Genomic DNA, 57,671 nt, shown 5'->3' with positions numbered 1-57,671 from the left:
CCCGAAGGTGCAGATCCAGCAGGCCATCGAGGAGGCCCAGCGGCAGCACCAGGCGCTGGTCCAGCAGGCGGCCGCGGTGATCGGCAACCAGCGCCAGCTCGAGATGAAGCTGTCCCGGCAGATGTCCGAGGTCGAGCAGTTCCAGGCCAACGCCCGGCAGGCCCTGGTCCTGGCCGACCAGGCCCGGGCCCGGGGCGACGAGGCCGAGGCGGGGCGGTACGAGCAGTCCGCGCAGCTGCTCGCCACCCAGTTGGTCTCCGCCGAGCAGGCCGCCGAGGACCTCAAGACGCTGCACGACCAGGCGCTCGGCGCGGCCGCGCAGGCCCGCAAGGCGGTCGAGAACAACTCGATGATCCTCCAGCAGAAGCTGGCCGAGCGGACCAAGCTGCTCAGCCAGCTCGAGCAGGCCAAGATGCAGGAGAGCGTGGCCCGCTCGCTGGAGTCCATGTCCGCGCTCACGGCGCCCGGCACCACCCCCTCCCTGGACGAGGTCCGCGACCGGATCGAGCGCCGGTACGCCACCGCGATGGGCCGGGCCGAGCTGGCCGGCAACTCCGTCGAGGGTCGGATGCTGGAGATCCAGAAGGCCACGCTCGACTCCGCCGGGACGGCGAGACTGGAGCAGATCCGGTCGAGCATGGCCGGCGAGCGGCTCACCGGCCGGCAGGAGTCCCCGGCGGTCGGGCAGCCGGCGGCCGCGCCCGCCGCCGACCCGGCCGCCGCCGCCCGGCTGGACCAGATCCGGGCCAGCATGAGCCGCGAGCACGGCGCCGGGGAGAGCACCACCGGCTGAGAGGCGGGGGAGACCGATGGCCGACGAGCGGAACCGACACTTCCGCCGGCTGCGCCGGTTGCGGCGCTCCGCCCGGCGGTGGAGCGTCCTGGCCGGCGGGCTCGGCGGCGCGGCGGCGGTGCTGACCCCGTACGCCGGGATCGGGCTGCCGGACGCCGTCTGGGCCGGTGCCGCGGGAAGCGCCATCGCCGTCGCCGCCTGGCGCTGGGCCGACCTCCGCGCGCTGGCCGCCGCGCCGGCACCGCCGGCCCTCGACCCGGCCGAGGCCGCCGCCCGCTCCCGCGCCCGGCTGGTCGCCGCCGTCGAGCGGCTGCCCGTCGGCCCGGGCGTCCTGTCCGAGGTACGCCGGGTCCGCTCCCGCCTGGCGCTGCGCGGCACCTCCGCGGCCAGGGCGTGGGCCCGGCTGGACCGGGCGGCACTGACCCTGGCCGGGATGACCGGGCGGCTGACCGGGCTGGCCGAGCCGGCGGTCCAGGAGGCCGCCGAGGCCGACCGCTCCCTGCGCGACCTGGCCAACCGGGTGGCCAGCGTGGAACGGGCCCTCAAGCTCGCCCCGGCCGAGGCCCACGGGTCGCTCGCCGAGGCGCACGGCACCCTGGCCGCCCAGCTCGAGAGCGGGGTCTCCGCGTACGAGCGGCTGGTGGTGGCCGCCGCCGGCTACGTCGCCGAGGACGCCCGGCCCAGCACCGAGCACCCGGCCGCCGCCCGCCTCACGGAGGCGACCGACCTGCTGCACGGCGTGGCCTCGGCCCTGGCCGAACTCCGCACCGCCCACCCCCCACTCCGCACCCCCTGACCGACCCGTGTTGATCAAGAAGTTTGCGTCCGGACCGCGAATTCCTGACGTAAACCTCTTGATCAACGCAGCGGAGTGGTCAGTCTGGGGTGGTGATGGGGATGGGGCCGGTCCAGGCGGACGTGCCGACGACGTTGAAGGACCTGATCCGGTAGTGGTAGGTGACGCCGCGGGCCAGCCCGGTGTTGGTGAACCCCCGGCCGGTGACGCTGAAGGCGGACAGTTCGCGGGTGAATCCGGGGTCGATCGCGCGCTGCACCACGAATCCGGACCCGGGCCCGGTGGGCGTGCTGGCGGACCAGCTCAGGATCACCGTGGCGGTGTCCGGGGCGGGTGCGGTCGCGGTGGCGCACACCCCGGTCGGCACTCCGGGCCGGGGCGGGGTGGTCACCGTCGCCACCGTGGACCAGGGTGAGGCGGCACCCAGGTAGGTGGTGCGTACCCGGTAGTAGTACGTGGTGTCCGGGGCGACCGCCGCGTCGAGGTGAGCGTCGCCGACCGCGATGGCGGTGGTGCCCGGCCCGCTGGTGAACGTCGGGTTGGTGGCCCGCTGCACGTCCACCCCCGTGGCGAAGGAGCGGTTGGCCCAGCGCAGCGCGACCCGCAGCGGTGCGGCCGGCGGCACCGCCGCGGTCAGCTTCGCCGGCGAGGTGAGCTGCACCGACGCCGGGACGCTGTTCGACCAGGCCGAGCAGCTGACCGCGTTCTCCGCCCGGATCCGGTAGTGGTAGGTGACCCCGGGCGTCACCGTCGCGTCGGTGTACCGGGTGGCGGTGGCCGCCACGGTGATCTCGGTGAGCCCGGCGGTGAACGTGGGGTCGGTGGCCCGCTGCAGCAGGTGACTGGTGGCCGGCGGGCGGCTGCCGTTGCCCGTCCAGGCGAGCGCGATGGCCGGCAGCACGGTGGCCGACCCGGGCGCCGGGGTGGCGGTCAGCCCGGTCGGCGCCTTGGGGGCGACCCGCACCACCAGGGGCCGGCTCATGCCCTGGTCGCGCAGCCCCGCCGACCGGGTCTGCCAGCGATACTCCCAGCCCAGGTTGACCAGCTGGTTGACCACGGTGGCGGGCCGCCCGTCGATCGGACTGACCGGGCTGCCGTCGAGCCGGACGCCGGCCGGCCGGGTGGGGTCGAGCAGCCGTACGCTGTCGCCGATCTTGAACGGCAGGCCGGGCAGGACCGGGCGCAGCGCCACGATCACGTCCTCCCGGGGGTTGACCCGGACGGTCTCCTTCCAGCCCAGCTCGTTGGGGTCGGGCGGGCGCAGCGTGCCGTCCCAGCCGACCCGGTTGACCAGTTGCAGGTCGCAGCCCTCGACGTGCAGTGGCTGGGTACCCAGGGCGTCCCCGACGATCCGCCACAACTGGGTGCCGTCGGCCGGGGCGCCCACCGGCACGGTGGGGTCGGTCGCGTACAGCACCTCGGTGGCCGGGTCGACCGGCCCGAGCGGCAGGGTGGCCGGGGCCAGCGGGCCGGCGTGCGGGTGGCCCACGCCGAGCCGCCCCACCGCCCGGCCGTGCCGGGGCTCGAACACCTGCCCGACCGACTTCACCGCCAACGGCAGGGTCACCGGGGTGACCGCGCCCACCGGGGTGAAGGTCACCGAGGTGGTGCGTGCCGGCACCAGCGTTTCCCGAGGCGTCAGCGTGCCGAAGGCGGCGTCGTACGCCGGCTGCGGCACGATCGGCGGCTGCTGGCTCTCCGCGTAGGCACCGGGCAGGCGGGCGGCCAGCCGGGCCAGGTCGTACGGTGGCGCCGGGGTGCCCGCCACCCGGAACTGGAGCAGGGTCCGGGTGTTCGGCCCGTAGCCGGGCTGGGCTGCGGGGAGGCCGCCGGTCGCGGTGCGGTCCGGGGCGTCGGTGTGGTGGTCGTACCGGGGGTCGAACCGGGGCAGCGGGGCCGGGCAGTCGTTGTAGAGGATCAGGGTGCTGCCCGGGGGGACGGCGGAGAAGTCCACCACCACGTCGGCCCGCTCGCCGGGGGCGAGCAGCAGGGTGTGCCCGTCCACGTTGAGCACGGTCGGATCCTGGCGGTCGTAGCGGTAGCCGATCGGCCGGTTCACCAGCACCACCGGGGCGGGCAGCAGGCCGCACTCGTTGCCGACCTGGATCAGGTCCGGGCCGGCGGCGCGCGGGTCGGGCACCCCACCGTCGCGCCCGTCGGTGGGCCAGTACGCCGGCCGCCCGGCCGCGTGGACCGCCTCGACCATCGGCACCTCCCCGGCCTCCGGCTCGGCCAGGTCGCCGTCCTCGGTCCACATCGGCTCGTCCGAGCACGCCCGGTAGAGCTGGAGGTGGAGGCTGCGGTCCGCGCAGGCGTTGAGGATCCGGAACCGGTACGCCCGCGGCGCCACCACCAGGTACGGGTAGGCCACCCCGTTCACCAGCGGGGTGTCCCCGTACGCCTCGGGGACGGCCGACGGGTGCGGCACGCCCGGTGCCAGCGGCGGTTCCTCCGGTTCGGCGACCGGGTCGTGGTGCGGGTTCGGCACCGGGGCGACCCACGGGCTGCCGCCGCCGTCCGGGTCGTGTGTCCACGGCCCGTAGTCCCAGCGGCCGGTGGGGTTGCTGCCGGTGCGGCGGTAGGGGTTCTGCCGTGGCTGGTAGACGTGCGGGTGCCAGAGGCTGCCCTTGGCGCCCCAACGGTCCCGGTCCCAGGTCGGGTCCTGGTCGGCGAGCTGCGCGTCGTCCGGTACGAACGTCTTGTCCTGGATCACCAGCGGCAGCTGCTCGGCGGGGAGCACCCCCTCGTCGACCAGCCGCTCCTCGGCCGGATCGGTGAGCAGGTAGGGGGCGAGCTGCCCGGAGTAGACGGTGAGCCGGGACAGGCCGAGCGTGTTGTCGTGCAGCCACATCAGCCGCCCGCTCTGCTCGTTCGGGAAGTAGAGCGTGGTGGCCCCGGCGCCCGGGGGCGGCATGTCCGGCACCGGGACGACCCCCACCCCGGTCGGGTACGGGGTGATCTCGCCGGCCGGGGTGACCCACTGCCACGGGTTGCCCGCGCTGATCCAGGCCGTCTGCGCGCCGGCCAGGTGCGGCACCGCCCGGTTCTGCGGGTACGGCGCCGGCCCGTCCCGCGGCCCGGTCCCGGCCCCGTCGACGGTCTCGTCGACCGGCAGGAAGAGCTCGCCGGCCCGCCCGGTCGGGAGCTGGTTGATGAACTTGATCCGCACCGGCCGGCCGCGGCGGGCCAGGATCAGCGGCCCGAGGTGCCAGGGCCGGTCCGGCGGGCTGACCGTGTTGTGCCCGGACGGGTCGGTGCCCAGGTTGAGCTGGCGATAGCCGCGCAGCCGGGTGGCGGGCAGGTCGCGGTGCAGGCGTTGCGCGTACTCCTGGAGCCCGATCTCGTAGTAGTCGCAGCCGGGCCAGCTGATGGTGTCCGGCACCGCCACCGGCAGCCGGGCGTCCAGCCCGGCGGTGGCCGGCGACGGCTCCAGCGACGGCTTCAGATCGCTGCGCGGCGTCATACGCGCCGAGCTGGAGTTGTCGAACGCGGGCAGCGGCAGCGCGTCGACGAACTTGCGGATGCCCGTTCCGGGTACCGGCCGGCCGGCCTGGTCGAGGGTCGGCAGCGGGCTGCCGGCGAAGTTCGGCACCGGGCCGAAGCAGCGGGGCACGGCGGCCGGGTCGAGGCTGGCCGGCGCCGGCCCGGTCTCCTCCTCGGCGAGCCGGGCGGCGGGCACGGTCGGCGTATTGTCCTCGACGGCCCGGACGGCACGGTCCGCCCAGCCCGGCCGGAATCTGCGGAACAGGGCCATGGCTCTCCCCGGGATCGGGGCGCGCCCGCCGCCACCGCGGCGTGGCGGGACGTACGCGCTGCTGACGATGGGTGAGCAGTCAACCGCAGCATGCGACGCCGAAGCCGGTGAGGGAAGTACCCAATCGTCCCAATCTCGGGCGATCTTGCCGGTTCGTGGAAGTTCCACGGGTCGGCCGTCGGCGTCACCGGTCGAAACGGATCTCGACCCGCCGGTTCCGAGCCCAACCCTCCGGGCCGTGGCGCGGAGGTCAGGGTCGGTCCGGCTGGCAGGCCGGGCACCAGTAGGTGACCCGCTCGCCCTGCTCCGCCTTGCGGATGGCGGCGCCGCAGCGCCGGCAGGGCTGGGCCCGCCGGCCGTACACGTAGCTGGTCTGCCCCCGGTGCAGCGAGCCGGTGGTGCTCTGCGTCCAGCGACCCCGATTCGCGGCGAGCAACCGCTGCGCGAGGGCGACCGTGCCGGCCAGGTCGGGCACCGCCCCGACCGGGGTCCACGGCGAGACCCCGCGCAGGAAGAGCACCTCACACTTGTAGAGGTTGCCCACCCCGGCCAGGTTGCGCTGGTCCAGCAGCGCCTCGCCGATGCTCTCGTCCGGGTGGGCGACCAGCCGGCGGACCGCCTCGTCGGGGTCCCAGTCCGGGCCGAGCAGGTCCGGCCCCAGGTGGCCGACCAGCGACTCCTCCGCCGCGGTCGGGATGAGCGCCAGCTCGTGCAGGTGGTAGCCGACGGCGACCGCGCCGGGGGAGCGGAGCACCGCCCGGATCAGGTGCCCCGGCCGGGCCGCCCACCGCTCGCCCGGGGCGTACGCCCGCCAGGCGCCGTCCATTCGCAGGTGCGAGTGCAGGGTCCAGTCCCGCCCGCCCTCGGGGTGCCCGTCGGGAGCGGTGAGCCGGAGCAGCAGATGCTTGCCCCGGCTGGCCGACTCCCGGACGGTCCAGCCGGTCAGGTCGGTTGCGGCGAGCTGCGGCACCCGGAAGTCGGAGCCGGTGAGCCGGGTGCCGGCCAGGGCGCGCTGGAGGACGCGGGCGGTGTTCCAGACGGTGTCACCTTCGGGCACCTCCCCATCCTCCCTCGCCCCGCCCGGGCCCGCACCGGCCCGGACCGGGGCTCAGCCGCGGGTCACCGTCACCACGTCCCCGGGGCGTACGCCGAGCCGGTCCACCGCCCGGCCCGTGTTGACCGCGACGGCGAGCAGGCCGGCGGAGTCCGGGTACACCACCAGCTCCCCGACCGGGGCGTCGGCGAAGGTGCGCCCGCGCACCGCGAGGGCTCCCGTGACGGCCTCGGCGACGGCCTCAGGTCGCGGGGCGGCGTCAGACGCGCCGAGCTGAGGCTGTCGTCGCGGCGCGGCGTCAGGCGCGCCGAGCTGGCGTGGTCGGTCGGCCCGGCCGGTCACCCGGACCCGGTCCGGCAGCCCGTCGAGGAGGTCGGCCGGGGCGGCGAGCTGGACGTTGCCGAAGTGGTCGACGGTGAGCACCTCGGCGGCGAACCCGTCGGCGGTGCGGTGGAGCACCGGTGCGGGCAGCCGGACCAGCGTCGCCGGGTCCAGCGCCGGGCCGGCCTCGGCGAGCGGTGCGCCGAGCGCGAGGCGGGCGGCGACCGGCGCGAAGACGTCCCGGCCGTGGAAGGTGCGGGAGACCGCGGGAGCGAGCCACGCCGGGTTGGTCAGTTCGACCGCGGCGGCGATTCCGCCGAGCGCCGCGGCGGCGTCGAGCAGCAGGCCGTTGTCCGGCCCGACGAGCAGCCCGTTCGGGGTGGCCAGGCCGATCGCCCGACGTGCGGTGCCGACGCCCGGGTCGACCACCGCCACGTGCACCCCCTCGGGCAGGTACGGCACGGTCTGCGCCAGCACCACCGCGCCCCGGCGGACGTCCGCCGGTGGCACCAGGTGGGTCACATCGATCACCCGGGCGGCCGGGGCGAGTCGGGCGAGGACCCCGTGGCACGCCGCCACGAACCCGTCAAGGAGACCGTAGTCGGTGGTCAGCGAGATGCAGGTGGGCCGGGACATGCGGGAAAGGCTATCCGGCGGGCCGGTGGCAGCCGAACAGCCGACGCTGCCCCTATCGGGTGGAATGTGACAATCTTTCGCCAAACTGGCGATCAGCTCCCGATCGGCGTGGAAGGGTCGCTATGGGCGTCCGAGACTCGGTACCGCCGAGGGCTCCACGAATTTCCCACGGGCCGAGCCGATTGACGCCCACGCCTGCGCCTGCGGCGTCACCCGACCCTTCTCGCGGGCGCTGGTCCTGTCACTCGATCGAGAGGAGCAGCATGGCGACGAGGATGGCGCGGCTGGTGACCGCCGGGGCGGTGGCCGCGGCCACCGCCGTCGGTAGCCCGGCGTGGGCCCACGACGGCGGCCATGAGAGGCACCGGACGCCCGAGTTCGACGTGCTCAACCAGGTCTCGGACCAGGCGTTGAAGCAGGATTCCCGAAGACCACCGCTCGTGGATCCGAACGCGGTCAACACCTGGGGCCTGGCCCTGGGGCCGGACACGCCGTTGTGGGTGGCCAACAACGGCACCGACACGGCCACCGTCTACAGCGGCGGGGTGGACGGCGCGCCCGTCAACAAGGTCAACATCACGGTCAGCGTGCCCGGTGGGCCGACCGGCGCCGTGTTCAACGACACGGACGGCTTCGCGGTGCCGGACGGGGGTGGCAATGCGCCCGCCAGGTTCATCTTCGTCACCGAGAGCGGCGACGTCATCGCGTGGAACCAGAAGGCGGGCGCCAATGGAGTCGCCGTCGCGCACGGGGAGGAGGGTGCGGTCTACAAGGGAGCGACCCTGCTGCATACGGACTCCGGCAACTTCCTGCTCGCCGCCGACTTCCACAACGCGCGGATCGACGTGTTCGACGAGGACTTCGACAAGGTCGACCTTTCGGACCGCCGGTTTCAGGACCGGGACCTGCCGGAAGGCTTCGCGCCGTTCAACGTGTTCGCGGTCGGGGAGGCGGTCTACGTCAGCTACGCCAAGCAGGACGCGGCGGCCCACGACGACGTGCCCGGTGAGGGGCTCGGCTTCGTGGACCTCTTCACCGACTTCGGTCGGCGCGTGTGCCGGGTCGCCAGCAGGGGGACGCTCAACGCGCCGTGGGGCATGGCCATCGCGCCGAAGAGCTTCGGCCGGTTCGCCGGTGACCTGCTGGTGGGCAACTTCGGCGACGGCAAGATCAACGTGTTTGACGGGAACGAGTTCGAGGGCCTGCTGCGGGACGACGACGGCGACGTCATCACGATCGACGGTCTCTGGGCGCTGCTGCCCGGGACCGAGCAGACCGGCGGCGAGGGAACCCTCTGGTTCAGCTCGGGGCCGGACGACGAGCAGCACGGCCTGGTGGGTCAGCTGATCCGGGCGAACTGACGGCCGGCTGTCCGCTGCCGCGCCCCCGGGGACCACCCCGGGGGCGCGACGCCGTTCGCGCGCCCGTGCGGCTCGCCGCCGGACGCCGGCCGCTGGACGCCGGGCCTCGGACGCCGGGCCTCGGACGCCGGGCGGCGGCCGGGCTTCGGCGGGAGGCGCGAGGGTCAGCCGCGTAGGCGCAGGCCGCGCGGGGTGGCTCGGAAGCCGGCGGCGGTCAGCGCGTCGCGCAGCGGCGAGGAGTGCACCGCCTCGCCGTCGGCGCGTTCCACCGAGATGGCGCCGAGGGCGCCGGAGTGCACCGCGTCGGCGAGCGCCTTGCCCGCCGCGGCGAGCAGGTCGACGTCGTCGGTGAACGACAGCAGGGTCCGCCCGCCCCGCTCCACGTAGAGCACCGGCTCCCCGCCGACCAGCACGACCAGCGCGCCGGCCTTGCGTCCGGCCCGGTGCCCGGTGGCCGGCGTCGTGCCGTCGCCGGAGTCGACCACCCGTTCCGGCCACGGCAGCGCCGCGCCGTACGGGTTGGCCGGGTCGGTGGCGGCGAGCACCAGGGTCGGCCCGCCCGGGCCACGGGCGCCGTCGGCCGGGTCGGCCAGGGCGCGGATCCGGTCCACCGCCCCGGGCACCGCGAACTGGGCCGCGCCCAGCCCTTCCACGAAGTAGCCCCGGCGCGCGGCGCCGCGTTCCTCCAACGCGGACAGCACCGGGTAGACCGCGGCGAAGCCGCCGGTGACCTGCTCGGCCATGACCGCGCCCCGGGTGACCACGCCGTGCCGTTCCAGCAGCAGGTCGGCGAGGGCGGCGGCCCGGCGGGTCGGGTCGAGGTCGCGATCGGGCAGCCGGGACCAGCGGCCGGCGACGGTGGGCGGGCCGCCGCGGCTGGGCAGCGCCACCCGGCCCGGCCGGCGGTAGCGGGTGCGCGGCGCGGACGGCCGGGACCGGTGCGCGCCGCCCCCGCCGAGCACCGCCCGCAGCGGGGCGAGCGTGTCGTTGGTGAGGTGCCCGGCCCAGACGAGATCCCAGATCGCCGCCGCCAGCGCGGCGTCGTCGGTCGAGCCGATCCGGTCGGACAGGGAACGGAAGAAGAGCGCCTGCCCGTCGGCGAGCGCGCCCAGCACCGCCTCGTGCAGCGGGGTGCGGGTCAGCGCCTCGTCCGGTGGCGGGAGCAGCAGCGGCGCGGCGTCCGCGTACGCCAGGGTGATCCAGCCGTCGCCGCCGGAGATCGCCCCGGACCCGGCCCACACCACCTCCCCGCTGGCGCAGAGCTCGTCGAGCTGGGCCGGGGAGTAGTCGGCGACCCGGGCGGGCAGCACCAGCCGTTCCAGCGCCGACGCCGGCACCGCGGCACCCTGCAGCTGCTCCACGGTGGCGGCGACCGCCTCCACACCCCGAGCCGACGAACCGACCTGCTGCCAGCGGGGCAGGAACGCGGCGAGGGCGCGCGGCGGCACCGGCTCGATCTCCCGCCGCAGCGCCGCGAGGGACCGCCGGCGCAGCAGCCGCAGCACCTCGGCGTCGCACCACTGGCTGCCGACGCTGTCCGGGGCGAACTCGCCGGAGACCACCCGCCCGGTGGCGGCGAGCCGGCGCAGCGCCTGCTCGACCACGAACACCCCGAGCCCGAACCGGGCGGCGCAGGTGGCCGCCGCGAACGGGCCGTGGGTCTTCGCGTACCGGGCGACCAGGTCACCGAGCGGGTCGGCCACCGGCGCGAGGTATGCCTCGGCCACCCCGACCGGCAGTGCCACGCCGAGCGCGTCCCGCAGCCGGGCCGCGTCCTCCACGCCCACCCAGCGTTCCTCGCCGGCGATCCGGACCCGCAGCACCCGCCGGGCCGCCGCCAGCTCGTCCAGCCAACCGGCGGGTACGCCCCGCTCGGCCAGCTCGACGTCGCTCAGATCGCCGACCACCCGGAGCAGCTCCACCACGTCCTCGGCGTCGCGGGGGCGGCGTTGCTCGGTGCGCCAGCGCAGCTGCCGCTCGGTCTCGGCGAGCACCGCCGGGTCGAGCAGCTCCCGCAGGTCGACCCGGCCGAGCAGCTCGCCGAGGAGCCCGGAGTCGAGGGCGAGGGCGGCGGCCCGGCGTTCGGCGAGCGGCGCGTCGCCCTCGTAGAGGAACGCGCCGACGTATCCGAAGAGCAGCGAGCGGGCGAACGGCGACGGGCGCTCGGACGCCACCTCGACCAGGCGTACCTTGCGGGCCGCCAGGTCGCGCATCAGCTCGGCGAGCGCCGGCTGGTCGAAGACGTCCTGCAGGCACTCCCGGGCAGCCTCCAGGGTGACCGGGAAGTCGGCGTACTCCCGGGCGACGTCGAGCAGCTGGGCGGCCCGCTGGCGCTGCTGCCAGAGCGGCTGCCGGCGGCGCGGGTCGCGGCGGGGCAGCAGCAGCGACCGGGCCGCGCACTCGCGGAAGCGGGCGGCGAAGAGCGCCGAGGTGCCGACGGACTCCTCGACGAGCTGGGCGATCTCGTCGGGCTCGAAGACCACCACGTCGGCGCCGGGCGGCTCGTCGGCGGTGTCCGGCAGCCGCACCACGATGCCGTCGTCGGCGGGCATCACCTGGGCGTCCACCCCGTACCGCTCGGCGAGCCGGCGGCCGATGGCGAGCGCCCAGGGGCCGTTGACCCGGGCGCCGAGCACCGAGTGCACGGCCAGCCGCCAGTCGCCCAGCTCGTCGCGGAACCGCTCGACCACCACCGTCCGGTCGTCGGGCAGCGCCCGGGTGGCCTCCTTCTGCTCCCGCAGGTACGCCATCAGGTTGCCGGCGGCCCAGTCGTCCAGCCCGCCCGCGCGCAGTGCGGCGACGGCGTCGGAGTCGCTCTGCCGCAGCAGCGCCCGCACCCGGGCGCCGATCGCCCGGCCCAGCTCGACCGGGCGGCCGAGCTGGTCGCCCTTCCAGAACGGCATCCGGGCGGCCTGCCCGGGGGCGGGGGAGACCAGAACCCGGTCGGGGGTGATCTCCTCGATCCGCCAGGACGACGAGCCGAGCAGGAAGACGTCGCCGACCCGGGACTCGTAGACCATCTCCTCGTCCAGCTCGCCGACCCGGGCGGCCCGTTCGGCGCCGGCCAGGAAGACCCCGAACAGCCCCCGGTCGGGGATGGTGCCGCCGCTGGTCACCGCGAGCCGCTGGGCGCCGGGCCGGCCGGTGAGCACGTCGGTGGCCCGGTCCCAGACCAGCCGGGGCCGCAGCTCGGCGAAGGCGGTCGACGGGTAGCGCCCGGAGAGCATGTCGAGCACGGCGTGCAGCGCCGAGTCGGGCAGCTCGGCGAAGGGGGCTGCCCGGCGGACCAGCACGGCCAGGTCGTCGAGCCGCCACGGCTCCAGGGCCACCATCGCCACGATCTGCTGGGCCAGCACGTCCAGCGGGTTGCGCGGGTAGTGCAGTTCCTCGATCGCGCCCTCGGCCATCCGCTCGGCGACCACGGTGCAGGAGAGCAGGTCGCCGCGGTGCTTCGGGAAGACCACGCCCCGGGAGACCGCGCCGACCTGGTGCCCGGCCCGGCCGACCCGTTGCAGGCCGGCGGCGACGCTCGGCGGGGCCTCGATCTGCACCACCAGATCGACCGCGCCCATGTCGATGCCCAGCTCCAGGCTGGAGGTGGCGACCACGGCGGGGAGCTGCCCGGACTTGAGCGCCTCCTCGATCTGCTTGCGCTCCTCGCGGGAGACGCTGCCGTGGTGGGCCCGGGCGATCACCGGTGGCGCGCCCGCCGCCGCCCCCGACTGCGCCATCACCTCGGCCGGCTGCCGGGGCGCGCGCAGCGGCCCGCGCCGCGGACCGCCGTCGGCGGCCGCCGGGCCGTCGTCCCACCCCGGCCGATCGGGTACGCCCACCGGCCCGCCGCCCTGCGCCACGTGGCCGCCGCCCGGGGCGCCTGCCGCCGCCAGCTCCTCGGCGGCCAGCTCGTTGAGCCGGGCGCAGAGCCGTTCGGCGCTGCGCCGGGAGTTGGTGAAGACGATGGTCGACCGGTGCGACCGGACCAACGAGAAGACGCGTTCCTCGACGGCCGGCCAGATCGACGGCCGGCGCGGGCCGGGGCCGCCGAGATCGTCCTCCGGCGGCTCCTGCTCGTCGAGGCGGGTCAGGTCCTCCACCGGCACCTGCACGCTGACCTCGATGGTCTTGCTGCTGGCCGGCTGCACCACGTCGACCGGGCGGGCCCCGCCGAGGAAGTGGGCGCAGCCGTCGACCGGCCGGACGGTGGCGGACAGGCCGATCCGCTGTGCCGGCGCCTCCAGCAGCGCGTCGAGGCGTTCCAGGGAGAGCGCCAGGTGGGCGCCGCGCTTGGTGCCGGCGACCGCGTGCACCTCGTCGACGATGACCGTCCGTACGCCGCGCAGCGAGTCCCGGGCGGCGGAGGTGAGCAGCAGGAACAGCGACTCCGGCGTGGTGATCAGGATGTCCGGCGGGGTACGCGCGAAGGACCGGCGCTCGTCGGCCGGCGTGTCGCCGGTGCGCATGCCGACGGTGATCTCCGGCGGGGCGAGACCGAGCCGGGTGGCGGCCTGCCGGATGCCGGCCAGCGGGGCGCGGAGGTTGCGTTCCACGTCGACGGCGAGCGCCTTGAGCGGGCTGACGTAGAGCACCCGGCAGCGCTGCCGGGGCTCGGCCGGCAGCGGCTCCTTGGCCAGCCGGTCCAGTGACCAGAGGAACGCGGCCAGGGTCTTGCCGGAGCCGGTCGGGGCGACGACCAGGGCGTTGCGCCCGGCCGCGACCGATCGCCAGGCGCCGGCCTGGGCGGCGGTGGGTTGCGCGAAGGCGGCGGTGAACCACTCCCGGGTCGCCGCGCCGAAATCCGCCAGCATCGCCGCGTCCCCGCCGGTCACCTTGTCCGCCACGCTCCCATCCTGCCTCGCGGATGTGACATTCGGCCCGCGGCGAACGCTGTTCTGTCCGGCTCAGCCGCTTACGCGGCGGATGTGGCGTTGCATGCGTTAAGTCTTACTTAACTGCTTGCTCGCGCCGCGCAACATAAAGTAACTTCACTCGCAACGCAGCGTGGGGTGGAGGGCTTGGATGACCGTCGAGGAGCGAGACTCCGGGCCCGGGACCGACGTGCTGATCCGCAAGGTCGACGGCCACCTCGCCGCGCTCCGCGCCGGGCTGCACGGCCCCGAGCTGGAGCTCGCCGAGGAGCTCGCCCGGTGCCTGCGCGAGCTGGTCGTCGCCACCGCCCACTCCAGCGCCGCCGACCGGGCCCTGGTCCGCGCCGCTGTGCACTACTTCGTCCTTCGCCGGGAGAGCCGCGGCAAGCTGCTGCCGGTGCGCTCCCTGGCCGCCGCGCAGCGGGTGGTCAACAAGGCGGTCCGCCAGCTCGGCCGCCCGGACCTGCTGGTGGAGACCCGCCGGGACCGCCCCGCCCGGTCGCCGGCGGTCCCCGCCGGCGACCCCGCCCTCCGCTGACCGCCCCGTCCACCCCGCCCACCGCCCGGCCCACCCAGCGGCGGAGCCCAGCCGGCGGCGAGCAGCGCGCGCACGGGGGCGGCCGTTGATCAAGAAGTTTGCGTCGCCGCCCCCGGATCCGGACGCGAACCTCTTGATCAACCAGACGGGGGCCAAGCCGGATGGACTGGTTGGGGGTGGGTGGGTTTTCGGAAAACCGCCCGAGTGGGTGCCGGTGTGACGTCTGATCGGTCGTGGCCGCAGCGTGCCGGCGTGCGCTGTTACTCGACCGGGAGTCCGCTTGCTCGTCCTGCTGATCCTGCACCTGGCGGCGGCCCTGCTCGCGCCGCTGCTGGTCCGGTGGTGGGGTCCACGCGCGTGCTACGCCCTCGCCCTCGCCCCGGCCGCCGCCTTCGGCTGGGCCGTCGCGCACACCGGGGCGGTACGCCACGGCGGCGCGGTGGTCGAGACGTACCCGTGGATCGCGCAGCTCCAGCTCGACGTGGCGCTGCGGGTCACCACCCTGTCCTGGCTCACGCTGCTGCTGGTCGGCGGCGTCGGCGCACTGGTGCTGGTCTACTCCGCCCGCTACTTCCACGCCGGCTCGGCGGGCCTGGCCCGGTTCGCGGCCGTCATGGTCGCCTTCGCCGGAGCGATGGTCGGCCTGGTCGTCTCCGACGACCTGTTGCTGCTCTACGTCTTCTGGGAACTCACCACGGTCTTCTCCTACCTGCTGATCGGGCACAGCACCGAGCGGCGGTCCAGCCGCCTGGCGGCCGCCCAGGCGCTGATCGTCACCACGCTGGGCGGGCTGGCCATGCTGGTCGGCTTCCTGCTGCTCGGCCGGCACGCCGGCGGTTACCGCTGGTCACTGATCACGTCCGTGCCGCTGCCCGGCGGCGGGTATCTGGTCATGGCCGTGCTGCTCGTCCTCGCCGGGGCGCTCGCCAAGGCCGCCGTGTTCCCGTTCAGCTCCTGGCTGCCGGTGGCGATGGCGGCACCCACGCCGGTCAGCGCCTACCTGCACGCGGCGGCGATGGTGAAGGCCGGGGTGTTCCTGATCGGGTTGCTGGGCCCGGCGCTCGCCCCGGCCGGTCCGTGGCGGCCGGTCACCGTGGTCGCCGGGCTGATCACCCTGGTCGCCGGGGGCTGGGCGGCGTTGCGGCAGGACGACCTCAAGCTGCTGCTGGCGTACGGGACGGTCAGCCAGCTCGGCCTGCTCACCGTGGTGCTGGGCGCGGGTACCCCCGAGGCGGCGCTGGCCGGCACCGCGATGCTGCTGGCGCACGCGCTGTTCAAGGCGGGGCTGTTCCTCGTCGTGGGCATCCTCGACCACAGCGCCGGCGGCCGGGACCTGCGCGAACTGTCGGGGGTGGGGCGCAGCGCGCCGCTGCTCGCCGGGATCGCCGGGCTGGCCGCCGCCTCGATGGCCGGCGTGCCGCCGCTGCTCGGCTTCGTCGCCAAGGAGGCCGTCCTCGCCGCGTTCACCGACCGGCCGCTGGTGCTCGCCGTGCTGGTCGCGGGCATCGCGTTGACCGTCGCCTACAGCATCCGCTTCCTGTGGGGGGCCTTCGCCACCCGGCCCGGCGTGCCCGACACCGAACTGGAGCGGCCTCCGGCCGCGATGCTCGTACCGCCGGCCCTGCTCGCCGTGGCCGGGCTCGCTGCCGGTCCGGCGGCCGGCTGGATCGGTGGCCTGCTCCATCCGTACGCGGCGCTCTTCGGCCCGGTGGGCGAGCACCTGGCGCTCTGGCACGGACCGACCGTCGCGCTGGGCCTCTCCGCCGCCGCCATCGGCGGCGGTGTGGTGCTGCACCTGGTCCGCGGCCGGCTGGCGTCCGCGCTGCGGCGGCTGCGCTTCCCGGTCGGCGGCAACCAGGGGTACGAGTGGATCACCCACCGGTTCGACCGGATCGCCATCGAGGTCACCAGCGTGACCCAGCGCGGCTCCCTGCCGCAGTACCTCGGCACCGTGCTGCTCGCCCTGGTGCTGGTGCCCGGCACGGCGATGCTGGTCACCCGGCCCTGGCGGAACGACATCGCCGGCTGGGCCAGCCCGGCCCAGCTCGTGGTCTGCGCGGTGATCGCGGTGGCGGCGGTGCTCGCGCTCGGCGCCCGGCGCCGGCTCACCGCGATGCTGCTGGTCGGCGTCACCGGCTACGGCACGGCGATGATGTTCGTCCTCTACGGCGCGCCCGACCTGGCGCTCACCCAGTTCCTGGTGGAGACCGCCACCATCGCGGTCTTCGTGCTGGTCCTGCGGCGCCTGCCGCCCCACTTCTCGGCCCGCCCGCTGCGCCGCAGCCGCTGGGTACGCCGCGGCATCGGACTGGCCGCCGGGCTGGTGATGGCCGGCCTCGCCCTCGCCGCGGCCGGCGCCCGGCGGGCGCCGTCGATCTCGCTGGCCTACCCGCACCTGGCGGTCACCGAGGGCCACGGCCGCAACGTGGTCGACGTGACCCTGGTGGACATCCGGGCCTGGGACACCATGGGCGAGATCTCGGTGCTGGTGGTGACCGCGACCGGGGTGGCCAGCCTGATCTTCGAGCGGTCCCGCACCGGGCCCCGACCGCGCCGCCCCCGCCCGTCCGCGCCCCGTCGGGACCGGCGCACCGTCTGGCTGCGCGGCGGGACCACCCTGCACGAGCGCCGCCGCTCGATCGTCTTCGAGGTGGTCACCCGGCTGATCTTCCACACCGTGGTGCTGTTCTCCCTGTTCCTGCTCTTCTCCGGGCACAACGCCCCCGGTGGCGGCTTCGCCGGCGGGCTGGTCGCCAGCCTCGCGCTGGCCCTCCGTTACCTGGCCGGCGGCCGGTACGAGCTGGCCGAGGCCGCCCCGGTGGGGGCCGGCACCGTGCTCGGCGCCGGGCTGGCCGTCGCGGTCGGCGGCGGCGTGCTCTCGCTGCTGGTCACCGGCGCTGTGCTGCACAGCGTCAAGGTGAACCTCTGGGTCCCCGTGGTCGGCCACCTCCACCTGGTCACGTCGCTCTTCTTCGACATCGGCGTCTACCTGATCGTGGTCGGCCTGGTGTTGGACATCCTGCGCAGCCTCGGCGCCGAGGTGGACCGGCACATCGAGGCGGCCGGCGAGTCCGCCCCGGGGCTCGTGGTCCAGCGGGAGGGGGACCGGCCATGACGAATGTCGGGACGGGGCCGACGTTGGTCCTGGTGATTGCCGTCGGGGTGCTCGTGGCGGCCGGCGTCACGCTGCTGCTGGAGCGGAGCCTGACCCGGATCCTGCTCGGCGTCATCCTGGTCGGCAACGGGGTGAACCTGCTGGTCCTGCTCGGTGGCCGGTCCGGCGGCCCGCCCCTGGCCGGCACCGGGCCGACCGGGCAGATGAGCGACGCCCTGGCGCAGGCCATGGTGCTCACCGCCGTGGTGATCACGTTCGGGCTGACCGCGTTCCTGCTCGCGGTCGCCTACCGGAGCTGGTACCTCAGTGGCGACGACGAGGTGCAGGACGACCTGGAGGACCGGCAGATCGTCCGGCTCGCCGAACGCAACGAGGTGTCCACCGCGGATCTCGGCGGCGAAGGGCCGAACAACGACCCGGAGCAGGTGGACCCGGGGCCGGCACTGCGCCGGCTGCGCCGGGGGGAACAACCATGACCCCGGCCCTGGTCCCGCTGCCGGTGGTGGTGCCGCTGCTCGGTGCCGCGCTCACCCTGATCCTGGCCAACCGGCCCCGCTGGCAGCGGACGGTCAGCGTGCTCGGCCTCATCACCACCCTGGCGGTCGCGGTGGTGCTGCTCGTCGAGGCGTACCGGCACGGGCCGGTGGTGGTCCGGGTGGGCGGCTGGCCCCCGCCGGTCGGCATCGTGCTGGTCGCCGACCAGTTGGCCGCGCTGATGCTGGTGGTCTCCTCGGCGGTGACCCTCTGCGTGCTGCTCTACTCGATCGGCCAGGGGCGCGGGGAGACCACGGAGGCGGCCCCCGTGAACATCTACCACCCGACCTACCTGGTGCTCACCGCCGGCGTGACCAACGCGTTCCTCGCCGGGGACCTGTTCAACCTCTTCGTCGGGTTCGAGATCCTGCTGGCCGCCAGCTTCGTGCTGATCACCCTCGGTGGCACCGAGACCCGGATCCGGACCGGCGCGACGTACGTGGTGGTCAGCGTCCTCTCCTCGATGATCTTCCTGGCCGCGGTGGGACTGGTGTACGCGGCCACCGGCACCCTCAACATGGCCCAACTCGCCGGGCGGCTGGATGACCTGCCGGCCGGCGTACGCCTGGTGTTGCAGCTCATGCTGCTGCTCGCGTTCGCCATCAAGGCGGCGGTCTTCCCGGTCTCGGCCTGGCTGCCGGACAGCTATCCGACGGCGCCGGCGCCGGTCACCGCGGTCTTCGCCGGCCTGCTCACCAAGGTCGGCGTCTACGCGATCATCCGCACCGAGACCCTGCTCTTCCCCGGCGGTCAGGTCTCCGGCCTGCTCATGGTCGTGGCCGGGCTGACCATGGTGGTCGGCGTCCTCGGCGCGGTCGCCCAGTCCGACCTGAAGCGGCTCTTCTCCTTCACCCTGGTCAGCCACATCGGCTACATGATCTACGGGGTGGCGCTGAGCACCGTCGCCGGGCTCTCCGGAGCGATCTTCTACGTGGTGCACCACATCACCATCCAGACCACCCTCTTCCTGGTCGCCGGCCTGGTCGAGGAGCGGGCCGGCAGCACCGACCTGCGCCGGCTGGGCGGGCTGGCCCGGATCGCCCCGCTGCTCGCCGTGCTCTTCTTCGTCCCGGCGATGAACCTGGCCGGCATCCCGCCGTTCTCCGGCTTCCTCGGCAAGCTCGGCCTGCTCCAGGCGGGGGTGGCGGCCGGCGGGGTGCTGCCCGGGGTGCTGGTCGCCGCAGGAACGGTGACCAGCCTGCTCACCCTCTACGCCGCCTCCCGGGTGTGGAGCATCGCGTTCTGGCGGGTGCCCCGGCTGGCCACCGCCGCCCCGGCCGTCCGGCTGCCCGCGCTGATGGTCGGCGCCACCGCCGCCCTGGTGGCGCTCGGCGTGGCGCTGACCCTGGCCGCCGGGCCACTCTTCCGGGTCACCGCGGACGCCGCCGGCGACCTGCGGCAACGCACCCCGTATGTCCGGGCCGTGCTGCCGGCGGGCGTCCGGTGACCGGGGCCCCGCCCCCGGGCCCGCCGGCCGACGAGGGGCGCGCGGCGGACGGACCGTCGCCGGCCGACAACGGCCCGGCGGCGCCCGCCATCGGGCGCGGCGGGCGGCGCCGCGACCAGGCCGTCACGCTCGGCTGGCTGGTGGCGATCTGGCTGCTGCTCTGGGGGGACCTGTCCTGGGGAAACCTGCTCGGCGGGATCCTCGTCGGCGGGGCCGTGCTGCTGTTCTTCCCGCTCCCGCCGGTCACCTTCGGCGGCCGGCTCCGCCCCGGCGCGCTGCTGGTCCTCGCGGTCACCTTCGTCGGCGAGCTGGTCAGCGCCAGTGTCCACGTCGCCGCCATCGCGGTCCGCCCCGGCTACCGGCCGCGTGGCGCGATCATCGCGGTGCCGCTGCGGATCCGCACCGACCTCAACCTGGCGCTCACCGCCGAGCTGATCTCCCTGGTCCCGGGCACCCTGATCCTCGAGGTGGACCGTGACCACGGCGCCCTCTACGTGCACGTCCTCGACGTCCGTGGCCCGGAGGACCTGACCGACAGCAGGGAGCGGGTCCTCGCCGTCGAGCGGCGCATCGTCCGCGCCGTCGGCTCCCCGCAGGAAGTACGCCAGCTCACCGCCGAACCCGACGACCGGAGGACCAAGCCGTGACCACGCTTCTCGCCGCCGCGCTGACCGTGCTGATCTCGGTCACCGCGCTGCTCGCTCTGGCCCGCATCTACCGCGGACCGTCGCTGATCGACCGGGTCGTCGCCGCCGACCTGCTGCTCTCCACCATCCTGGCCGCGGTGGCCGTGGAGGCGGCGGTCAACCGGCACGCCACCACGCTGCCCATCCTCGTGGTGCTCTCGCTGCTCGGCTTCGTCGGTTCGGTCTCCCTGGTCCGCTTCGCCGTCCGCGAGGTCGCCTGATGGCCGCCGTCGCCGACTGGTTCGGCGCGGCCTTCCTGTTGGCCGGGGCGCTGCTCGGGCTCGCCGCCGGGATCGGCGTGCTGCGCTTCCCGGACGTGCTGGACCGGATGCACGCCGCCACCAAACCGCAGGTCCTCGGCGTGCTGCTGCTGCTCGTCGGGGTGGCGCTGCGCCTGCGTACGCCGGCGGACCTGGGGATGATCGGGCTGGTCGCGGTCTTCCAACTGACCACCGCGCCGGTCGCCGCGCAGATGATCGGGCGGGCGGCGTACCGGTCGGGCCGGGTCGACGCCGCCCTGCTCGACGCCGACGAACTGGCCGGCCGGTGAACCGGACGCGCGGAGCTGGCGGACCGGCGAACCGGACGTCGAGGAGCTTCCCGGCACCCTCAGCGGACGCACAGCCAGCGCCGATAAAATGGCCGCATGATCGACTCCTCTGCCCAGGAGGGCAGCAGTAGCCAGCCGGGTCATGCCCGGCAATCCCCAGTCCCGACGGCCCCGGGAGCCCTGAGCGTCCCGTGCTGATCCTCGTGGGACTCGTTCTCATCATCGTGCTCACCGCCGCCACCGGTTACTTCGTGGCCCAGGAGTTCGGCTATGTCGCCGTGGACCGGGGCAAGCTCAAGCAGCTCGCCGACGGGGGCGACCAGGCCGCCGCCCGGGCCCTGGAGGTGACCGGACGGCTTTCTTTCATGCTGTCCGGCGCCCAGCTCGGCATCACCGTCACCGCCCTGCTGGTCGGTTACGCCGCCGAGCCGTACCTGGGCGCCGGGCTGGCCGACCTGCTCGGCGTCGCCGGGGTCTCCGCCGGGGTCGCGCTGCCGCTGTCGGTGGCGCTGGCCCTGATCATCGCCACCGTGGTGCAGATGGTCCTCGGTGAGCTGGCCCCGAAGAACCTCGCCATCGCCCGTGCCGAACCCCTGGCCCGGGCGCTGTCCCGGTCCACCCTGATCTACCTGAAGATCGCCGGACCGGTGATCACCCTCTTCGACCGGGCCGCCGTGCGGCTGCTCCGCCGGGTCGGCATCGAGCCGATCGAGGAGCTGCCCAGCGGCGCCACCCCGGAGGACCTGGAACAGATCATCGCCGAGTCCCGGGAGGAGGGGCACCTCGACGCCGCGATGTCCGATCTGCTCGACCGGGGTCTCGACTTCCGGGAACTGACCGCCGGGGAGGCCATGGTTCCCCGGGTCGACGTGCACACCGTACGGGCCGACGAGCCGGTCAGCCGGGTCGTCGAGCTGCTGGACACCGGGCATTCCCGGTTCCCGGTCCGGGGCGCCGAGGGCGTCGACGACCTGGTCGGCGTGGTCGGCATCGCCGACGTGCTGGGGGTGCCGCCGGCCGAGCGGGCCACCACCCGGGTCGAGGCGGTGGCCGTACCCCCGCTGCTGGTGCCGGAGACGCTGCCGCTGCCGACGGTGCTGGACCGGCTCCGGGTCGGGCACCGGCAGCTCGCCTGCGTGGTCGACGAGTACGGCGGTTTCGCCGGCGTGATCACGCTGGAGGACATCGCCGAGGAGCTGGTCGGGCCGATCCGCGACGAGGACGATCCGCCGGAGCGGGCCGCGGCGCGCCAGGACGACGGCTCCTGGGTGGTGCCGGCCCGCTGGCGGATCGACGAGGTCGCCGACAGCACCGGTATCGCGCTGCCCGAGGCGCCCGAGTACGACACCCTCTCCGGGCTGGTCATGCGGGAGCTGGGCCGGGTGCCCGAGGTCGGCGACCGGCTGGAGATCAGCCTCGCCGTCGACGGCGAACTGCCCGACGTCGAACCGCGCGCCCTGGTCGAGGTGCTGGCCGTGGATCGGCACGTCGCCGACTCCGTCCGGCTCCGGACGACCGTCGCCGAGCGCGGGGAGGAGGCGGCATGAGCGAGCGGAGTGAGCGAATCGTCGGGTTCAGCGTTTCGGGTCATGACGACGCCGCGCGCAGCGAGGTGGCGGCATGACCCCCGGGTTTGCGCTGTTCTTCTCCGTGGTGCTGCTGGCGCTCAACGGCTTCTTCGTGGCCGCCGAGTTCGCCCTGGTGGCGGCCAAGCGGTACCGCCTGGAGCAGATGGCGGCCGGCGGCGGCCGGGCGGCCCGGGCGGCGCTGGACGGGGTCCGCGAGTTGAGCCTGATGCTGGCCGGCGCCCAGCTCGGCATCACGCTCTGCACCCTGGGCCTCGGTGCCCTCGCCGAGCCCGCGATCGAGCACCTGATCAGCCCGCTGCTGCACACGGTGGGTCTGCCGGTGGCGGCCAGCCACGTGGTGGCGCTGGTGTTCGCGCTCGCCCTGGTGACGTTCCTGCATCTGGTGGTCGGCGAGATGGCCCCGAAGTCGTGGGCGATCACCGACGCGGAGCGCTCGGCCACCCTGCTGGCGCTGCCGTTCCGGGCCTTCGCCCGGGTGTCCCGCCCGGTGCTGTCCGCGCTGAACGCGCTGGCCAACGCGATCCTGCGGCTGGTCGGCGTACGCCCGCAGGACCAGCTCGCCCAGGTGCATGGCCCGGACGAGCTGCGCATCCTGCTGGAGCAGTCCCGCGAGCACGGGCTGCTCGGCGCCGAGCAGCACCAGATGCTGACCAGCATGCTGGAGCTGCAGGGCACCACGGTGGCGCAGGTGATGGAGCCGTTCGACCGGATCGTCACGGTAGGCCGGGAGGACACCGCCGAGCGGATCGAGCACGTCTCGCGGGACAGCGGCCGGTCCCGGTTGGCCGTGCTCGACGCCGGTGGCGAGGTGTGCGGCCTCGTGCACGTCCGCGAGGCGGTCCGGGCGGTCACCACGGGCCGGCCGGCGACGGCGGGTGAGCTGATGACCCCGGCGTTCACGCTGCCCGCCGGGGCGTCGGTCACCGAGGCGGTGGCGGCCATGCGGGGCCGGCAGGCCCAGCTGGCGTTGGTCCGCAACGGTGGCGGCCCGACCCGGCCGATCGGCTTCGTGGCGCTGGAGGACCTGCTGGAGGAGGTCATCGGCGAGTTCGACGACGAGACCGACCCGGTGCCCCGGGGCCGCCGCCTGCGCTGACGGTCCCGTCCCACGCCGTCCGGCCGTCGGGTCCCTCGGGCCCGGCGGCCGGCCGGTGCGCGGGGCAGGAGTGCCCGCCCGGCGAGCGGGAATGCCGGTGGCATGCGGCTGACCGGGCTGTCGTCGGAGTCCGTCTGGACCGGGCTCTCGGTGAGCACCACCGTGACCAACGCCAGCACCCGACCGGGCCTGCGGCTGCCCGGCCGGGTGACGCTCACCGCCGGGGGTGAGGACGTGCCGGTCCGGCACCTCCGGCTCGGACTGGTCGCCCAGCTCGAGCCGGAGGATCCGGACGCGCCGCGCCGGTTGGTGCAGTACCACCAGGTGCCGGTCGCCGGCCGGTTCGTGGTGCCGGCCGGGCGCCGGCGGGCGGTCGACTTCGCCTTCCCGCTGCCCTGGGAGACCCCGGTGAACATGTTCGGCGGGGTCCCGCTGATGAGCCTGCGCCACGGGCTGCGTACCGAGGTGTCGGTCGATCCGGACCTGGATCAGGGCGCGATGGTGCCGATCTTCATCCACCCGCTCCCCGCCCAGCAGGGCATCCTCGCGGCGCTGGACACCCTCGGCTTCGTGATGCGGCAGGCGGGCCTCCAGCACGGCCGGCTGCCCGGCGTGGAGCAGACGCTGCCGTTCTACGAGCAGCTCGGCTACTGGGTGGCGCCGCTGTACGCCGGCCCGATCACCGAGCTGGAGGTGATCTTCGTGACCAACTCGGCAGGGCTGGAGGTGCTGCTCTGGATGAACCGGCGGCTCTCCCTGGCCGGAGTCACCCACCAGAGCATCAGCCGGTTCCGGGCCTGGCACGCCGGGGCCGCGCAGCGCGACTGGGTGGCCACCGTGGACGGCTGGCTGCGGCACGCGATCGACCGGCATGCGGCAGCCGCCGCGCACGCCGACTGGTCCGCCATGATCCGGGAGTCGGCGCACGTCAGCCGCCACCCGGACGAGCCCGTCCAGCCGGGCTTCGGCCTACAGGGCACCGCCGGCGGGGGTGGCGGCATCGGGGGCGGCGGCGGTGGCGACGGCACCTGACCCGCCCCCGTGTCGGGCCGGTGCCGCCGCGCGTCCACACGTCAACCGGGGATCCCTGCTATATCCCAGGCGTTGACCGCGGCCCGTTCCTTACATCGACGCGGTGGCGAGCTTGATGCTGAAGCCGAGGAACAGGGCGGCCACGGCGGTGGTGCCGCCGGCGGCCAGGCGCTGGCGACGGCGGAACTGGGCGGCCAGGAAGGTGCCCGCGAAGATCAGCGCGGTCAGGTAGAGCGCGCTGGTCACCTGGGCGATCAACCCGAGCAGCACGAACGACAGCGCCGGCCAGGCGTATCCGGGGTCGACGAACTGGATGAAGAACGAGATGAAGAAGAGGATCGCCTTCGGGTTGAGCAGGCTGATCACCAGCGCCTTCCGGAAGGGACTGCGCATCGCGGCCGGCTCCGCCGCGTCGATCAGGCGCGGCGTCGCCGGGTTGTTGCGGTCGCGCCAGCGCCGCCAGGCGCCGCGCAGCATGGTCAGCCCCACGTAACCCAGGTACGCGGCGCCGGCGTACTTGACCACCAGGAAGAGCGGCGGGTACGCCTTGAGCAGCGACGCCACCCCGGCGGCGGAGAGGAACATCAGCACCGAGTCGCCGACGAACACCCCGCCGGCGGCCCGGTAGCCGGCCCGTACCCCGCGCTTGGCGGCGGTGGAGAGCACGAAGAGCGAGTTCGGCCCGGGGAGCAGCACGATGGCCACGGTCCCCAGCACGTACGTCCAGATGTCGGTGATGCCCAGCACGCCGGACATCATGACGCCACCGGTGCCGCCGGGCGAAGCCTTTCCCGCAGCGTGGCCTGTGCGTTGGGCCACTCGGTGGCGAGCATGGAGTAGAGCGCGGAATCCCGCCAGGTGCCGTCGGCGCGGCGGCGGTTGGACCGCAGCGTCCCCTCCCGGGTGGCGCCGAGCCGCTCGATGGCCCGCTGCGAGCGTTCGTTGAGGGTGCTGGTCTGCCAGGTGACCCGGATCGCGTCCAGCTCCTCGAAGGCCCGGGTGAGCAGCAGCAGCTTCGCCTCGGTGTTGATCCCGGTGCGCCACCACGCCCGGCCGAGCTGGGTAAAGCCGATCTCCAGGGTCCGTAGGCCCGGGTCGGGCTGGTAGTACGAGGTGGTGCCGACGACCGCGCCGGTGGCGGCGCACCGCTGCACCCAGGGCGTCCGGACTCCCCGCAGGTTCGCGTCCAGCGCGGCGCGGATCTGGCCGGCCGTCTCGGCCGCGTTCCGCGGCCGGGGGCTGCCGACGTAGCTCCAGACCTCCGGGTCGTCGAGGGCGGCGTACAGCTCCTCGGCGTGGGACACATCGAGCGGTTCCAGCACCACGTGCTCGCCGCGCAGCACGACGGGCTCCAGCCAGGCCGACCGGGCCGGCCGCAGGTACGCCGGCACCGGCGCGGCCACCCCGGCGGCCGGCTCGGGCACGCCGGCGGTGAGCCGCAGCGGCAGCACCCCCGCCCAGTACGGCAGGTCGAGGTCGGCCGGGTCGTCGTTGGCTCCGGCGGCCCGGGCGCGGACCGACACCTCGCGCAGCGGCAGGGCCAGCACGGCCGTCTCGGCCAGTTCGCGCCGGCTCGGCGGGCGGCTGTCGGTGCTGCGTCCGGCCGCCACCTTCTCCACCAGCGCGGTGAGCACCTCGGCCTTCTCCCGCTCGTCGGTCACCGGGCGGGCGGTGCCGTGGACGACCACCGACCGGTAGTTGGCGCTGTGGTTGAACTGGGACCGGGCGTAGACCAGCCCGTCGAGCAGGGTCACCGCGACGCAGACCGGCAGCCCGTCGCCCCGGGCGGCGAGCAGCGGCCGGCTCCCGGTGGAGCCGTGCAGGTAGAGGGTGTCGCCGATGCGGACGTGCAGGGTGGGCAGCACGCGCGGCTCGCCGTCCACGGTGAACCCCAGGGTGCAGTGGTACGCCTCGTCCAGGACGGCGTGCGCGGCGGCCTCGTCGTAGCTCATGCGGTGCCGCATGCGGGTGGCGGTGGTCCGCTCGGTCTGGGGGTACATACGACAAACCACCTTTGTTCTAGTACAATCTCCGAACTGTGGCAGCACATTATCAGATCGTCGGGTCGTCGTCGGCGGCCATTTCGGCGAGCGTGGAAAGCGGCATCCGCAGCGGCGGCCTCGCCCCGGGCGTCACCCTGCCGGCCGTCCGCGCCCTGGCCACCGAGCTGGCGGTCAGCCCGGCCACCGTGGCCAAGGCGTACCAGGAGCTGCGCCAGCGGGGCCTGGTGGTCACCGCCGGCCGGCACGGCACCCGGGTCCGACCCCGCCCACCCGTCGCCACCCGCCGCGCCGCGCTGATGCCGGCCCCGCTGCCCGGCGCCCGCAACCTCTCCGCCGGCCAGCCCGACAGCCGGCTGCTGCCGCCGCTCGGCCCGCACCTGGCCGCGCTCGCCACCGAGCTCGGCCCGCCCGGCGGGTACGCGGTCACCGCCGTCCTGCCCGAGCTGGCCGCCGCGGCCCGGGAGCGGCTCGCCGCCGACGGCGTACCGGCCGAGGAGATCACCGTGACCGGGGGCGCGCTGGACGGCATCGAGCGCCTGCTCGCCGCCCACCTGCGTCCCGGCGACGCGGTCGCGGTCGAGGACCCGGGCTGGGCCAACCTGCTCGACCTGCTCGCCGCGCTCGGGCTACGCGCCATCGGGGTGCCCGTCGACGGCGACGGCCCCACCGAGCCGGGCGTCCGGGCCGCCCTCACCGCCGGGGCCCGCGCACTGATCGTGACCAGCCGTGCCCAGAACCCGACCGGTGCCGCCGTCTCCGCCGACCGCGCCGCGGCCCTGCGTACGCTGCTCGCCGGCCGCGCCGACCTGCTGCTGATCGAGGACGACCACGCCGCCGAGCTGGCCCGCGTACCCCTGCACCCGCTCGCCGGGGCGACCCCGGCGTGGGCCTTCGTCCGGTCGGTGAGCAAGCCCTACGGCCCGGACCTGCGACTCGCGGTGCTCGCCGGCGACGAGGCCACCGTGGCCCGGGTGGCCGGCCGCGCCCGGGTGGGCGCCGGCTGGGTCTCCACCGTGCTGCAACGCCTCGTCCTGGCGCTCTGGCGCGACCCGGGCACGGCGGACCTGGTGCGGCGGGCGGGGGAGAGCTACGAGCGGCGGCGGGACGGGCTGGTCGACGCGCTGGCCGCACGGGGGCTGGCCGCCCACGGGCGCACCGGGATCAACGTCTGGGTGCCCGTGCCCGACGAGACGGTGGTGGTCACCGCGCTGCGCGACGCCGGCTGGTCGGTCGCCCCCGGCGCGTTGAACCGGATCGCCGCCGCCCCCGGCGTCCGGATCACGGTCAGCCCGCTCGACGAGGCCGACCTCGCGCCCCTGGCCGACGCGGTGGCGCGAGCGGTGCGTCCCGTCGGGCCGGCCCCGTTCACCGCGTGATCCCGGCCCGGCCGATCTGGCCCGGCAAGCCCGGCGGCATGGCCCGGTCGGCGACGGGTAAGACCGGCCGGGAGGTGGGTGACCGTGGCGAACAGGTCCCGCAAGGGCATCTGGATCGGGGTGGCGGTGGTGGTGATCATCCTGGTGATCATCGCGATCGCGCTGGCCTCGCGCGGTGGCGGCGGCGGGGGCGGTGGTTACTGATGTGGGCGGCACCCGGCGTCGATGATGAAACCGGTATATAAAGTCGGGCATGGCCGAGACCGAGAGCGCGCCCGGAGCGCAGGAGTTCATCCCGCCGCAGGCGGACACGATCGACCAGCTGCGCGCCGCCGCGGCCGGCTGCCAGGGCTGCGAGCTCTACCGGAACGCGTCCCAGACGGTATTCGGCCGGGGTGACGAGAGTGCCCGGGTGGTCTTCGTCGGCGAGCAGCCCGGCGACATGGAGGACCAGAAGGGCCTGCCCTTCGTGGGCCCCGCCGGGCGGGTGCTGCGCCGCGCGGTGGACGACGCCGGCATCGACCCCGGCCACATCTACCTGACCAACGCCGTGAAGCACTTCCGGTTCGAGTTGCGCGGGAAGCGGCGGATCCACCAGACGCCGGACCGGGTGCACATCACCGCCTGCCGGCCCTGGCTGGTCGCCGAGTTCGCCCGGCTCCGCCCGGAGGTCGTCGTGGTGCTCGGCGCCACCGCCGCCAAGGCGCTGCTCGGGCCGGCGTTCCGGGTGACGAAGCAGCGCGGGGAACTGCTGCCCTGGCCGGACGCCGCGCAGCGCCCGCAGGACTTCAAGCGGGTGCCGGTGGACCGGGCCGGCAAGGTGGCCGACGCCCCGGAGGCTCAGTTGCTGGCCACCATCCACCCGTCGGCCGTGCTGCGCGCGGACAACCAGGACGTGGCGTACGAGGGCCTGGTCGCGGACCTGACGGTGGCCGCCCGCGCCCTGGCCGCCTGAGCGTCCCTCAGTCGCGGTCCTGCCAGGTGCAGAGGCAGACGCGGTTGCCGTCCGGGTCGGCGAGCACCCAGAACCGCGGCGCGTTCTCGTCGCTGACGAGCGTGCCGCCGGCGGCCAGCGCCGCCTCGATGCGCGGTGCCACCTCCGCCGGGTCCACCCACACGTCCGGGTGCCAACGCTGCCGGGACTCCTCGCTGCCGGACTGCTGAAACCACACGGTGGGCAGCGGGCCGGCCGGGTCGCGCAGCTCGTCGCCGAGGCCCGGCCCGGAGCGGTGCGCCACGGCCAGCACCGCCTGCCAGAACGGCAGGACGCCGGCGACGGCCGGGGTGTCCAGGGCGAGTTCGAGCCGCGAGACGCCGGTGTGGTCCAGCGTCACCCCGGCGTCGGCGGCGATCGCGGAGATGGCCCGGGCCAGCCGGACGTCCCGGGCGGTGACCCCGCCCACGTCGTGGGACCAGAGCCGCACGTCGACGTGGGTGTAACGGAGGTCGAGATCGGGGTGGTGGTCCATCCGCTCGGCCGCCGCGCCGATGGCGTCGACGACCGCCAGCCCGGCGGCGAAGGTCTCCGTGGCGATCCGGGTCTGCAGACCGCCGAGCAGGTACGTCCACCCGGCCAGTCCCTCGTCGGCGATCTGCCGTCCGGTGAGCGTGGTCATCCCGCCATCCTGGCGTAAACGGGCAGGCCCGGAGAAGACCGCGGCGAGACCCTTGCCAGCACCCGCGATCGCGGTGGCGCCCGGCCTCCGGGCCCTTCCCGCCCGCCCGGGCGGCGGGCAGACTCATCGCCATGGAGCAGCATCTCTACGAGCCCGTGCACGAGGAGTTCCGCGACCTGTGCCGCGAGTTCCTCGCCCGGGAGGCCGTGCCCTATCACGAGCGCTGGGAGGCCGACGGGATCGTGGACCGGGAGGTGTGGTGCAAGGCCGGCGCCGCCGGGCTGCTCGGCATGGACGTCGACGAGGCGCACGGTGGCGGCGGGCAGCACGACTTCCGGTTCAACGCGGTCCTCGACGAGGAGATCATCGCGGCCGGCTGTTCCGGCCTCGGGTTCGGCCTGCACAACGACGTGGTGGCCCCGTACCTGACCGAGCTGACCACCGCGGACCAGCGCAAGCGCTGGCTGCCGGGCTTCTGCTCCGGCGATCTGGTCACCGCGATCGCGATGAGCGAGCCGGGGGCGGGTTCCGACCTGGCGGGCGTCCGCACCGGCGCGGTCCGCGACGGCGACACGTACGTCCTCAACGGCCAGAAGACGTTCATCACCAACGGCGAGCTGGCCGACCTCGTGGTGGTGGTCGCCAAGACGGCGCCCGACCAGGGCGCGCACGGGGTGAGCCTGCTCGCGGTGGAGACCGGCACGCCCGGGTTCGGCCGGGGCCGGCGGCTGGCCAAGGTGGGGCTGAAGGCCAACGACACCGCGGAACTGTTCTTCGACGACTGCCGGGTGCCGGTGGAGAACCTGATCGGCACCGAGAACCACGGCTTCTACCACCTGATGGCCAACCTGCCCCGGGAGCGGCTGAGCATCGCGGTGGCGGCGGTGGCGGCGGCGGAGAAGCTGCTCGCCCTCACCCTCGACTACGCCCGCTCGCGGGAGGCGTTCGGCCGGCCGATCGGGAAGTTCCAGCACAACCGGTTCCTCCTGGCCGAGTTGGACACCGAGGTCACCATCGCGCGGACCTTCGTCAACCACTGCGTCGCCGAGTTCAACGCCGGCCGGCTCTCGGTGACCGACGCGGCGAAGGCCAAGTGGTGGACCACCGAGCTGCAGAACCGGGTGGCCGACCGCTGCCTGCAGCTGCACGGCGGCTACGGCTTCATGCTGGAGTACCCGGTGGCCAGGGCCTGGCTGGACGGCCGGGTGCAGACGATCTACGGCGGCACCACCGAGATCATGAAGGAGATCATCGGCCGCGGCCTCGGCCTCTAGCAGAACCTGGATGCCGGTGGCCGACTGGCTGCGCAAGGATGGGCGGGCTTGGCACCCCTTACCTAGGAGCCCTGATGGCCACCGACCTGACCGCGCCGGCCCCACCCCGGCTCGATGTCGCCGCGATCCAGCGCCGGACCCTCCGGCTGCTCTTCGTCACCCAGATCATCGGCGGGATCGGCGTCACCATCGGCGTCGCGGTCGGCGCGCTGCTCGCCGCCCGGATCGCCGGCACCGCCGTGGCGGGCCTGGCGCAGAGCGCGGCCGTGGTCGGCGGGGCCCTGCTCGCCGTCCCGGTGACCCGGATCATGAACGGGCACGGCCGCCGGCCGGGCCTGGTGGTGGCGTACCTGGCCGGGGCGGCCGGCGGCGTGCTGGTGGTGCTCGCCGCGCTCACTCGCTGGGTGCCGCTGCTCTTCCTCGGCATGCTGCTCTTCGGCGGCGGCACCGCGGCCAACCTGCAGGCGCGCTACACGGCGGTGGACCTCGCCGAGCCGGCCCGTCGGGGGCGCCAGCTCTCGTTGATCGTCTGGGCCACCACCATCGGCGCGGTGGCGGCGCCCAACTTCGCCGCGCTCGCCGACCGGACCACCGGCGGGTGGGGACTGCCGCCGCTGGCCGGCCCGTTCGCGTTCAGCGCCGCGGCGTTCGTGCTCACCGCCGGCGTACTGACAGCTCTGCTGCGGCCCGACCCGCTGCTCACCGCCCGCCGGCTGGCGGCCCCCGATGACCCGGTGGCCGAGGTGGTCGCGGCGCCGGCCCCCGACGGCTCCGGGTCGCAGCGCGGCGTCAGGCGCGCCGAGCCGGAGTTGTCGCCAGCCCGGCGCGCTGAGGGCATGCGCGCCGCGTGGCGGGTGGTACGCGAGCGGCCCGCCGCCCGGCTCGGCATCGCGGCCGTGGCGATGGGGCACCTGGTGATGGTCGCGGTGATGTCGATGACCCCGGTGCGGCTCGGCGAGTTCCACGACGACGCCGACGTGCTGCGGGTGGTCGGCATCGTGCTGAGCCTGCACATCGCCGGCATGTACGCGCTCTCCCCGGTGGTCGGCTGGCTCACCGACCGGCTCGGCCGGCGCGCGGTGATCCTCGGCGGGCTCGGGGTGCTGCTCGCCGCCTGCGCGGTCGCCGGCACGGCCGGGCACCACACGCCGGAACTCTCGCTCGGTCTGGCGCTGCTCGGACTGGGCTGGTCGGGCACCATGGTTGCCGGCTCCACGCTGCTGTCCGAGTCGGTGCCCACGGACGTGCGGCCGAGCGTTCAGGGGTTGTCGGACCTGACCATGGGGCTGGCCGGGGCCGGCGCTGCGGCGCTGAGTGGGTTTGTCGTACGGGTGGCCGGTTATCCGACCCTCACCCTGCTCGCGGCGATCGCGGCGGTGCCCCTGGTGGCGCTAGCGTTGCGTCCGGTGCCAGCGGGGGCGCCCGACAAGGAGGAGTGACACGTGCGGCTGACCGACTTCTGGGCGCGGCTGGAGGAGGCGTTCGGGCCGGGCTACGCGGCCAGCATCGCCAGCGACCAGGTGTTGTCCCAGCTCGGCGGGCGGACCATCGAGCAGGCCCTCGCCGCGGGTGAGGAGACGCACGTGGTGTGGCGGGCGGTGGTCGCCGCCTATCCCGACCGGGTCCCCGCGCGGCTACGCTGAGCAGCCTTTTTCCCGAGTCCGCGTGTCGCTTGCCGAGTCGTACACCTGTTCGGCTATTGTCCACAGCGGGGTGCTCGTCCACAGCTCGCGGCCCGTCGGCTGGTTTTCTGTCGGACCCAGCGCCTAGCGTGTCCCGCGTGACGCGAAGCTCAGGTAAGACGCCGGCGAAGGCAGGGGTGGCAACGATGGCGGCAGGGCCGGACCGGGAGAAGGCACTCGACCTTGCTCTCGCTCAGATCGACAAGCAGTTCGGCAAGGGTTCGGTGATGCGGCTGGGGGAGCGGCCGGTCGTGCAGACCGCCGTGATCCCGACCAGCTCCATCGCGCTCGACGTCGCGCTCGGCGTGGGCGGTCTGCCCCGTGGCCGGGTCATCGAGATCTACGGCCCGGAGTCCAGCGGTAAGACCACGGTCGCCCTGCACGCGGTGGCCAACGCCCAGCGGGCGGGCGGCATCGCCGCCTTCATCGACGCCGAGCACGCGCTCGACCCGGAGTACGCGAAGGCCCTCGGCGTCGACACCGACGCCCTGCTGGTCTCCCAGCCGGACACCGGCGAGCAGGCGCTGGAGATCGCGGACATGCTGGTCCGCTCCGGCGCGCTCGACATCATCGTGATCGACTCGGTCGCCGCCCTGGTGCCGCGCGCCGAGATCGAGGGCGAGATGGGCGACAGCCACGTGGGTCTCCAGGCCCGGCTGATGAGCCAGGCGCTGCGCAAGATCACCGGTGTGCTCAACAACACCGGCACCACGGCGATCTTCATCAACCAGCTGCGCGAGAAGATCGGCGTGATGTTCGGCAGCCCGGAGACCACCACCGGTGGTCGGGCGCTGAAGTTCTACGCCTCGGTCCGGCTCGACGTGCGCCGCATCGAGAGCCTCAAGGACGGCACCGACGTGGTCGGGAACCGCACCCGGGTCAAGGTCGTGAAGAACAAGGTCGCCGCGCCGTTCAAGCAGGCCGAGTTCGACATCATGTACGGCAAGGGCATCTCCCGCGAGGGGTCGCTGATCGACGTCGGCGTGGAGCAGGCGATCATCCGCAAGTCCGGCGCCTGGTACACCTACGACGGCGACCAGCTCGGCCAGGGCAAGGAGAAGGCCCGCGAGTTCCTCCGCGAGAACCCGGATGTGGCCGCCGAGATCGAGAAGAAGATTCTGGAGAAGCTCGGCGTCGGGGTCGGCGTGGGCGACGCCGCCGGTGGCCCGGAGCTGCCGCCGGTCGACTTCTGACCTGATCCGTGGCAGGACGACGCGCCCGTACGGGGCGGGGCTGGGACGCCAGCCCGCCCCGCACGGGTGATGCCACCACACCCCGTCCTCGCCGGGGCCGCCGGAGCCGCGCCGAGGAGACCGATCCGGAGGCCGCGCCGGCCCCGCCTCGCGACGAGGCCGAGGCAGCCCGGGAGATCTGCCTGCGGCAGCTCGCGGTCCGGCCGCGTACCCGGGCCGAGCTGGCCGGCGCCCTCGCCAAGCGGGGCATCTCCGAGGAGGTCGCCGCCCAGGTCCTCGACCGGTACGACGAGGTCGGCATCATCGACGACGCCGCCTTCGCCCGCGCCTGGGTCACCAGCCGGCACACCGGCCGTGGGCTGGCGCGGCGGGCGCTCGCCAACGAGCTGCGCCAGCGCGGCGTCGACGGCGAGGTGGCCAGCGAGGCGCTCGGCGAGCTGGACGAGGAGACCGAGGCGGAGACCGCCCGCGCCCTGGTCGAGCGGAAGCTGCGGACCGCCCGGGGCCAGCCGGACGCGGTGTTCCGCCGCCTCGTGGGCATGCTGGCCCGCAAGGGGTACCCGCCGGGCGTGGCGATCCGGGCGGTGAAGGAGGCCCTGGCCGCGCAGAGCGCCGAGGCCGCCGAGTTTGCCGAGCACATCGACGCCGACGCGCTCGCCGACGCCGAGCACGAACTCGACCGGGACGCCCGCACCCTCGACTGACCGATCAGCGGAGGCGGTGCGGGCCGGCGCCCTCGGGCCGCGGGTCGCCCAAGGTCCGCACAAGTTCTCTGGAAGTGTGGCCTTCCGCCGCCGCAAGACCACTCTTTCGGAGAAGTTGTGGCCTGCCGTCGCGACGACGCCGAGTGGCGTGCGGTGCTGAGCGGAGGGTGGGTGGGACCTGCCTCGTGAGGGGCCTGAGCAGGTCGGGAGGGTGATCGGGGAGCTTGCGCGGCGTGGGGTTTGTCCGGCCGTGTCCGGCATCTGATCAGCGCTGGGTGATGCCGCAACTTCTCTCCGTCCGGGTGGTTTGATCATGAGTTCTTGACCGAACGGCCTCCGGAGACCTAGCCTCGCCATACAGGCTCACATTGCCCGACCAGCGCAGGCTAAGCGCACAACATAGAACGCGTAACAGAACCGCATCACTTTGGGCCAGCTTCACCGGCCTTGACGGCAGTACCGGACGGCCGGTCCGGTGCCACCGACAACTGCAACCGGCCGCCGGCGATGCTCTCCATGGGCACCGTCGACGGAAAGCTACCCACGGCCAGCCGCTCCGGTCGGGCGTCCAGAGCCGCAGGCGTGTGCCGTCGGCGCGCGGGCTGCGGCGCCGACGTTCAGGGGAGGCGGCCATGGTGGGGCGGAACAGGTTCACCGGTGATCCTCCGTGGGCCCTCGGCGGGCCGTCCGCAGGCATCCGGGTCCGCGCTGACCGCAGCAACCTGACCGTCGGCGCGGCCGCGACCGGACGGGGCGGAGCGGCATGAGCGCGTTCGAGGCCGTCATCCTCGTGCTGGTGCTGCTGCTCGCCGCCGTGGTGGTCGGTGCCGTCCTGCTCGGCGCGCGTACCCTGCGCCGGCTCAGTGTCACGCCCACCCCGGAGGACCCGGCCTTCATCGCCGAGAAGGATCGCCAGGAGCAGTCGCTGGCGGCCCTGCGCACCGCCGCCGACGAGGCGAACAGCACCGCCGATGTGGCGAAGTCGGCCGCTGCGGCGGCCCGGGCCGAGGCGGCCGCCGCGAAGGCCGAGGCGAAGGCGGCCCGGGCCGAGGCCCGGCGGGTCCTGGACGACGCCCGCGCCGAGGCCGACACGGTGCTGGAGCGGGCGCACAAGCAGGCCGAGGCGGACGCGGAGCAGCTCCGCAGCGCCGCCCGGCGCAGCGGCGAGCGGGAGGTGGCGGTGCTCGCCGCGACCACCCGCGAGCAGGCGGCCGAGGTCGAGCGCCGGGCCACCCGGATGGACGAGCGGGAGCGGCTGCACACCGAGGAGGTGGAACGGCTCGCCGAGCGGGAACGGCAGCTCACGGCCGCCAGCGCCGCCCTGGCCGCCCGGGAGGCCGCCCTGGCCGAGCGGGAGCAGGCCCTCACCGAGGTGGAGGAACAGCGCCGCCGCGAACTGGAGCGGGTCGCCGGGCTGACCGCCGAGGCGGCCCGGGTCGAGCTGGTCGAGTCGATCGAGAGCCAGGCCAAGCGGGAGGCCGCCCTGTTGGTCCGGGACATCGAGTCGGACGCCCGCAGCACCGCCGAGCAGCGGGCCCGGCACATCGTCGTGGACGCCATCCAGCGGGTCGCCAGCGAGCAGACCGCGGAGAGCGTGGTGAGTGTCCTGCACCTGCCCGGCGACGAGATGAAGGGGCGGATCATCGGCCGGGAGGGGCGCAACATCCGCGCCTTCGAGTCGGTCACCGGGGTCAACCTGATCATCGACGACACCCCCGAGGCGGTGCTGCTCTCCTGCTTCGACCCGGTACGCCGGGAGGTCGGCCGGCTCACCCTCGAGAAGCTGGTGCTGGACGGCCGGATCCACCCGCACCGGATCGAGGAGGTCTACGACCAGGCCCGGCACGAGGTGGAGGAGCTCTGCCACCGGGCCGCCGAGGATGCCCTGGTCGAGGTCGGCATCACCGAGATCCACCCGGAGCTGGTCACCCTGCTGGGCCGGCTGCGCTACCGGACGTCGTACGGGCAGAACGTGCTCAAGCACCTGGTGGAGACCGCGCACATCGCCGGGACCATGGCCGCCGAGCTGCGGCTGGACGTGCCGACGATCAAGCGTTGCGCGTTCCTGCACGACATCGGCAAGGCGCTCACCCACGAGGTGGAGGGGAGCCACGCCATCATCGGCGCGGACCTGGCCCGCAAGTACGGCGAGAGCGAGGACGTGGTGCACGCCATCGAGGCGCACCACAACGAGGTGCCGCCGCAGACCATCGAGGCGGTCCTCACCCAGGCCTCCGACGCCTGCTCCGGTGGCCGGCCGGGGGCGCGGCGGGAGAGCCTGGAGGCGTACGTCAAGCGGCTGGAGCGGATCGAGGAGATCGCGGCCGGCAAGCTCGGCGTGGAGAAGGTCTTCGCCATGCAGGCGGGCCGGGAGATCCGGGTGATGGTCAAGCCGGAGGACGTCGACGACATCGGCGCGGCGGTGCTGGCCCGGGACGTGGCCAAGCAGATCGAGGAGGAGCTGACCTACCCGGGCCAGATCCGGGTGACGGTGGTCCGCGAGTCCCGGGTCACCGAGATCGCCCGCTGAATTCCGGGTGTCTGCTGCTGAAACCTGGTGAGAGGGCCGACTGTGAACGCCAGAAGGTTTTCCTGAGCCGCTGGCTGCGCCCGATGCGACGATAAAGATGTGTTGTGGGCCCGTCGGCTACCGTGGTCCGCAGCGCTCACTATTTCGCTGACCCAGTCCTGAGGATGTCGGCGTGAACGCCTGCTCAGTTTTCGAATTTCCGCGACGGACCGAATTGCGCTCCCCATGAAGAGGGGCCGGGTGGGGCGACCCCTGGCCCGACCCCTCTTAGCGACGGATGGTGCAGATCATGAAATCCGGCCTCAGCCGTTCTGCATCCCAATCCGGAGTTAAGTTGGTGCCCACGAAGTCATCGGCCATGTCCGCCAAGCGGTTCGGCCAGAAATGACGAGTCTGGCTGGGTGAGGATTTCGAACTGCATCCGTGTCACCCGAGTCTGAAGCCGGGCCAATGGTCGCAGAGATTGGCTTGATCGATTAGAGGAGTATCATCCATCGATCGATCACCCAGGCGTACTCATGGCAAGTCGCGTACGAGTCGGTGCCACCCCAAGCGAGGGAACCAGCCGCCGTGTAGGTGTGCCCCGAATTCTCCTCGCAAGTCACTTGAATTTGGTAGCTCCGGGTGGTTCCCGAGCAGTAACCTTTCGCGGTTCTGTCGTTCACAAGGCTCGTGCTGCAACTGGCCGCTGCTGCAGCGGGGGATGCTGAGATAACCGTCGCCGAACCGGCGAGTGACAGTGCCAAGGTTGAGAGTGCGATCAATCGACGCGGTTTCATTGAACGACACATTTCCATTCATGAGAGGTGGGTTGCTGCATGCCTGGCGCAACCTGCTTGTGGCACTTGCATCCTGAAGTTGTCGGGGAGGTGCGGACGCAATTAGGTGGCAAAATGAACCCAGCGGTCAATCACCCAGGCGTACTCGTGGCAATAGGCGTAGGAGGTGGCGTTGTTGGAAACCCAGTTTCCCAGCGCGACGTATGTCGCGCCGGAATTCTCCTCGCACCGTGCCTCGACCCGATAGCTCGTGGGTGAGTTGCAGCGTGCCAAGGCCGTCCTGTCACCGGAGACCCAGGTCTCGCAGAAGGAAGAGGCAGCCATTGCCGGGGTGGATGGTAGCGTGATTGCCGCAGCTGTTGCCACGAGGGCCAATGCCGAGAGCGGGATCATTGCTGAGATTTTTTGTGTCTTCACTGATGTGTGGCCTCCGACTTTCCGTCGATTTGGCGCGCCAGATCCTCTGACCGGCATATTCCTAGATGTCTGCGCCTGTTGTGGTAGTGGCTTCAGTTGAGAAAACGAACTGTCGGCCAGATATTGAACGTTGCCGCGCTGGTTCAGTGAGCTATGAACCAATTCGATTGATGTCAATGGGCACGATTGCCCAAGCCCGTCTCACCTCACCACGCGCGGCATCATCAGCGTGCTAAGGCATTCGGGGGAGGGCGATTCGGGCCACGGCGGCAGCGCTGCAACTGGGGGCACTTGCCGCCTGGCCGGGGCGTGCGGGATCGGCGACGGATGGCCGCCTCCGGCGACGCCAAGGTGGTTCTGCAACTCGGCTCGCCCGAGACGCTGGCGGCGGAGACGCGCCGGGCGGGTGACCCGATGGTCACCCGCCCGTGGCAGGGAGTCGTCGGTCAGGCCGCTGCGGCCCCGGCGTTGTCGCCGACATCCTGCGACGGGACGACCCGCGCGGCCGTCTTCGGCATCCGGCCCATGCGCTTCTGCAGCCACCAGGCCAGGATCGACAGCAGACCGCAGATGCTGATGTAGATCGCCGCGACGATCAGGTACGTCGGCACGTACGGCAGCCCGAACGGCAGCCGGCCGCCGATCTGCTTGCCGACGAAGAGCAGCTCCGGGTACGTGATGATGAAGCCGAGCGCGGTGTCCTTGAGCAGCACCACGAGCTGGCTGACGATCGCCGGCAGCATCGACCGGAACGCCTGCGGCAGGAGGATCAGCCGCAGCACCTGGTTCTTCCGCAGGCCGATGGCGTAGGCGCCCTCCGTCTGCCCGTACGGCACCGCGTTGATGCCGGCCCTGAAGATCTCCGCCAGCACCGAGCCGTTGTAGAGCGTGAGGCCGATGACCAGCGCCCAGAGCTTGTCGATCGACCAGCCGTACTGCAGCGGCACGTAGTAGCCGAAGAAGATCAGGATCAGCAGCGGGATGGCCCGGAACAGCTCCACCACGAAGGTGGCCGGGGCGCGCAGGACCCACCGGTCACTGAGCCGGGCGCTGGCGAAGACCGCGCCGAACAGCAGCGCCAGCACGGTGGCAATGCCGGCCGCCTTGAGCGTCGCCCACAGGCCGGTGAGCAGTTCCCGCTGCACCGCCGCGTACTGGAACTGCTCCCACTTGCGGGCCTCGAACTGCCCGGTCTCGTTGAACTTGTAGATGATGAACGCGACCAGCGCGACGATCGCCGCGATCGAGACGACGCTGAGGATCCGGTTGCGCAGCCGGGCCCGCGGCCCAGGCAGGTCGTAGAGGACCGAGCTACTCACTGCGCCACCTTCCGTTCGCGACTGCGGGGCTCACAAGCTCACTCCTCGCGCTCACCGGGCCACCGCCCACTTGCGCTCGAGGAACCGCTGGAGCACCACCAGCGGGATGATCAGGATCAGGAAGCCGATCACGATCCAGCTGAGGACGACCATCTGGGGTTCACCCCGTTCGGCCATGTACGCCGGGATGGCGCCGGCCTCGAGCACCGAGAAGCCGGCCGCGATCGTGGTGTTCTTGAGCATGGCGATGAAGACGCTCATCATCGGCGGCACCATCGCCCGCAGCGCCTGCGGCAGCACGATCAGCGTGAGTACCTGACCGAAGGTCATGCCCAGCGCGCGGGCCGCCTCGGCCTGGCCGGTCGCCACCGTGTTCACCCCGGAGCGGACCACCTCGCAGACGAACGCCGAGGTGTAGACGGTCAGCGCGACGAACGCGCTGGTGTCGTAGTCGATGTTCAACCCCAGCTTCGGCACCGCGAAGACGAGGAACGCGAAGACCAGGGTCAGCGGAGTGTTGCGGATCAGGTTCACGTACGTGGCACCGAACGCCCGCAGGGCGGGCACCGGCGAGACCCGCATCGCGCCGAGCAGCGTACCGAGGACGAGGCTGCCGACGGCTGCGATCAGGAAGAGCTTGACGGTGTTCACGAACCCGTCGAGGAACACCTGCTGGTTGTCCGTCAGGACGCGGAAGAACTCGCCCATGTCTCGCTCTCACTCTCGGGACGGGGACCGGGCGGGGAGCAAGCTCCCCGCCCGGTCTGGCGTCAGACCGTCAGTACCGCTCGAGCTGCGGCGGAGTCGCCGAGGAGCCGGACTTGCCGAGCGTGCCGTCGTAGATCTTCTGCCAGGTGCCGTCGGTGAAGGCGGCCTCGATCTGGTTGTTGACGTAGTCGCGCAGCGCCTTGTCGTCCTTGGGCAGGCCGATGCCGTACTTCTCGGTGCTGAACGGCTGGCCGACGACCTTCAGCTCGTCCGGGTTCTGCGCGGCGTAGCCCTTGAGGATGGCGTCGTCGGTGGTCACCGCGTCGACCTTCTTGTCGAGCAGCTGCGAGACGCACTCGGAGTAGGTCTTGAACTCGACGATGTTGCTCGCCTCGGTCAGGCCCTCGTCCCGCACCCGCTGGATCGGGGTGGAGCCGGTGGCCGAGCAGACCTTCTTGCCCTTCAGGCTGTCCTTGCCGGTGATCGACGATTCGTCCTTACGGACCAGCAGATCCTGGCCGGCCACGAAGTACGGCCCGGCGAAGGAGACGTCGTTCTTGCGCTTGTCGGTGATCGAGTAGGTGCCGACGTAGTAGTCGATCTCGCCGCCCTTGATCGCGGTCTCGCGGTTAGCCGACGCGATCTCCTTGTACTCGATCTTCGCCGGGTCGACGCCGAGCGTGCTGGCGAGGTACTGGGCGATCTCGACGTCGAAGCCGCAGCGCTTGCCCTGAGCGTCCTTGTAGCCCAGGTTCGGCTGGTCGAACTTGACGCCGATGGTGACCTTGCCGGCGGCCTTGATCTTGTCGAAGGCCGGGCTGCCGGCGACGTTGGCGTCGGCCTTGGGGGTGAAGGTCACGCCCGAGCTCTTGCAGTCGTCCGACTGCGCCGCACCGCTGGCGTTGCCGCTGCCGCTGGGGGTCGGGTTCCCCTCCTTGCCGCACGCGGCAGCCGAGAGGGCGAGCGAGGCCATCATGGCGACCGCCGCCACGTGCTTGTAACGCATACTCAATCTCCTTTTCGACAGAACCCGCCGGGGGACGGCGCGCTCCACTACGGATGCCTAGTGCGTGAGGATCTTGGAGAGGAAGTCCTTCGCCCGCTCGCTGCGCGGGTTCGCGAAGAACTCCGCCGGCGGTGCGTCCTCGACCAGCTGACCGTCGGCCATGAAGATCACTCGATTGGCCGCGTGCCGGGCGAAGCCCATCTCGTGGGTCACCACCACCATGGTCATCCCGTCGCGGGCCAGCGAGGTCATCACGTCCAGCACCTCGCCGACCATCTCCGGGTCGAGCGCGCTGGTCGGCTCGTCGAAGAGCATCGCCTTGGGCTGCATGGCCAGCGCACGGGCGATGGCCGCCCGCTGCTGCTGGCCGCCGGAGAGCTGGGCGGGGTACTTGTCGGCCTGGTTGGCGATGCCGACCCGGTCGAGCAGGGCCAGGCCGCGCTCGCGGGCGGCGGCCGGCTTCTCCCTGCGGACCTTGACCGGGCCGAGCGTGACGTTCTCCAGGATGGTCTTGTGCGCGAAGAGGTTGAACGACTGGAAGACCATGCCGACCTCGCTGCGCAGCTTCGCCAGCGCCTTGCCCTCGGCCGGCAGCGGCTGCCCGTCGAAGGTGATGGTGCCCGAGCTGATCGGCTCCAGCCGGTTGATCGTCCGGCAGAGCGTCGACTTGCCGGAGCCGGAGGGGCCGATCACCACGACCACCTCACCCCTGCCGACGGAGAGCGAGACGTCGTCGAGCACGTGCAGCGGGCCGAACCACTTGTTGACCCCGTCGAGCACGATGAGCGGTTCGCCCGTCGTCACGTCGTCCACCGTCCCTGTCCGTGGAGATAAGCGGGGTCGGTCGACCCCCGGTTGGGCAACTCTAGGCGGGGCCACATGGCGGAACGCAACTCGAACGGTCACAGTGAGGTAACACCGGTCGCCCACGTACCGGGGAGTCCGATTTCTGCCACGTACCGGTCCGCTCCGGTGGCGGACCGGGCACCGCGCGGAGATCATGTGGGGATGACCCATCCGCTCCGGCTGACCGATTACGCCCGCGGCGGCGGCTGCGCCTGCAAGATTCCGCCCGGCGAGTTGGAGGCGATGGTCGCCGGGCTCGGCCCGGCCGCCGGCGCCGCCGACCTGCTGGTCGGCCTGGACCACGGCGACGACGCCGCGGTGGTCCGGCTGGACGAGCGGACCGGCCTGGTGAGCACGGCGGACTTCTTCACCCCGGTGGTGGACGACGCGTACGACTGGGGCCGGATCGCCGCGACCAACGCGCTCTCCGACGTGTACGCCATGGGCGGCACCCCACTGGTGGCGCTCAACCTGCTCTGCTGGCCCCGCGAGGTGCTGCCGGTGGAGTTGGCCCGGGAGGTGCTGCGCGGCGGCCAGGACGTGGCCCGGGAGGCCGGCTGCCACCTGGCCGGCGGGCACAGCGTGGACGATGACGGCCCGAAGTACGGCCTCGCGGTCAGCGGCGTGGTGCGGCCGGAGGAACTCATCACCCTGGACGCCGGCCGGGCCGGCCTGCCGCTGTCGCTGACCAAGCCGCTCGGTGTCGGAGTGCTGAACAGCCGGCACAAGCGGACCGGGGAGCGGTTCCCGGAGGCGGTCGCCTCGATGACCCGGCTCAACCGGGACGCGGCCCGGGCGGCGATCGCCGCCGGCATCCGCTGCGGCACCGACGTCACCGGGTTCGGGCTGCTCGGGCACGCCTCGAAGCTGGCCCGGGCCAGCCGGCTCACCATCGCCGTCGACGCCGCGGCCGTGCCCTACCTGCCCGGCGCCCGGGAGGCGCTGCGGGACGGGTACGTCAGCGGCGGCACCCGCCGGAACCTGGACTGGGTGACCCCGTGGACCGACTTCGGCGACCTCGACGAGGGGGAGCGGCTGCTGCTGGCCGACGCGCAGACCTCCGGCGGGCTGCTGGTGGCGGGCGAGATCCCCGGCGCCACCGTGATCGGCGAGCTGCTGCCCGCGAGCGAGCACCTGATCCGGGTCCGCTGACGGCCATGTCGCTCTCCCGGACGGGGCACCATACCCGATAAACTGTCATCTTCCCGCTACTCGAAGCGATGACGCTCGAGGAAATTTTGCCCGGAATGGTCACAGACCGGTAACTTGCCCCCGGCTGAGGTCAAATGCACCCCACCATCGTCAGTAAGGCCCGATCCGGAGGCCGGTGGGACGAGCACAGCGAGGAGGCGGCATGACCGAGCTGTGGAACTGGAGAATTGACGGCGCGGCGCCGGTGGAGGTCTACCCGGCGCTGGCCGAGGCGCTCGGCCGGGTGGTGATGCCCCTCGCCGTCGCCGACCCGGCCCGACTGCCCGCGTACGCGGTGGTCTGTGACGTCTGGGAGGCGCCGGGGGTGTACGGCACCATGGTCGACTGTTACGGGGTGCCCGAGCGCCTGCCCGAGCTGCCCAGCATCGCGGCGCTGGCCCGGCTGCTGGACCGCAACTGCCTGATGCGCGACGACACCCTCGACGCCGGACGGCACCTGCTGGTCGCCCCGGACGGCACGATCCGTCCGGTGCACTTCGACGTGGTCGAGACCGACGAGGGCGAGGTGCTCAGCGACCAGCGGCTCTGCACCGTCGCCCACCCCGGGTGCCGGGGCTGGTCGCAGTGCCACCGCTCGCGCTGGGCCCCCGACTCGGTCGCCCCCGCGCTCGCCGCCGCCTGACCGGACCCGGCACGGCCGGGCCGTGCCGGGTTCAGGCCCGGGCGGCGGGTGGGGTGCCGGGCTTCGGCCCGGATACGCTGTCCGGGTCATGACTACCGCAGCCGCGGGCAGCCCGCGTACCTACCAGGTGCGCACGTACGGCTGCCAGATGAACGTGCACGACTCCGAGCGCATCTCCGGCCTGCTCGAACAGGCCGGTTACGTGCGCGCCGCCGAGGCCGACGAGCAGCCCGACGTGGTGGTGTTCAACACCTGCGCCGTCCGGGAGAACGCGGACAACCGGCTCTACGGCAACCTCGGCCATCTGCGCCCCGTGAAGGACAAGCACCCCGGGATGCAGATCGCGGTCGGCGGCTGCCTGGCTCAGAAGGACCGCGGCGAGATCGTCCGCAAGGCCCCCTGGGTGGACGTGGTCTTCGGCACGCACAACATCGGCTCGCTGCCGGTGCTGCTGGAGCGGGCCCGGCACAACGCCGCCGCCGAGGTGGAGATCCTCGAGTCGCTCGAGGTCTTCCCCTCCACGCTGCCCACCCGGCGCGAGTCGACGTACGCCGGCTGGGTGTCGATCTCCGTGGGCTGCAACAACACCTGCACGTTCTGCATCGTGCCGTCGCTGCGCGGCAAGGAGAAGGACCGCCGCCCCGGCGACATCCTCTCCGAGGTGCGCGCCCTGGTCGACGAGGGCGTGCTGGAGGTGACCCTGCTCGGGCAGAACGTCAACTCCTACGGCGTGGCGTTCGGCGACGCCGGCGAGCCGAACTGGAAGCGCAGTGGCGGCCGGTCGGCTTTTGCCGAGCTGCTGCGGGCGTGCGGCGACATCGAGGGCCTGGAGCGGGTCCGGTTCACCAGCCCGCACCCGAAGGACTTCACCGACGACGTGATCGCCGCGATGGCCGAGACGTCGAACGTCTGCCACTCGCTGCACATGCCGTTGCAGTCGGGCTCCGACGAGGTGCTGCGGGCCATGCGCCGCTCGTACCGGTCGGAGCGATACCTGGGCATCATCGAGAAGGTCCGGGCGGCCATGCCGGACGCGGCGATCACCACGGACATCATCGTCGGCTTCCCCGGCGAGACCGACGCCGACTTCGAGCGGACCCTCGACGTGGTCCGCGAGGCCCGATTCGCCTCGGCGTTCACCTTCCAGTACTCCAAGCGCCCCGGCACCCCGGCCGCGACCATGGACGGCCAGCTCCCCAAGCAGGTCGTGCAGGAGCGGTACGAGCGGCTGATCGCCACGGTGGAGGAGATCACCTGGGCGGAGAACAAGAAGCTCGTGGGGGAGACCGTCGAGGTGCTGGTCGCCGTCGGCGAGGGGCGCAAGGACGAGCGCACCGGCCGGATGTCCGGCCGGGCCCGGGACGGCCGCCTCGTGCACTTCGACGCGGGAAGCCTGGCCGGGCAGATCCGCCCCGGCGACATCGTGCACACCACCGTCACGTACGCCGCGCCGCACCACCTCAACGCCGACGGCGAGCCGCTGTCGCACCGGCGTACCCGGGCCGGCGACGCCGCCGAGGCGGGGCGTGCCCCGCGTACCCCGGGCGTGCTGCTGGGGCTGCCGACCATCGGTGCGCCGGCCGCGCTGCCCACGCCCGCGACCGGCTGCTCCGCCCACTGACCAGATCGGGGCCCCGCCGGACGGCGGAGCCCCGACCGGTCCCGGCAGGGGGCACGGGGCACGGGGCGACCGGGGACAGGCGGGAGCCCCCGGTCCCGTGGGGGACCGGGGGCTCCCGGGTGTGCTCAGGTCAGCTGGTCTGCTCGGCCAGCTGGAGGAACTGCCGCTTCGAGGCGAGCGCCTGCTCGGCCTCCTTGATCCGCCGGGTGTCGCCGGCGGCCTGCGCCCGGGCCAGCCGCTCCTCGGCCTCGGCGACCTGCGTACGCATCTGGGCCAGCAGCGGGCTGTCCTCCTTGGTGGTACGCCGCCACGCCGAGTCCATCACCTCGCGGACCTTCTCGTCCACGACGCGCAGCCGGCGCTCCAGCCCGGCGGCGGCCTCCCGGGGCACCCGGCCGGCCTCGTGCCACTGCGCCTGGATGTCCCGCAGCTTCGCCTGGGCACCCTTCGGGTCGCCGTCGATGTCGAGCCCCTCGGCCTCGGCGAGCAGGGCCTGCTTGCGCTCCAGGTTGGCGCGCTGCTCGTTGTCCCGCGCCGAGAAGACCTCACTGCGCCGGGTGAAGAACTCGTCCTGCGCCGCCCGGAACCGTTCCCAGAGCTTCTGCTCGGCCTCCTTGGACGCCCGCGGTGCGGACTTCCACCGGGCCATCAGGTCCTTGAGCTCGTTGGCGGTGACGCCCCAGTCGGTGGATTCCTTGAGCTTCTCGGCCTCGGTGACCAGCTCCTCCTTGATCGACTGCGCCTGCTTGCGCTGCTGGTCGAGGGAGGCGAAGTGGGCGCCCCGCCGGCGGGTGAAGCCGTCCCGGGCGGCGGCGAACCGCTTCCACAGCTCACCGTCGGTCTTCTTGTCGACCCCGCGGATGGTCTTCCACTCGTCGAGGATCTCCTTGAGCCGGTCCCCGGCGGTCTTCCAGCCGGTCGACTCGGCGGCCAGCTTCTCCGCCTCGTCCACCAGGGCGGTCTTGCGCGCCAGCGCCTCGCTCCGGGCGGCGTCCCGGGCCGCCCTGGCCTCGCCGGCCTTCTCCTCGGCCGTCGCGGCCAGCTTGTCCAGGCGCGCGGCCAGCGCGTCGATGTCGCCGACCACGTGTGCCTCGGCCAGCGAGGCGCGGATCCGCTTGATCGTGGTCAGCGAGTGGCCGGCGTCCGCCGCGCCCGAGTTGAGCCGGGCCTCGGTCAGGTCCACCTCCGTCACCAGATCAGCGAACCGCCGGGCGAAGTGGGCCAGCCCCTCCTCCGGGGCTCCCGCCTGCCAGGATCCGACCACCCGCTCGCCCTCGGCGGTCTTGACGTAGACGGTGCCGTCCTCGTCCACCCGTCCGAAGGCAGTCCAGTCGCTCATGTGCCCATCCTCGTTCTCCCGGCGTCGACGGGAGGTCCCGCGATCGCCGCCACGGCGCAGCAAAGTTACTTCCGGCATTGTCACAGGTCCGACCCGGTCCGTGTCGAGCGCCTGTCGTCGACCGTGACCATACGGTGTCGTAGGGCCCCGATGACCGGATCGGCGCGGGGACGCACCGGGGGGTACGGATAGGTTGGACCCGTGCCTCTGGTCGCCGCCGCCGTCTGCCCTCATCCGCCCCTGATCGTGCCCGAACTGGCCGGCGCCGCCGCCGGTGAGCTGGACGACCTCCGCGCCGCGGCCGACGGCGCCCTGGCCCGGCTGCTCGCCGCCGCTCCCGAGGTGATCCTGCTGGTGGGCGGCGGGCCGGAGAGCAGGGTCTTCGGCGCCGCCGACTCGGGGTCGCTGCGCGGCTACGGCCTCGACCGGCCGGTGCGGTTGTGGCCGGCCGCCTGCTCCGGGGCGGAGGTCCTGCCGCTGAGCCTCACTGTCGGCGCGTGGCTGGTCGGCCGAACCGGCACCGAGCTGCCCCGGCTGGCCCGGTCCGTCGCCGAGGGCGCGACGCCCGCGGAGTGCGCCGAGCTCGGGGCGGCCCTCGCCGACGAGTCCGGGCGGCGTGCCGTGGTGCTGGTGCTGGGGGACGGGTCGGCGTGCCGGGGCACCAGGGCGCCCGGCTACGACGACCCGGGCGCCGAGGCGTACGACGACGGGGTGGCCCGGGCCCTGGCCGGCGCGGACGCCGCGGCCCTGCTCGGCCTGGATCCGGTACGGTCCGCCGAGCTGAAGGTCGCCGGGCGGGCGCCCTGGCAGGTGCTGGCCGGCGCGGTCCGCGCGGCCGGCGGCGACTGGCGCGGTGACCTGGGCTACTACCAGGCCCCCTACGGGGTCTCCTACTTCGTGGCGAACTGGGACCGGGAGCAGCAGTGACCGGCCCGGTGGTGGCCGTGGTCGGTCCGACCGCGGCCGGGAAGTCGGCGCTGAGCATCGCCCTCGCGCACGCCCTCGACGGCGAGGTGGTCAACGCCGACTCGATGCAGCTCTATCGCGGCATGGACATTGGCACCGCCAAGCTGACCCCGGCCGAGCGCGACGGCGTGCCGCACCACCTGCTCGACATCTGGGAGGTGACCGAGCCGGCCAGCGTCGCCGAATTCCAGCGGCTGGCCCGCGCCGCGGTCGACGACATCCTGGCCCGGGGGAATGTGCCGCTGCTGGTCGGCGGCTCCGGCCTGTACGTGCGGGCGGTGCTGGAGCAGTTCGAGTTCCCCGGCACCGACCCGGCGGTACGGGAGCGGCTGGAGGCGGAGCTGCTGGTGGCCGGCCCGGCCCCGCTGTACGCCCGGCTGCAGGCGGCCGACCCGGTGGCGGCGGCCGGCATCCTGCCGACCAACGGGCGGCGGATCGTCCGGGCACTCGAAGTGATCGAGCTGACCGGGGCGCCGTTCACCGCCTCGCTGCCCGAGCCCACGCCGTACTACCCGTCCGTGCAGCTCGGCGTGGACCTGGACACCGCGCTGCTGGACGAGCGGATCGCGTTGCGGGTCGACCGGATGTGGGCCGACGGGCTGGTGGCCGAGACGCAGACGCTGGTCGGCCGCGGCCTGCCCGAGGGGCGTACGGCCAGCCGGGCCCTCGGCTACCAGCAGGTGCTGCGGTTCCTGGCCGGGGAGCTGACCGAGGTCGAGGCGCACGCCGAGACGATCCGGGCCACCCGCCGGTTCGTCCGGCGGCAGCGGTCCTGGTTCCGGCGCGACCCGCGGATCCACTGGCTGGACTCGGCCTCGCCTTCGTTTCTCGACACTGCGCTGCGGGTGGTCGCCGAGCATCGGGAATGATGGGGGCGTGGAGTTCACCAAGGGCCACGGCACCGGCAACGACTTCGTCATCCTGCCCGACCCGGACGGGGCGCTCGACCTGACGCCGGGCCTGGTCGCCGCGCTCTGCGACCGGCGGCGCGGGATCGGCGGGGACGGCGTGCTGCGGGTGGTGCGGGCCGCCAAGCACCCGGAGGGCGCGGCCCTGGCCGGTGAGGCCGAGTGGTTCATGGACTACTGGAACTCCGACGGCTCGTTCGCGGAGATGTGCGGCAACGGCGCCCGGGTCTTCGTGCGCTACCTGCTGGAGGCCGGGCTGGCCACCCCGTCCGGTGCGGCGCTGCCGGTGGCCACCCGGGCCGGCGTCGTGCACGCACGGGTCGAGGGGGAGGCCATCGCCGTCGAGATGCGCCGCCCCCGGGTGTACGACACGGCCACCGCCGCCCTGGGCGGACTGACCCTGACCGGAGCGGCGGTGGACGTGGGCAACCCGCACCTGGTCTGCGCCCTGCCCGCCGCCCTGGAGCTGGCCGGCCTGGATCTCACCCGGGCGCCCGACGTGGATCCGGCGGTCTTCCCCGCCGGGGTGAACGTCGAGTTCACCGCCCCCGGCGAGCCGGTCGCCGGCACCGACGGGCACGTGCGGATGCGGGTCTACGAGCGGGGCTCCGCCGAGACGCTCTCCTGCGGCACCGGGGCCTGTGCCGTGGCCGCGGTGGCCCTGCGGGACGCCGGCCGGGACACCGGCACCATGGCCGTGGACGTCCCCGGCGGCCGCCTCACGGTGACGGTCACGCCCGACTCCTGCTGGCTCTCCGGCCCCGCCGTCCTCATCGCCACGGGCACTGTCACCCTCTCCACCCTGCTTCCCTGACCGCCCCCGCCTCGCCTCACCGCCCAGGTCGGGTTGATCAAGAAGTTTGCGTCCCGATCCCGCGCCCTGGCGACCCAACCTCCTTGGTCAACACGGCTGCGGTCGGCGATCATGAGGTTGGCTGAGGGTTTTGTCCGGATTGGTGCGGCCAAGGTCATGATCGGCGGCCGGTGGCGCGTCTTGGGTGCGTTGGTTGTCGCGTAGCGGCAACCAACGCACCCAAGAGGGGCGGGTCGGTCAGGGGATGGCGCTGGCTTCGGCGGCGATCTCGGGGAGGTCGGCGGGACCCGGGTCGGCGGCCGGGGGCGGCGTGGCGCCCGGGTTCTGCGCGGCGGCGCGGACGGCGGCCGCCACGGCCGGGGCGACCCGGGCGTCGAAGACGCTCGGCACGATCACCGTCGGGTTGATCTTGTCCTCGCCGACCACGTCCGCGATGGCCCGGGCCGCCGCGATCGCCATCTCCTCGGTGAACTCCTCCGCGTGCGCGTCCAGCATGCCGCGGAAGACGCCCGGGAAGGCGAGCACGTTGTTGATCTGGTTCGGCTGGTCGGAGCGACCGGTGGCGACGACCGCGGCGTACTTGCGCGCCTCCCGCGGGTCCACCTCCGGGTCTGGGTTGGCCAGCGCGAAGACGATGGCGTCCTTGGCCATGGTGGCGATGTCGTCGCCGGTGAGCAGGTTCGGCGCGCTCACCCCGATGAACACGTCCGCGCCCTCGACCGCCCCGCGCAGGTCGCCCGCGTAGTTGTCCCTGTTGGTGTGCTCGGCCAGCCACTGCCAGGCCGGGTTGAGGTCGGTCAGCCCGCGGTGCAGGGCGCCCTGGCGGTCGTACGCGATGATGTCGCCCACACCCTGCCGGAGCAGCAGCTTCATGATCGCCGTGCCGGCCGCGCCGGCGCCGGAGACGACCACCCGGACGTCCGCGAGCTGCTTGCCCACGACGCGCAGCGCGTTGGTCAGCGCGGCGAGCACGCAGATCGCGGTGCCGTGCTGGTCGTCGTGGAAGACCGGGATGTCCAGCGCCTCGCGCAGCCGGGCCTCGATCTCGAAGCAGCGCGGCGCGGCGATGTCCTCCAGGTTGATCCCGCCGTACGCGGGCGCGATCGCCTTGACGATCGCCACGATCTCGTCGGTGTCCTGGGTGTCCAGCACCACCGGCCAGGCGTCCACCCCGCCGAAGCGCTTGAACAGCGCCGCCTTGCCCTCCATCACCGGCAGCGAGGCGGCCGGCCCGAGGTTGCCCAGGCCGAGCACGGCCGAGCCGTCGCTGACCACGGCGACCGTGTTGCGCTTGATGGTGAGCCGGCGGGCGTCGGCCGGGTTCTCAGCGATCGCCTGGCAGACCCGGGCCACCCCCGGGGTGTACGCGCGGGACAGCTCGTCGCGGGTGCGCAGCGCCACCTTCGAGCTGACCTCGATCTTGCCGCCGAGGTGCAGCAGGAACGTCCGGTCGGAGACCTTGCGGACGTCCACCCCCTCCAGCGCGGTCAGCGCCTGGACCACCTGGTCGGCGTGGTTGGCGTCGGCGGTGTCGCAGGTGAGGTCGACGATCACGTGCGCCGGGTCGGAGTCGACCACGTCGAGCGCGGTGACGATGGCGCCGGCCTCGCCCGCCGCCGTGGTCAGTCGGCCGATGGAGGAGGCGTCGGCGGGTACCGCGATCCGGATCGTTATCGAGAATCCGGCACTCGGCAGTCGGCTGATGGCCACGAAAACTCCTCCGTCATCACTGCGGTTCGCCAGGCATTTCTACTCGCTCGTCGAGTTTGCCCGGCAGCCGGCCCCGCTACTGGTGGGTACGGCCACGGGCATATAGCAGGTGCATCCGGCGTTGCCACATGTCAGGATTGCTCGTACGCGCCGAAAATCCCTCGGCAGCGGACAGAACGGACAGGAGACGCGGTTTGCGAGACCAGGAGACCTACGTACCCTTCGAGGACGACGAGCTCGACGCCACCACCGGCGAGTACGAGCTGTCGGAGCGGCAGGCGCTGCGGCGGGTCCCCGGCCTCTCCACCGAGCTCACCGACATCACCGAGGTCGAATACCGCCAGCTGCGGCTGGAGCGGGTCGTCCTGGTGGGCGTCTGGACCGAGGGGACCCAGGAGGACGCGGAGAACAGCCTCGCCGAGCTGGCGGCGCTGGCCGAGACGGCCGGCTCGCAGGTGCTCGAGGGGCTGATCCAGCGCCGCAACCGGCCCGACCCGGCCACGTACGTCGGTCGGGGCAAGGTCGACGACCTGGGCGCGGTGGTGCTCTCCACCGGCGCCGACACGGTGATCTGCGACGGTGAGCTGTCCCCGTCGCAGCTGCGCAACCTGGAGCAGCGCACCAAGGTCAAGGTGGTCGACCGGACGGCGCTGATCCTCGACATCTTCGCCCAGCACGCCAAGAGCCGCGAAGGTAAGGCCCAGGTCGAGCTCGCCCAGCTCGAATACCTGCTGCCGCGACTGCGCGGTTGGGGTGACACGCTCTCCCGGCAGACCGGTGGTAGCGGCCGCGGTGGCGGCGCCGGCGGTGGCGTGGGCCTGCGCGGCCCCGGTGAGACCAAGCTCGAGACCGACCGGCGCCGGATCCGGCACCGGATCGCCCGGCTGCGCCGCGAGATCAAGAGCATGACCACGGTACGCCAGACCAAGCGTGCCCGCCGGACGCGCAACGCGGTGCCCGCGGTGGCCATCGCCGGCTACACCAACGCCGGCAAGTCCAGCCTGCTCAACCGGCTCACGGGCGCGGGCGTGCTGGTGGAGAACGCGCTGTTCGCCACCCTGGACCCGACCACCCGCCGGGCCACCACCTCCGACGGCCGGCTCTACACCCTCTCCGACACCGTCGGGTTCGTCCGGCACCTGCCGCACCAGATCGTCGAGGCGTTCCGCTCGACCCTCGAGGAGGTCGCCGACGCCGACCTGGTGGTGCACGTGGTCGACGGCACCCACCCGAACCCGGAGGAGCAGGTGCGGGCGGTCCGCGAGGTGCTCGCCGAGGTGGGCGCCGACCGGCTGCCCGAGCTGCTGGTGGTCAACAAGACCGACGCGGCCGACGAGGAGACCCTGCTGCGGCTCAAGCGGATCTGGCCCGAGGCGGTTCTCGTCTCCGCGCACACCGGGGGCGGGATCGAGGGGCTGCGCGAGGCGATCGAGCAGCGGCTGCCGCGCCCGGCGGTCGAGGTCCGCGCGGTGCTCCCGTACGACCGGGGTGACCTGGTGGCCCGGCTGCACCGGCAGGGCGAGGTGCTGAGCACCTCCCACCTGCCCGAGGGCACGCTGCTGCACGTACGGGTCAACGAGGCGCTCGCCGCCGAACTGGCGCCGTACCGGGCGGGCGACCGGCTCGCCAGCGGAGAGCGGGTCGGCGTCGGCCGGTGAGCCGTCCGGCGTCACCCGCCCGTAACCCGAGGCGTGCGACACTTGGCGCCATGCGGCATGCTGTCTCCTCGGTCACGATCGCGCTCGGCCTGGTCGGCGCGGTCGTGGCGCCGGCCGGGGTCGCCCTGGCGGCTCCCGTCACGGCCTCCGCGCTGGCCGCGGCTCCCAAGAAGAAGTGCACGATCGAGGACAAGCGGCTGCGTGAGCTGTCCGGCCTCGTCGCCACCAGCAGCGGCTACGTGGTGATCAACGACGGCAGCGAGCAGGACAGCCTCAAGAAGGTCTTCTACCTCGACGCCGAATGCAAGATCTCGAAGGAGCCGGTCCGCTACTCGGGCGACGGGCCGTTCGACACCGAGGACCTCGCGCTCGGTCCGGATGGCGAGACGCTCTGGATCGCCGACACCGGGGACAACATCACGAGCAAGACTCGCCGGGAGCGGGTCGCCGTCTGGACCATGCCGCTCGACGGGTCCAAGAGGCCGGTCCTGCACCGCCTGTCCTACCCGGGTAACGAGCCGCACGACGCCGAGGCGCTGCTGATCGGTGACGACAACCTGCCGTTGATCATCACCAAGGACACCTCGGGCAAGTCGGAGATCTTCACGCCGGCGGCGAAGCTTAAGAACGGCGACACCGACCCGGTGCCGATGAAGAAGGTCGGCGAGGTCACCCTGCCCAAGACCAGCACCGAGAGCAAGCTGGGCGCCCCGGGCCGACTGCTGGTCACCGGTGCGGCCCGCTCGCCCAACGGCACCAAGGTCGTCCTGCGTACCTACGCCGACGCCTTCGAGTTCGACGTGGCCGGCGGCGACATCGTCAAGGCGATCACCACCGGCAAGCCCCGGGTCACCCCACTCGCCGACCTGTTCGGCGAGGCCATCTCCTACACCCCGGACGGCAAGCTCTTCGTCACCGTCTCCGACGTCGGTTTCCTCGACGCCTCCGAACCGGTCGACATCCTCAGCTACACCCCGTCGACGAAGGGCGTGGAGGCGCTGCCGAACTCCGGCAAGGAGGTGACCAAGGCGACCGCCGAGAAGTCCTGGCTCGACGGGCTGACGCTTGACCAGATCACCTACCTGATCGCCGCGGTCGGCGTGATCGGCGCGCTGATGGTCGGCGCCGGCATCTTCGGCATCCTGCGGGCCCGCCGTAAGCCCGCGAAGGCCGAGAAGCCGGCCGAAGAGCGCGGCGACCAGTCCTTTCCGCCCGGCAACCGGCCGGACAGCGCGCCGCGCGGCGGCGGGGTCTACGGCGGGGGCGCCAGCGGCGGGGCCCACGGTGGCGGCCACGGCGGTGGCGGTGGTGTCTACGGCGGCGGTCCGGGGAACGGCGCTCCGGGCCGACCGGTGGGCGGCGGCGTGTACGGCGGTGGCCGGCCCCAGGAGGGCGGCGGCGGTCGTGGTGGCGGCGTCTACGGCGGGGGCCAGCGGGGCGGTGGCCGCCCGCAGGGTGGCGGCGTCTACGGTGGCGGCCCGCAGCAGCGCGGTGGCGGCTACGGCCGCCCGCCGCAGGGACGCGGCGGCCACGGCGGCGGACCCCAGGGCGGGGGCGGGTACGGCGGCGGGCGTGCCGAGCCGCCTCGAGGCGAGCCGGACTACCGGGACCCGCGCAACGGCCGGGGCCAAGGCGGTTACGACGAGCGGGGCCAGTACGGGCCGGTGTCCGGCGGCGGCCGGGAGTATCGGGGCGACCGCTACTGAGGTGGCACGGGTGACCGCCGCGGTGGCGGTCACCCGTTTGCAGGTCAGATCCGGCGCAGCACGGCGACCACGCGACCCATGATGGTGGCGTCGTCGCCCGGGATCGGGTCGAAGGCCGGGTTCTGCGGCATCAGCCAGACGTGCCCGTCGCGGCGCCGGTAGGTCTTCACGGTCGCCTCGCCGTCGAGCATGGCCGCCACGATGTCGCCGGCCTCGGCGTTCGGCTGCTGCCGGACGACCACCCAGTCGCCGTCGCAGATCGCGGCGTCGAGCATCGAGTCGCCCTTGACCTGGAGCATGAAGACCTCGCCCTCGCCCACCAGCTCGCGGGGGAGGGGGAAGATGTCCTCCACCGCCTGCTCGGCGAGGATCGGGCCACCGGCGGCGATCCGGCCCAGCATCGGCACGTACGCCGGGGCGGGCCGCTGCGCGCGGGCGGTCTCGTCGTCGAGCACGTCGCCGGGGGCGCGGACGTCCACCGCGCGCGGCCGGTTCGGGTCGCGGCGCAGGAAGCCCTTCTTCTCCAGCTCCTTGAGCTGGTAGGCGACGCTGGACGGCGAGACCAGGCCGACCGCCTCGCCGATCTCGCGCACGCTCGGCGGGTAGCCGTGGCGCTCCACCCAGGTGCGGATGAACTCCAGGATCCGGCGCTGCCGGGCGGTCAGGTCGACCGTGGTCGGGTCGGGGAAGGTGCTGACCACCGGCGTGACCGGCCGCACGGCGGGCTGTGTGGCCCGGGTGCGCGCGGTGCGGGGTCGACGGGTCGCCGGCGGACCCGCCCCGTCGATCGGCTGCGGGTTCTTCTGCCGGCTGGCCCGGTCCTCGGTCACGTCCGTCCTCCCTGGTCGGCGCTGGGTGCCTTGGCGGCTCGTGGTGCGTACTCGGGTGGTGCTGGTGCTGCCGACCGGCTCGCTCGACGCGACACGCCGTGTCCGGTCGTTGTTGACCGTATAGGTGAGATCAGCCATTTTCAAACATCTGTACGACCTGTTGTCGGCGTGTCGCGGTGAAATCCTGGATTTCCGAACGCCTGTTCTGGTAAATGGTACGTCGCTATCGAACGGGTGTTCCAACGGAACGCGACGATTCAGGGCCGGGCGGTAACCCTCCGAGGTGTCGGCCGTTGGGCTTTCGGCGACCTGGGAAGGGTGGGGCGGGTGAGTGATTCTGATGACGCGCGCGACACGCGTGCCAACTTGACCTCGCTAGGGCGACGGCATACGGTCGACCCCTAGATGTAGTAGTCACACGGGCGTAAGTCGCCTACAGGTTGGGTTCAACTACCGAACGCACTCCCGTACGTCAACCCGGCGTCAGCCATCCGACGATGGCCCCGCCGCGGTGCCGCGTGCCCGGAGCCGGTCGGTGTGCCCGCGGTCGATGAAGGAGGTCAGGCGATGCGGTGTCCGTACTGCCGGCACGCCGACTCTCGGGTGGTCGACTCGCGGGAGGCCGACGACGGCCAGCTCATCCGGCGGCGGCGGGCCTGCCCGGAGTGCGGCAAGCGGTTCACCACCGTCGAGGAGGCGGTGCTCGCGGTGGTCAAGCGCAGTGGGGTGACCGAGCCGTTCAGCCGCACCAAGATCATCGGTGGGGTGCGCAAGGCGTGCCAGGGCCGGCCGGTCGACGACGACTCCATCGCGCTGCTGGCGCAGAAGGTCGAGGAGACCGTGCGGGCCAAGGGGGCCGCCGAGATCCCCAGCCACGAGGTCGGGCTGGCAATCCTGGGGCCGCTGCGCGACCTGGACGAGGTGGCCTACCTGCGGTTCGCCAGCGTCTACCGGTCGTTCGACTCGCTCGCCGACTTCGAGCGCGAGATCGAGACGCTGCGCGCGGCCGCGCGGGCCCGGGCCGGCGACGAGCCGGTCGAGGCCGCCGGCCTGACCAGCTGAATTCTTTCGGATTTCTGACAGATTGGAACGCGCGGTGGGTGACCGCGCAATCGAGGGGGGCGACGTCGTGACGACGAGCAAGTCACGGAACAAGGCCGGGGCGGGGCTGAAGATCGAGCGCGTCTGGACGACCGAGGGGGTGCACCCCTACGACGAGGTCACCTGGGAGCGCCGCGACGTCGTGATGACGAACTGGCGGGACGGCTCGATCAACTTCGAGCAGCGCGGGGTGGAGTACCCGGAGTCCTGGTCCGTCAACGCGGCCAACATCGTGACCACCAAGTACTTCCGGGGCGCGGTGGGGACCCCGGAGCGGGAGTGGTCGCTCAAGCAGCTGATCGATCGGGTGGTCGGCACCTACCGCACCGCCGGTGAGGAGTACGGCTACTTCGCCACCCCGGCCGATGCGGAGGTCTTCGCGCACGAACTGACCTGGATGCTGCTGCACCAGGTGTTCAGCTTCAACTCGCCGGTCTGGTTCAACGTGGGCACGCCGTCGCCGCAGCAGGTCAGCGCGTGCTTCATCCTGGCCGTCGACGACTCGATGGACTCGATCCTCGACTGGTACAAGGAGGAGGGTCTGATCTTCAAGGGCGGCTCCGGCTCCGGCGTCAACCTGTCCCGGATCCGCTCCTCCAGGGAGCTGCTCTCCTCCGGCGGCACCGCCTCCGGCCCGGTCAGCTTCATGCGCGGCGCGGACGCGTCCGCGGGGACCATAAAGTCCGGCGGCGCCACGCGGCGCGCGGCCAAGATGGTCATTCTCGACGTGGACCACCCGGACATCGAGGAGTTCGTGGTCACCAAGGCGCGCGAGGAAGACAAGATCCGCGCGCTGCGGGACGCCGGCTTCGACATGGACCTGGGCGGCGCCGACATCGTCAGCGTGCAGTACCAGAACGCCAACAACTCGGTCCGGGTCTCCGACGAGTTCATGACCGCGGTGGAGAACGGCGGCGGCTTCGACCTGCGTGGCCGGCTCGACGGGCAGACCATCGAGACGATCGACGCCAAGAAGCTGTTCCGGACCATCTCCCAGGCCGCCTGGGAGTGCGCCGACCCCGGCCTGCAGTACGACGACACCATCAACGATTGGCACACCTGCCCGGAGACCGGGCGGATCACCGCGTCGAACCCGTGCTCGGAATACCTGCACCTGGACAACTCCTCGTGCAACCTGGCCTCGCTGAACCTGATGAAGTTCATGCGCGCCGACGGCGGCTTCGAGGTGGCGAAGTTCGTCAAGTCGGTCGAGCTGGTCATCACCGCGATGGACATCTCGATCTGCTTCGCCGACTTCCCGACCGAGAAGATCGGCGAGACCACCCGCGCCTACCGGCAGCTCGGCATCGGCTACGCCAACCTGGGCGCGCTGCTGATGGCCTCCGGCCTGCCGTACGACTCGGCGCAGGGCCGGGAGGTCGCCGCGGCGATCACCTCGCTGATGACCGGCACGGCGTACCGCCGCTCGGCCGAGCTGGCCGGCATCGTCGGCGCGTACGACGGCTACGCCCGCAACGCCGAGGCGCACAAGCGGGTCATGCGCAAGCACGCCGCCGCCAACGACGCGATCAAGCCGGCCGGCACGGTGGCCACCGCCATCCAG

Annotated in this window: 46 protein-coding genes (2 of these 46 running past the window's edge); 32 read left to right on the top strand and 14 right to left on the bottom strand. The window is 73.1% G+C overall.

The features are described from left to right. On the top strand, window positions 1–793 hold the 3' portion of the coding sequence (locus ACFYML_RS13190) for a PspA/IM30 family protein (RefSeq protein WP_357433495.1). Its footprint begins 74 nt before the window's first position; 793 of the gene's 867 nt are visible here — the last part of the coding sequence; the start codon falls outside the window, past its left edge; its stop codon occupies window positions 791–793. 16 nt (window positions 794–809) lie between these two features. Then, the gene (locus ACFYML_RS13185; protein ID WP_387420779.1) at window positions 810–1,589 is read left to right on the top strand and encodes a hypothetical protein; all 780 of its coding nucleotides are present in this window, start codon (window positions 810–812) and stop codon (window positions 1,587–1,589) included. A gap of 79 nt (window positions 1,590–1,668) precedes the next feature. Here the strand turns inward: ACFYML_RS13185 and ACFYML_RS13180 are convergent, their stop codons facing one another. The 3 genes from ACFYML_RS13180 to ACFYML_RS13170 form a co-directional block, all read right to left on the bottom strand. Then, complete coding sequence (locus ACFYML_RS13180; protein WP_387420777.1) at window positions 1,669–5,343, bottom strand: hypothetical protein; 3,675 nt, start codon at window positions 5,341–5,343, stop codon at window positions 1,669–1,671. 250 nt (window positions 5,344–5,593) lie between these two features. Beyond that, window positions 5,594–6,400, bottom strand: a complete 807-nt coding sequence (locus ACFYML_RS13175; protein WP_387420774.1) for a DNA-formamidopyrimidine glycosylase family protein — start codon at window positions 6,398–6,400, stop codon at window positions 5,594–5,596. Window positions 6,401–6,451: 51 nt separating this feature from the next. Continuing rightward, on the bottom strand, window positions 6,452–7,354 hold the full coding sequence (locus ACFYML_RS13170) for an S-adenosyl-l-methionine hydroxide adenosyltransferase family protein (RefSeq protein WP_387420773.1): 903 nt from the start codon (window positions 7,352–7,354) through the stop codon (window positions 6,452–6,454). 263 nt (window positions 7,355–7,617) lie between these two features. On the opposite strand from ACFYML_RS13170, the gene ACFYML_RS13165 reads away from it, so the two are divergent. Continuing rightward, on the top strand, window positions 7,618–8,715 hold the full coding sequence (locus tag ACFYML_RS13165; RefSeq protein WP_387420772.1) for a TIGR03118 family protein: 1,098 nt from the start codon (window positions 7,618–7,620) through the stop codon (window positions 8,713–8,715). 164 nt (window positions 8,716–8,879) lie between these two features. Here the strand turns inward: ACFYML_RS13165 and ACFYML_RS13160 are convergent, their stop codons facing one another. Further along, window positions 8,880–13,520: a DEAD/DEAH box helicase gene (locus tag ACFYML_RS13160; protein ID WP_387420820.1), complete on the bottom strand. Its 4,641-nt coding sequence runs from the start codon at window positions 13,518–13,520 to the stop codon at window positions 8,880–8,882. 211 nt (window positions 13,521–13,731) lie between these two features. Between ACFYML_RS13160 and ACFYML_RS13155 the strand changes: the two genes are divergently transcribed. The 10 genes from ACFYML_RS13155 (at window position 13,732) to ACFYML_RS13110 (ending at window position 24,167) form a co-directional block, all read left to right on the top strand. Next, window positions 13,732–14,118, top strand: coding sequence for a hypothetical protein (locus tag ACFYML_RS13155; RefSeq protein ID WP_073832625.1), 387 nt, complete (start codon window positions 13,732–13,734; stop codon window positions 14,116–14,118). A gap of 280 nt (window positions 14,119–14,398) precedes the next feature. Further along, window positions 14,399–17,233 (top strand): Na+/H+ antiporter subunit A, encoded by a 2,835-nt coding sequence (locus ACFYML_RS13150; RefSeq protein ID WP_387420771.1) that lies wholly within the window; start codon window positions 14,399–14,401, stop codon window positions 17,231–17,233. Then, window positions 17,230–17,709: a Na(+)/H(+) antiporter subunit C gene (locus ACFYML_RS13145; RefSeq protein ID WP_387420770.1), complete on the top strand. Its 480-nt coding sequence runs from the start codon at window positions 17,230–17,232 to the stop codon at window positions 17,707–17,709. The genes ACFYML_RS13150 and ACFYML_RS13145 overlap by 4 nt, the downstream gene beginning before the upstream one ends. Next, window positions 17,706–19,214: a Na+/H+ antiporter subunit D gene (locus tag ACFYML_RS13140; RefSeq protein WP_387420769.1), complete on the top strand. Its 1,509-nt coding sequence runs from the start codon at window positions 17,706–17,708 to the stop codon at window positions 19,212–19,214. The genes ACFYML_RS13145 and ACFYML_RS13140 overlap by 4 nt, the downstream gene beginning before the upstream one ends. After that, window positions 19,211–19,861, top strand: coding sequence for a Na+/H+ antiporter subunit E (locus ACFYML_RS13135; protein WP_387420768.1), 651 nt, complete (start codon window positions 19,211–19,213; stop codon window positions 19,859–19,861). Before ACFYML_RS13140 ends, ACFYML_RS13135 begins: the two co-directional genes overlap by 4 nt. Continuing rightward, entirely contained in the window at window positions 19,858–20,121 is a 264-nt protein-coding gene (locus ACFYML_RS13130; protein WP_387420767.1) for a monovalent cation/H+ antiporter complex subunit F, read from the top strand. Before ACFYML_RS13135 ends, ACFYML_RS13130 begins: the two co-directional genes overlap by 4 nt. Beyond that, window positions 20,121–20,450, top strand: a complete 330-nt coding sequence (gene mnhG / locus ACFYML_RS13125) for a monovalent cation/H(+) antiporter subunit G (protein WP_073832630.1) — start codon at window positions 20,121–20,123, stop codon at window positions 20,448–20,450. The genes ACFYML_RS13130 and mnhG overlap by 1 nt, the downstream gene beginning before the upstream one ends. 191 nt (window positions 20,451–20,641) lie before the next feature. Further along, window positions 20,642–21,997 (top strand): hemolysin family protein, encoded by a 1,356-nt coding sequence (locus ACFYML_RS13120; protein ID WP_387420766.1) that lies wholly within the window; start codon window positions 20,642–20,644, stop codon window positions 21,995–21,997. A 73-nt stretch (window positions 21,998–22,070) separates the two neighbouring features. Continuing rightward, the gene (locus ACFYML_RS13115; protein ID WP_387420765.1) at window positions 22,071–23,135 is read left to right on the top strand and encodes a hemolysin family protein; all 1,065 of its coding nucleotides are present in this window, start codon (window positions 22,071–22,073) and stop codon (window positions 23,133–23,135) included. 102 nt (window positions 23,136–23,237) lie between these two features. Beyond that, window positions 23,238–24,167 (top strand): sporulation protein, encoded by a 930-nt coding sequence (locus tag ACFYML_RS13110; protein WP_387420764.1) that lies wholly within the window; start codon window positions 23,238–23,240, stop codon window positions 24,165–24,167. Window positions 24,168–24,257: 90 nt separating this feature from the next. On the opposite strand, the gene leuE is transcribed toward ACFYML_RS13110, so the two are convergent. Continuing rightward, window positions 24,258–24,926, bottom strand: a complete 669-nt coding sequence (gene leuE, locus ACFYML_RS13105) for a leucine efflux protein LeuE (RefSeq protein WP_073832634.1) — start codon at window positions 24,924–24,926, stop codon at window positions 24,258–24,260. Continuing rightward, window positions 24,923–26,167 carry a bifunctional pyridoxamine 5'-phosphate oxidase family protein/GNAT family N-acetyltransferase gene (locus ACFYML_RS13100; protein WP_387420763.1) on the bottom strand — a complete coding sequence of 415 codons (1,245 nt, stop codon included), beginning with the start codon at window positions 26,165–26,167 and terminating at the stop codon, window positions 24,923–24,925. The genes leuE and ACFYML_RS13100 overlap by 4 nt, the downstream gene beginning before the upstream one ends. 38 nt (window positions 26,168–26,205) lie before the next feature. On the opposite strand from ACFYML_RS13100, the gene ACFYML_RS13095 reads away from it, so the two are divergent. After that, window positions 26,206–27,546 carry an aminotransferase class I/II-fold pyridoxal phosphate-dependent enzyme gene (locus ACFYML_RS13095; RefSeq protein WP_387420762.1) on the top strand — a complete coding sequence of 447 codons (1,341 nt, stop codon included), beginning with the start codon at window positions 26,206–26,208 and terminating at the stop codon, window positions 27,544–27,546. Window positions 27,547–27,799: 253 nt separating this feature from the next. After that, the gene (locus ACFYML_RS13090) at window positions 27,800–28,501 is read left to right on the top strand and encodes a UdgX family uracil-DNA binding protein (protein WP_387420761.1); all 702 of its coding nucleotides are present in this window, start codon (window positions 27,800–27,802) and stop codon (window positions 28,499–28,501) included. Between the two features lie 7 nt (window positions 28,502–28,508). Here the strand turns inward: ACFYML_RS13090 and ACFYML_RS13085 are convergent, their stop codons facing one another. After that, a complete protein-coding gene (locus ACFYML_RS13085; protein ID WP_387420760.1) occupies window positions 28,509–29,162 on the bottom strand; it encodes a 4a-hydroxytetrahydrobiopterin dehydratase in 654 nt (217 codons plus the stop codon). A 131-nt stretch (window positions 29,163–29,293) separates the two neighbouring features. Here ACFYML_RS13085 and ACFYML_RS13080 point away from each other — a divergent pair, with 131 nt between their 5' ends. The 7 genes from ACFYML_RS13080 (at window position 29,294) to ACFYML_RS13050 (ending at window position 37,841) form a co-directional block, all read left to right on the top strand. Further along, window positions 29,294–30,436 (top strand): acyl-CoA dehydrogenase family protein, encoded by a 1,143-nt coding sequence (locus tag ACFYML_RS13080; protein ID WP_387420759.1) that lies wholly within the window; start codon window positions 29,294–29,296, stop codon window positions 30,434–30,436. 38 nt (window positions 30,437–30,474) lie between these two features. After that, entirely contained in the window at window positions 30,475–31,875 is a 1,401-nt protein-coding gene (locus tag ACFYML_RS13075) for an MFS transporter (RefSeq protein WP_387420758.1), read from the top strand. A gap of 3 nt (window positions 31,876–31,878) precedes the next feature. Beyond that, window positions 31,879–32,079 carry a DUF3046 domain-containing protein gene (locus tag ACFYML_RS13070; protein ID WP_073832642.1) on the top strand — a complete coding sequence of 67 codons (201 nt, stop codon included), beginning with the start codon at window positions 31,879–31,881 and terminating at the stop codon, window positions 32,077–32,079. 185 nt (window positions 32,080–32,264) lie between these two features. After that, window positions 32,265–33,311 (top strand): recombinase RecA, encoded by a 1,047-nt coding sequence (gene recA, locus ACFYML_RS13065; protein ID WP_073832643.1) that lies wholly within the window; start codon window positions 32,265–32,267, stop codon window positions 33,309–33,311. Window positions 33,312–33,319: 8 nt separating this feature from the next. Beyond that, window positions 33,320–34,015 carry a regulatory protein RecX gene (locus ACFYML_RS13060; protein ID WP_387420757.1) on the top strand — a complete coding sequence of 232 codons (696 nt, stop codon included), beginning with the start codon at window positions 33,320–33,322 and terminating at the stop codon, window positions 34,013–34,015. 763 nt (window positions 34,016–34,778) lie between these two features. Continuing rightward, the gene (rny, locus tag ACFYML_RS13055; RefSeq protein WP_387420756.1) at window positions 34,779–36,545 is read left to right on the top strand and encodes a ribonuclease Y; all 1,767 of its coding nucleotides are present in this window, start codon (window positions 34,779–34,781) and stop codon (window positions 36,543–36,545) included. Between the two features lie 1,029 nt (window positions 36,546–37,574). Then, window positions 37,575–37,841, top strand: coding sequence for a hypothetical protein (locus ACFYML_RS13050; protein WP_387420755.1), 267 nt, complete (start codon window positions 37,575–37,577; stop codon window positions 37,839–37,841). Between the two features lie 346 nt (window positions 37,842–38,187). Here ACFYML_RS13050 and ACFYML_RS13045 read toward each other — a convergent pair whose 3' ends face one another. The 4 genes from ACFYML_RS13045 to ACFYML_RS13030 all read right to left on the bottom strand — a co-directional run bounded on the left by ACFYML_RS13045 (window position 38,188) and on the right by ACFYML_RS13030 (window position 41,587). Beyond that, window positions 38,188–39,060: an amino acid ABC transporter permease gene (locus tag ACFYML_RS13045; protein ID WP_387420754.1), complete on the bottom strand. Its 873-nt coding sequence runs from the start codon at window positions 39,058–39,060 to the stop codon at window positions 38,188–38,190. A gap of 51 nt (window positions 39,061–39,111) precedes the next feature. Next, complete coding sequence (locus ACFYML_RS13040; RefSeq protein WP_387420753.1) at window positions 39,112–39,768, bottom strand: amino acid ABC transporter permease; 657 nt, start codon at window positions 39,766–39,768, stop codon at window positions 39,112–39,114. Window positions 39,769–39,838: 70 nt separating this feature from the next. Next, window positions 39,839–40,774: a glutamate ABC transporter substrate-binding protein gene (locus ACFYML_RS13035; RefSeq protein ID WP_387420752.1), complete on the bottom strand. Its 936-nt coding sequence runs from the start codon at window positions 40,772–40,774 to the stop codon at window positions 39,839–39,841. A gap of 57 nt (window positions 40,775–40,831) precedes the next feature. Further along, window positions 40,832–41,587 (bottom strand): amino acid ABC transporter ATP-binding protein, encoded by a 756-nt coding sequence (locus tag ACFYML_RS13030; protein WP_387420751.1) that lies wholly within the window; start codon window positions 41,585–41,587, stop codon window positions 40,832–40,834. Window positions 41,588–41,782: 195 nt separating this feature from the next. Here ACFYML_RS13030 and selD point away from each other — a divergent pair, with 195 nt between their 5' ends. From selD to miaB, 3 genes are all read left to right on the top strand, one after another. Beyond that, entirely contained in the window at window positions 41,783–42,772 is a 990-nt protein-coding gene (gene selD / locus ACFYML_RS13025; protein WP_387420750.1) for a selenide, water dikinase SelD, read from the top strand. 202 nt (window positions 42,773–42,974) lie between these two features. Beyond that, a complete protein-coding gene (locus ACFYML_RS13020) occupies window positions 42,975–43,454 on the top strand; it encodes a hypothetical protein (RefSeq protein WP_357433429.1) in 480 nt (159 codons plus the stop codon). A gap of 88 nt (window positions 43,455–43,542) precedes the next feature. Beyond that, window positions 43,543–45,075: a tRNA (N6-isopentenyl adenosine(37)-C2)-methylthiotransferase MiaB gene (gene miaB / locus ACFYML_RS13015; RefSeq protein ID WP_387420749.1), complete on the top strand. Its 1,533-nt coding sequence runs from the start codon at window positions 43,543–43,545 to the stop codon at window positions 45,073–45,075. Window positions 45,076–45,205: 130 nt separating this feature from the next. Here miaB and ACFYML_RS13010 read toward each other — a convergent pair whose 3' ends face one another. Beyond that, window positions 45,206–46,414, bottom strand: coding sequence for a DUF349 domain-containing protein (locus tag ACFYML_RS13010; protein WP_387420748.1), 1,209 nt, complete (start codon window positions 46,412–46,414; stop codon window positions 45,206–45,208). Window positions 46,415–46,615: 201 nt separating this feature from the next. On the opposite strand from ACFYML_RS13010, the gene ACFYML_RS13005 reads away from it, so the two are divergent. Genes ACFYML_RS13005 through dapF form a run of 3 tightly spaced genes read left to right on the top strand, consistent with a single transcriptional unit; the run spans window position 46,616 to window position 49,102 of the window. Then, complete coding sequence (locus ACFYML_RS13005; RefSeq protein ID WP_387420747.1) at window positions 46,616–47,341, top strand: hypothetical protein; 726 nt, start codon at window positions 46,616–46,618, stop codon at window positions 47,339–47,341. Next, window positions 47,320–48,249, top strand: a complete 930-nt coding sequence (miaA, locus tag ACFYML_RS13000; protein ID WP_387420819.1) for a tRNA (adenosine(37)-N6)-dimethylallyltransferase MiaA — start codon at window positions 47,320–47,322, stop codon at window positions 48,247–48,249. Before ACFYML_RS13005 ends, miaA begins: the two co-directional genes overlap by 22 nt. A 7-nt stretch (window positions 48,250–48,256) precedes the next feature. Beyond that, the gene (gene dapF / locus ACFYML_RS12995; RefSeq protein ID WP_387420746.1) at window positions 48,257–49,102 is read left to right on the top strand and encodes a diaminopimelate epimerase; all 846 of its coding nucleotides are present in this window, start codon (window positions 48,257–48,259) and stop codon (window positions 49,100–49,102) included. Between the two features lie 237 nt (window positions 49,103–49,339). Here dapF and ACFYML_RS12990 read toward each other — a convergent pair whose 3' ends face one another. Then, the gene (locus ACFYML_RS12990; RefSeq protein WP_387420745.1) at window positions 49,340–50,812 is read right to left on the bottom strand and encodes an NAD-dependent malic enzyme; all 1,473 of its coding nucleotides are present in this window, start codon (window positions 50,810–50,812) and stop codon (window positions 49,340–49,342) included. A gap of 194 nt (window positions 50,813–51,006) precedes the next feature. Between ACFYML_RS12990 and hflX the strand changes: the two genes are divergently transcribed. Together hflX and ACFYML_RS12980 are read left to right on the top strand one after the other, a co-directional pair. Then, on the top strand, window positions 51,007–52,470 hold the full coding sequence (hflX, locus tag ACFYML_RS12985) for a GTPase HflX (RefSeq protein WP_387420744.1): 1,464 nt from the start codon (window positions 51,007–51,009) through the stop codon (window positions 52,468–52,470). 50 nt (window positions 52,471–52,520) lie between these two features. Then, a complete protein-coding gene (locus ACFYML_RS12980; RefSeq protein ID WP_387420743.1) occupies window positions 52,521–54,176 on the top strand; it encodes a hypothetical protein in 1,656 nt (551 codons plus the stop codon). Window positions 54,177–54,220: 44 nt separating this feature from the next. Here the strand turns inward: ACFYML_RS12980 and lexA are convergent, their stop codons facing one another. After that, the gene (gene lexA / locus ACFYML_RS12975; RefSeq protein WP_387420742.1) at window positions 54,221–55,006 is read right to left on the bottom strand and encodes a transcriptional repressor LexA; all 786 of its coding nucleotides are present in this window, start codon (window positions 55,004–55,006) and stop codon (window positions 54,221–54,223) included. Between the two features lie 567 nt (window positions 55,007–55,573). Here lexA and nrdR point away from each other — a divergent pair. Together nrdR and ACFYML_RS12965 are read left to right on the top strand one after the other, a co-directional pair. Next, the gene (nrdR, locus tag ACFYML_RS12970) at window positions 55,574–56,068 is read left to right on the top strand and encodes a transcriptional regulator NrdR (protein WP_387420741.1); all 495 of its coding nucleotides are present in this window, start codon (window positions 55,574–55,576) and stop codon (window positions 56,066–56,068) included. A gap of 49 nt (window positions 56,069–56,117) precedes the next feature. Then, a protein-coding gene (locus tag ACFYML_RS12965) for a vitamin B12-dependent ribonucleotide reductase (RefSeq protein WP_387420817.1) crosses the window boundary here: on the top strand, window positions 56,118–57,671 show its 5' portion. It continues 1,320 nt past the right edge of the window; only the first 1,554 of its 2,874 coding nucleotides appear in the window; the start codon lies at window positions 56,118–56,120; its stop codon lies off the right edge, out of view.

The organism is Micromonospora sp. NPDC007230, from assembly GCF_042869115.1.
Lineage (GTDB): Bacteria > Actinomycetota > Actinomycetes > Mycobacteriales > Micromonosporaceae > Micromonospora.
The sequence above is the reverse complement of the archived record's forward strand: the minus strand, read 5'-3'. Positions and strand labels throughout refer to the sequence as shown.

Coding starts and splice junctions, on each gene's coding strand:
- ACFYML_RS13185 (WP_387420779.1), top strand. CDS start 810: ATGGCCGACGAGCGGAACCGACACTTCCGCCGGCTGCGCCGGTTGCGG.
- ACFYML_RS13180 (WP_387420777.1), bottom strand. CDS start 5,343: ATGGCCCTGTTCCGCAGATTCCGGCCGGGCTGGGCGGACCGTGCCGTC.
- ACFYML_RS13170 (WP_387420773.1), bottom strand. CDS start 7,354: ATGTCCCGGCCCACCTGCATCTCGCTGACCACCGACTACGGTCTCCTT.
- ACFYML_RS13165 (WP_387420772.1), top strand. CDS start 7,618: ATGGCGACGAGGATGGCGCGGCTGGTGACCGCCGGGGCGGTGGCCGCG.
- ACFYML_RS13160 (WP_387420820.1), bottom strand. CDS start 13,520: ATGCTGGCGGATTTCGGCGCGGCGACCCGGGAGTGGTTCACCGCCGCC.
- ACFYML_RS13155 (WP_073832625.1), top strand. CDS start 13,732: ATGACCGTCGAGGAGCGAGACTCCGGGCCCGGGACCGACGTGCTGATC.
- ACFYML_RS13145 (WP_387420770.1), top strand. CDS start 17,230: ATGACGAATGTCGGGACGGGGCCGACGTTGGTCCTGGTGATTGCCGTC.
- ACFYML_RS13140 (WP_387420769.1), top strand. CDS start 17,706: ATGACCCCGGCCCTGGTCCCGCTGCCGGTGGTGGTGCCGCTGCTCGGT.
- mnhG (WP_073832630.1), top strand. CDS start 20,121: ATGGCCGCCGTCGCCGACTGGTTCGGCGCGGCCTTCCTGTTGGCCGGG.
- ACFYML_RS13115 (WP_387420765.1), top strand. CDS start 22,071: ATGACCCCCGGGTTTGCGCTGTTCTTCTCCGTGGTGCTGCTGGCGCTC.
- ACFYML_RS13110 (WP_387420764.1), top strand. CDS start 23,238: ATGCGGCTGACCGGGCTGTCGTCGGAGTCCGTCTGGACCGGGCTCTCG.
- leuE (WP_073832634.1), bottom strand. CDS start 24,926: ATGATGTCCGGCGTGCTGGGCATCACCGACATCTGGACGTACGTGCTG.
- ACFYML_RS13100 (WP_387420763.1), bottom strand. CDS start 26,167: ATGTACCCCCAGACCGAGCGGACCACCGCCACCCGCATGCGGCACCGC.
- ACFYML_RS13090 (WP_387420761.1), top strand. CDS start 27,800: ATGGCCGAGACCGAGAGCGCGCCCGGAGCGCAGGAGTTCATCCCGCCG.
- ACFYML_RS13085 (WP_387420760.1), bottom strand. CDS start 29,162: ATGACCACGCTCACCGGACGGCAGATCGCCGACGAGGGACTGGCCGGG.
- ACFYML_RS13080 (WP_387420759.1), top strand. CDS start 29,294: ATGGAGCAGCATCTCTACGAGCCCGTGCACGAGGAGTTCCGCGACCTG.
- ACFYML_RS13075 (WP_387420758.1), top strand. CDS start 30,475: ATGGGCGGGCTTGGCACCCCTTACCTAGGAGCCCTGATGGCCACCGAC.
- recA (WP_073832643.1), top strand. CDS start 32,265: ATGGCGGCAGGGCCGGACCGGGAGAAGGCACTCGACCTTGCTCTCGCT.
- rny (WP_387420756.1), top strand. CDS start 34,779: ATGAGCGCGTTCGAGGCCGTCATCCTCGTGCTGGTGCTGCTGCTCGCC.
- ACFYML_RS13040 (WP_387420753.1), bottom strand. CDS start 39,768: ATGGGCGAGTTCTTCCGCGTCCTGACGGACAACCAGCAGGTGTTCCTC.
- ACFYML_RS13035 (WP_387420752.1), bottom strand. CDS start 40,774: ATGCGTTACAAGCACGTGGCGGCGGTCGCCATGATGGCCTCGCTCGCC.
- selD (WP_387420750.1), top strand. CDS start 41,783: ATGACCCATCCGCTCCGGCTGACCGATTACGCCCGCGGCGGCGGCTGC.
- ACFYML_RS13020 (WP_357433429.1), top strand. CDS start 42,975: ATGACCGAGCTGTGGAACTGGAGAATTGACGGCGCGGCGCCGGTGGAG.
- miaB (WP_387420749.1), top strand. CDS start 43,543: ATGACTACCGCAGCCGCGGGCAGCCCGCGTACCTACCAGGTGCGCACG.
- ACFYML_RS13010 (WP_387420748.1), bottom strand. CDS start 46,414: ATGAGCGACTGGACTGCCTTCGGACGGGTGGACGAGGACGGCACCGTC.
- ACFYML_RS12980 (WP_387420743.1), top strand. CDS start 52,521: ATGCGGCATGCTGTCTCCTCGGTCACGATCGCGCTCGGCCTGGTCGGC.
- nrdR (WP_387420741.1), top strand. CDS start 55,574: ATGCGGTGTCCGTACTGCCGGCACGCCGACTCTCGGGTGGTCGACTCG.